Below are 54423 nucleotides of genomic sequence, written 5' to 3' on the forward strand. Positions count from 1 at the left end.
GGCCGGGGTGCCGGTACGCCGCGCCCGCCGGGGGTGTGTGGCACGCTGTCGCCGCTCTCTGCCATCCACACCGGGCGGCCCGCCGGGAAGCCGACCCGCCGGACCCGCGTCGGTCGCCGTCCCGAGGGGTCCCCCATGCCCGACAGGTCACGTCCCGCCCGCACGCCCGGCAAGGGCACCGGCAGCACCGCGGTGGGGGCGCCGGCAGCGACCCCGCAGGGGACGGCGACGGCAACCGCCACGCCGCGCCGCAGCCCCGGACCGAAGGTGCGCCCGAAGAACGGGGTGGACCGCTTCTTCGGGGTCACCGAGCGGCGCTCCTCGTTCGGTCGCGAGGTCCGCGGTGGGCTGACCACCTTCTTCACGATGGCCTACATCGTGGTGCTCAACCCGATCATCCTGTCCGGCGCGGACATCACCGGCGCGACGCTGCCGTTCGCCTCCGTCGCCGCGGTGACCGCGCTGGTCGCCGGGGTGCTCACCATCGCGATGGGCATCGTCGGCAGGTACCCGCTGGCGCTGGCCACCGGCCTGGGCATCAACGCGATCGTCGGCGTCTACGCCGCCACCCAGCTCACCTGGCCCGAGATCATGGGCCTGGTCGTGCTCGAGGGCCTGCTGATCACCGTGCTGGTGCTCACCGGCTTCCGCCGGGCCGTCTTCACCGCCATCCCCGCGCAGCTGAAGACGGCCATCGCGGTGGGCATCGGCTTCTTCCTCACCATCATCGGGCTCGCCGACGCCGGCATCGTCCGGCCGGGCAACCCGCTGATCAGCTTCGGCGTGAACGGCTCGCTGGCCGGCTGGCCGATGCTCACCTTCGTCGTCGGCCTGCTGCTCACCAGCGTCCTCGTCGTCCGCCGGGTCAGGGGCGCGCTGCTCATCGGGATCCTCGCCACCACGGTGTTCGCCATCGTGGTGGAGGCGATCGCCGACATCGGCCCGCGCACCGGCGCCGACGGCGCCGTGGCCAACACCCACGGCTGGGCGCTGCAGGTGCCGACCTGGCCCGGGCAGGTCTTCGACGTCCCGGACCTGTCGATCATCGGCAACTTCTCGCTGTTCGGCGGGTTCTCCCGGATCGGCGTCCTCGCCGCCGTCCTGATCGTCTTCTCGATCATGATCGCGGACTTCTTCGACACCGTCGGCACGATCACCGCCGTCGGTGCCGAGGGCGAGCTGCTCGACGAGGACCGCAACCTGCCGCGGTCCCAGCCGGTGCTGCTGGTCGACTCGCTGGCCGCGGCGGCCGGTGGCGCGGCCAGCGTCTCGTCGAACACCACCTACATCGAGAGCGCGGCCGGCGTCGGCGACGGTGCCCGCACCGGCCTCGCCAGCGTCGTGACCGGCGCGCTGTTCCTGGTCGCCACCTTCTTCACCCCGCTGGTGCAGGTCGTGCCCTCGGAGGCCGCGGCACCGGTCCTGGTGATCGTCGGCGCCATGATGATCAGCCAGATCCGGGACCTCGAGTGGGGCGACATGTCCCTGGTCATCCCGGCCTTCCTCACGATCGCGCTGATGCCCTTCACCTACTCGATCACCAACGGCATCGGCGCCGGCGTGGTCAGCTACGTCGTCCTGCGGGTGGCCACCGGCCGCGGTCGCGACGTGCACCCGCTGATGTGGACCGTCGCCGCGGTCTTCGTCGTCTACTTCGCCCTGGACCCGATCCAGCAGCTCCTCTGACGGAGGACCCCGGTGCAGCACGTCGCCGGGGTCGATCGTTAGACAGGCTTCGTACCAGGACTAAGGTGGAGCACGTGGCTCGGACGACGCTGGACACCGCGGCGCTCGCCCATGACCTGCGGCTGGCCGTCATGCGGTTCAGCCGGCGGCTGCGCAACCAGCGGGTGGACACCTCGGTGACCCTCACCCACTTGGCCGCGCTGTCCACCCTCAAGCGGCACGGCCCGATGAGCCCCGGGGAGCTGGCCACCCACGAGCGGGTCCAGCCCCCGTCGATGACCCGGGTGGTCGTCGCGCTCGAGGCCCGCGGGCTGGTCACCCGCACGCCGCACCCCACCGACGGCCGGCAGGTGGTCATCGACCTCACCCCGGCCGCGGAGGAGCTGCTGACCGAGGAGGTCCGCGCCCGCGAGGCGTGGCTGTCCGGGCACCTCCACGAACTGACCGCCGAGGAGCGCGCCGTCCTGCGCGAGGCCGCGGTGATCATGGACAAGCTCGCCAGCGGGTGACGCAGACGCCTGACGCAGACGCACGGCGGAGGACGGCGATGTTCGCCGCCCTCCGCGTACGCAACTTCCGGCTGTACGCGTCGGCCAACCTGGTCAGCCTGACCGGCACCTGGATGCAGCGCATCGGCCAGGACTGGCTGGTCCTGCAGCTGTCGGGCGGCAGCGGCGTCGCGCTGGGCGTGACCACCGCGCTGCAGTTCGCCCCCACCCTGCTGTTCAGCTTCTACGGCGGCGTCCTCGCCGACCGCCACTCCAAGCGCCGGGTCCTGGTCGTCACCCAGGCGGTGATGGGCGCCCTGGCGCTCGGGCTGGGCCTGCTGGTGGCCACCGACGGCATCGCCCTCTGGCACGTCTACCTGCTGGCCGCCGCGCTCGGGGTGGTGTCCTCGCTGGACATGCCGGTGCGCCAGTCCTTCGTCTCGGAGATGGTCGGCCCCGACCGGCTGGCCAACGCGGTGAGCCTGAACTCCACCGTCTTCAACGGCGCCCGGCTGGTCGGGCCGGCGATCGCGGGCTCGGTCATCGGCCTCGCCGGGGGTGACACGGCCCCGGCGTTCCTCATCAACGCCGCCAGCTTCGCGGTGACCATCGCGGCGCTGCTGGCCATGCGCGGCAGCGAGCTGCGGCCCAGCCCACCGGCGTCCCGCTCCCGGGGGCAGCTCCGGGAGGCGCTGGGCTACACCCGGCGGCACCCCGACCTGGTCCTGGCCATGTCGCTGGCCTTCGTGGCCGGCACGTTCGGGTTCAACACCCAGATCACCATCGCGCTGATGGCCCGGGAGGAGTTCGGGCTCGGCGCGACCGCCTTCGGCTTCATGTCCACCGCCTACGCCGTGGGCTCGCTGTCCGGGGCGCTGCTGTCCACCCGGCGGAGCACCAGGCCGCTGCAGCGGTTCCTCATCGTCTCCTCCGGCGTGTTCGGCGCGCTGCTCGTCGTCGCGGGGCTGATGCCGACCCAGACGTCGTTCGCCCTGCTGCTGGTGCCCACCGGTGCCGCCGCGCTGGTGTTCAGCGTCGCGTGCAACAGCTTCGTCCAGCTCGGTGTCGACCCGCAGATGCGCGGGCGGATCCTGGCGCTGTACTTCATGTGCTTCATGGGTGGCACCCCGGTGGGCGCCCCGCTGATCGGCTGGGTGTCGGAGCACCTGGGCGCCCGCTGGGGGTTCATCGCCGGCGGCCTAGTCTGCGTCGCGGCGGCCGTCGTCGCCGGTGCGGTCCTGGCCCGCGGCCGGCGGGTGCGCCTGGAGCTGCACGTCGTCCCGCCGAGCGCGCAGCTGCACGTGGCCGCCGGACCGCGCGCCGACCCGGTGCCCGACCGGGTCGCCGGCATCGCGGAGGAGGCCGACGGCGAGGTCCCGGGCGAGCAGGTGGCGCGCGATCCCGTGCGTTGAGCGGTCGCACTCAGCGGTCACGTTGTCACCAGCCGTCGGCGGACGTAACGTCAGACACGTGCCCTCAGCAGGGTCGGCCTCTGCGGACGTCGGGACGTCGTTGTTGCGCCTCGGCGGTCTCGTCGCGCTCTTCGCCGCCACGGCCGCACTCGTCGCCCTGCTGCTGCGCTGGGTGACCGGTGAGCTGCAGCTGAACCGGCTGGCCCGCCGTCGCCTCCGCGAGGAACCGCCGCCTGCGGTCGATCCCGCACCCCGGCCGGCCGGTTCCGCCGACCGCCGTCCGGCCGCCGCCGGGCACCACCCCGTGGGCCGCCGCGTCCCGGGTTCCCGCCCGGCCCCGACGCCGGCCCCCCGGCCGCGCCGTCCGCTGCAACTGGTCGCCGCTGACGTGCGGCGGCTGACCCGTGAGCTGTCGATGGTGCCCGGCGGGATGCCGATGGCCCGGCGCCGCGGGCTGCTGGCCGCCTACGACGACGTGCTGATCGAGGCGGCAGAGCTGCTCGAGGTGCCGCACCAGCTCACCTCGGTGTCACCGGCGAACCGGGAGCTGGAGCGGTTGCGGCTCATCGCCTCGCTGGAGGCCGCCGGGCTGGTGGTGGCCGGCTGAGCGAGTCGGCCGGCCGGCTGTTCCTCGCCGTCGACCCCTCGCCCGCCGCGGTGGCCCACCTGGACCGGGCCCTGCAGCCGCTCCGTGCCGCCCCGGGTGCGCCGCGCTGGACCCCTCCCTCCCGCTGGCACCTCACCCTGCTGTTCCTCGGGGACGTCCCGGCGGGCCTGCTGGCCCCGCTCACCACCGCGGTCGCCCCGGCGGTGGCGGGCACGCCGCCGCTGACGCTGCAGCTGGCCGGTGCCGGCCGGTTCGGCCCGCCCCGCCGGCCGGCGGTCTGCTGGGCCGGTCTGACCGGGGACGTCGCCGGGTTGACCGCGCTGGCCGGCCGGCTGTCCGCCGCCGTGCAGGCCCTCGGGCTTCCGGTGGAGGACCGGCCGTTCCGGGCGCACCTGACCCTGGGGCGCTGGCGACCCGGCCGGCCGGCGGACGCCGCCCTGCCCGACCGGCTGGCCGGCTACGCCGGGCCGGCGTGGCCGGTCCCGGAGGTGGTGCTGTGGCGCAGCCACCTCGGCCGCGCCGAGCCCCGCTACGAGCGGGTGGCGGCCTGGCCGCTCGCCGGGTGACGGCCCCGTCCCGAGCCTCGTGCCGAGCCTGCGAGGCATGAGGAGGACGGGGTCCTCCGATCACCAGGCGTACTGCATCGGCGCGGGCTTCCTGCCCGGGAACACCTCGTCGAGTGCGGCCAGCTGCTCGCCGGACAGCGTGACGCCGACCGCGGCCAGCGAGCCCTCGAACTGCTCCATCGTGCGCGGGCCGATGATCGGTGCGGTCACCCCGGGCCGGCTCAGCAGCCAGGCGATCCCGACGTCGGCCGGTGCCAGGCCCCACTCGGCGCACAGGTCTTCGTACCGCTGCAGCTGCGGGCGCACCTCGTCCAGCCGTTGCTGGGCCCGCGCGTCGCTGCGGCGGGCGCCGTCGGACTTCGCCAGCGCGCCGGCCAGCAGGCCGCCCTGCAGCGGGCTCCACGGGATGATCCCGATCCCGTAGTGCTGCGCGGCCGGGACCACCTCCTGCTCGATGTCGCGGACCAGCAGGTTGTAGATGGACTGCTCGCTGACCAGGCCGGTGAAGTGCCGGGCACGGGCCGCCTCCGTGCCGGCGGCCAGCTGCCAGCCGGCGTGGTTGGAGGAGCCGACGTAGAGCACCTTGCCCTGGGCGACCAGGGTCTCGCAGGCCTGCCAGATCTCGTCCCACGGCGTCTCGAGGTCGACGTGGTGGAACTGGTAGAGGTCGATCCAGTCGGTCTGCAGCCGGGCCAGCGAGGCGTCGCAGGCCCGGACGATGTTGCGGGCGGACAGGAACGTGTCGTTCGGCCAGTCGGACATGCCGCCGTAGACCTTGGTCGCCAGCACGGTGCGGTCCCGGCGCTCCCCGCCCTGGGCGAACCAGGTGCCGAGCACCTCCTCCGTGCGGCCCTTGCCGGCGTCGAAGCCGTAGACGTTGGCGGTGTCGAAGAAGTTGACGCCCTCCGTGTGCGCCCGGTCCATGATCGCATGGCTGTCCTCCTCGGGGGTCTTCCAGCCGAAGTTCATCGTGCCCAGGCACAGCCGGGAGACGGAGAGGCCGCTGCGGCCGAGGTGGGTCTGGTCCATGCGCCCGAGCCTGGCACCCTGTCCGTCGTGCCGCAGACCGACGTCCCCGCCTTCGACCGCGCCACCGCCGTCACCCGGACCGAGGCCGGTGGGCTGGTCGCCGAGCTCGACCCCGGCTGGGACGTCGGGGGCGGGATCCTCAACGGCGGCTACCTGCTGTCGGTGGTCGGCCGCGCCGCGCTGCTGGAGAGCCCGCACCCGCACCCGGTGGCGGTGTCGGCCAGCTACCTCCGGGCCCCGGCCGCCGGTCCGGCCACGCTGACCGTCGTCCCCGGTCCGGCCGGCCGCACGCTCGCGCACTCGCTGGTCACCCTCGCCGACGCCGATGGGCCGGCGCTCACCGTCACGGTGACGACGGCGACGCTGGGCACCGCCGGCCCGCAGTGGTCCGAGCCGACCCCGGACGCCCCGCCGGTGGAGGAGTGCGTGTCGGTGGCCGAGCACCGCGAGCTCGCCCCGCCCGGCGTGCAGGTGCCCGGGCTGTCGCTGCGGGTGGACACCCGGCTGGACCCCGCCACCGCCGGCTGGGCGTTCGGCCGGCCCTCCAGCGAGCCGCGGCTGCGGGCGTACATGCGCTTCACCGACGGCCGGGACCCCGACCCGCTGGCGCTGCTCACCTTCGCCGACGCCCTCCCGCCGACCAGCTTCGCGATGGGCGACCTCGGCTGGGCGCCCACCGTGCAGCTGCAGGTGCTGGTGCGGGCGCTGCCCGCACCGGGCTGGTGCCTGGTCGAGGCGCGGTCCAGCGAGATCGCGGGGGGCTGGGTCGACGAGGACTACCGGATCTGGGACTCCACCGGGCGGCTCGTCGCACAGAGCCGGCAGCTCGCCCGCTCGCCCCGCCGCCGCTGACCTCGGGTCAGCCCCAGCGGGTCAGTGCGTCGCGGACGACGTCGTCGTCCAGCTGGGTGAAGTCGCCGTAGTCGACGCTGACCGCGCGCATCGGGGTGCGCTGCAGCAGGGCGACGCCGCCGTCCACCCGCGGTCGCACCCGCGCCCAGGCGGTCGCGTCGGCCACCGGCACGGCCAAGCCCAGCCAGCCCGGGCGCCCGGCGCGCAGCTCGGCGATCGCGGCCTCGACCGTCGAGCCGGTGGCCAGCCCGTCGTCGACCAGCAGCACCGAGCCGTCCGGAGGCGTGCCCGGCTCGGGCAGCGCGGCAGCCCGGTCCGCCAGCCGACGGCGGGCGTCGGCGGTGAGCGCGGCGTACCGGGCGTCGTCGACCCCGGTGACCTGACCGGCCGTCGCGCTGCGCACGGTGGCGTGCGCGGTCACCGCGCCGAGCGCCAGCTCCGGGAACTCCGGGGCGAGCACCTTGGCGACGACGACGAGGTCCAGCCGGACCGTCCAGCCCAGGGCGCGGAGCCCCTCCACCAGCGCGGCGCCGACGAGGACGCCGCCGCGGGGCAGGCCGACCACGGTGACCGGCCGCCCGGCGGGGAGCACCGCCGCCGCGGGCCCGACCAGGCGGTGTCCGGCGTCGCTGCGGTCGCGGAACGAGGCCACGCACCGAGCGTGCCACGGTGGCCCCCTCCCAGGGGCCCGCCCCGAGTTGGTGACGTGCTGGAGCGGCCCCCTCGCAGGGGCCCGCCCCGAGCTCGCGAGGGGTGGGGGGAGAGGGGGTCCTTCGTCAGGCGTCCTGGCGGAGGACCGTCGCGGGGTCGGCCCGGTCGGCGGCGCGCTGGGCGTACAGCGCGGCCAGCCCGGCGACGACGACCACCACGACGGCGCTGGCGGCGAGCGCCGTCCAGGGCACGTCCAGCAGCGGGGTGGGTGGCCGGAGGAGGTCGACGTCCAGCCGGCGGTGGACCAGCGCCACCGCGCCGCCGGCCAGCGCCCCGCCGAGCAGCAGCCCGGCGACCGACACCCCGCCCAGCTCCACCAGCAGCGAGCGCAAGTGGGCGCCACGGCTGAGACCCAGCCGGCGCGCCATCACGTACCCCGACACCCGGCTGCGGGAGCGCGCCTCCAGGTACAGCAGCAGCCCGCCGACCGAGATCACCCCGACGAAGACGGCGAGTGCCGACAGGTAGCCGAAGGTCCACGTGATGCCCAGGAAGTTCGCGGTCTGCAGCACGCCGGCCGGCTCGAGCGCGCGGAAGCCGACACCGCCGGCCGCGCTGAGCGCCTCGACCGCGGGCCCCAGCGGCCCGTTGGTCCAGATCTCGGCGGCGCGGGCGGCACCGGCGGTGCGCTCGATCTCCGGGAGCCGGTCGGCGGCCACCAGGACCATCGCCGCGTCCAGCCGCCGACCGGGCAGCACCCGGGCCGTCGCGACCACCTCGGCCGGCACCTCGGTGCTGCCCAGCTGCAGCTGCGGGTCCCCGGCGGGCAGCCCGGCGGCCACCACCGGCAGCCGGCCGTCCACCGTCGGTCCGGTCAGTGCGGCCATGAGCTCGGGCAGCGGCTCGTCGGCGAAGGAGTCGTCCCAGAACGCGGTGCCGGCGAAGTCGGTGGGGTCGACGGCGAGCACCTGGACGTCCTGCCGGCCGGCGCTGTCGCCCTGCCCCTCGGGTGCGGTCGCGCTGCCCTCGTAGCGGACGACGAAGGTGCCGACCTCGTCGATCGCGGCGGTCGGCGCGAACCGGGACAGGGTCTGCAGCGCCCGGGTGGCGCCGATCTGCACGCCCACCTTGGCGTCCAGCGTCTTCTGCGCGCTGGCGGTCAGCGTCGCGGTGTAGCCCAGCACCGCGACCGGCAGGGTGACCGCGACCAGCAGGGTCGCCGTGGCCAGCCGGGCGGCGGCCAGCCGGTTGACGGCCAGGAAGACGGCGGGGGAGCGGCGTCCGGCCCAGCGGCGCAGCCGGGGCAGCAGCGCGGAGAGCACCCGGCCGAGCAGCACCGCGGCGCCGGCGATGGCCAGCAGCGGGAAGGCGACCAGCAACCCGTTGACCTGCGCGACACCACCGGTGCTCACCACCGCGTCGCGGGTCTGCAGCAGCAGCCAGCACCACCCGGCGCCCAGCAGCAGCACCAGCTCCCACGGCACGCGGGAGGGCCACCGCGGGGCCGCGCCGAGCGGGCGCTCGGCCGTCCCGCGGGCACGCAGGCCGGCCACCGCGGCGGCGGCCCCCAGCCCGACCACGAAGGCCGCGACGGCCGTGGCGACCGCGGCGGAGGTGGCCGACGGGTCCAGGTCGTCGGCCGGACCGAGCCCGCTGGTCAGCAGCCGGGCGGCGGCCCAGCCGACCGCGGCGCCGGCGAGCGCGGGCAGCCCCAGCTCCAGGGCCGCCTTGCCGGCCAGCGGCACCGGACCGACCCCGCGGGCGGCCAGCAACCGCACCTCGGTGGCCCGCCGGTCGGCCCAGAAGCTGCCGGCCGCGGCGACGAGGACGAGGGCGAGCAGCGCCCCGGCGACGGCGACCGGCAGGACCGGACCGCGCAGCCCGGACTCCACCAGCTCGGCCCGGTCGACCGCGTCGGCCAGCCGGGAGTTGACCAGCCCGTCCTCCGCCGACGCTCCCGGCAGCCCGAGCAGCGCGAACGCCCGCCGCTGCGCCCGGTCCTGCCCGGTGAGCAGCGCCCGGGCGTCGCTGGCCGACAGCCCGGCGGCGTCCACCGGCACCTGCGCCAGCTGCTGAGCTCCGTACCGGTAGCCGGCCGACACCGCGTAGAAGGTGTCCGGGTCGGTGGCCAGCGCGAAGGCCGGGGGAGCGGTGTTGGCGTTGATGTCGTTGGCGTAGAGGATCCGGTAGTCGCACCAGTAGGGGCCGGCGTCGACGCTGAACAGGTCGCGGTACAGGCCGACGACGTCGACCGGGGTGCCGGCCACCGTGATCCGGTCGCCGAGGCCGATGCCGGCGCCCTCGGCGTAGGAGGCGGGCAGCCACAGCCCGTCGCCCGCCCGCTGGGCGACCACCTGGACGTGGTCGAGAGCGTCGGGACGGAAGTAGACGCTGACCGGCTGGGACGCCTCCGCACCGTCGGCGGCGGTGACCCTCCCCGGCTCGGCGCCTCGCTGCCGGCCCACCACGGCGGCGGTGGCCAGCACGGGCTCGGCGGTGCGCCCCTGCTCCGCCCAGGCGGTGACCAGGGCGTCGGTGTAGCCCGGCTCCGCGCGGGGGGTGCCCACCCCGTCCTGCACCCAGCCGGCCTCAGCGCACTGGTCGGCGAGCTGCTGCTGCAGCGCGGCCGAGCGGGCCGAGGAGAGGAACAGCGGCGCGGAGGCGACCGCGCAGGCCAGGATCGCGCTGGTCACCAGCACGGCGAGGACGGCGGCGGGCTGGCGCAGCCCCAGCAGCGGCGCCCGGGTCCAGGGGGCCAGCCGCCACAGCGGCGGTCGGCTCATGAGGACATGCCTCGCTCCGCTCGGGGACTCGTTCCGCTCCTCGCTCGCTGGCGCTCGCTGCGATGCTCGCTCACGGGGACCCTCCCTCGGTCACCACGCCGTCGCGCATCGACAGCACCCGGTCGGCGCGGGCCCAGGCGAGCTCGTCGTGCGTGGCGATGAGCACCGCCGCCCCGCCCCGCGCGGCCTCCACGACCGCGTCCAGCAGCCCGTCGGCGTGCCCGCGGTCCTGGTGCGCGGTCGGCTCGTCGGCCAGCAGCACCGCCGGGCGGAGCAGCAGCGCCCGGGCGACGGCGACCCGCTGCTGCTCGCCGAGGGAGGCCTGGTGCGGGTAGCGGTCGGCGAGGTGCGCGAGACCGAAGTCCGCCAGCAGCGCCCGGGCGCGGGGTTCCTCGGTGCCGGCGGTGCCGCGCAGGCGGGCCGGCAGCAGCACGTTGTCCGCGAGGCTGAGGTCGGTCACCAGGCCCAACGCCTGCGGCACGAGCGCGAGGTCCCGCCAGCCGAAGGTGTCCGGGCGGCGGTCGCCCAGCGGCCCGAGGTAGCGCAGCTCGCCGGCGTCGGCGGTCTCCCACCCGCAGAGCAGGGCCAGCAGCGTGCTCTTGCCCGAGCCGGACGGGCCGACGAGCGCCACGAACTCCCCGGAGTCCACCCGCAGGTCCACCCCGGCGAGGGCGGAGACGGTCTCCACGCCGCGGGGATAGCACTTGACCAGCCCCCGGCCGACCAGCCCGCCGGACGGTTGCACCCGCTCGGTCACGGCACCAGCCGGCCGTGGTCGAGCCGCACGAAGCCGTCGGCGATGGCCATCACCCGGGGGTCGTGCGAGGAGAGCACGAAGCCCACGCCGGCCGCGGCGAGGTCCTCCATGGCGGTCAGCACCCGCTCGGCGGCGGCGGTGTCCAGCTCGGCGGTGGGCTCGTCAGCGACGACCAGCGCCGGGTCGCCGACGACGCCGCAGGCCACCGCCAGCCGCTGCTGCTCCCCGCCGGAGAGCTGCCCGGGCAGGTGGTCGGCGCGCTCCTGCAGGCCGAGCCGGTCCAGCAGGTCCAGCGCTGCCGTCGCGGTCACCGGGGCGCCGCGCAGCGAGGCGGCGAGCCGGACCTGGGCGACGGCGTCCAGGTAGGGGAGCAGGTTCTCGCCCGGCCGCTGGAACAGGTAGGCGACCTGGCGCTGCCGCAGCCGACGGCGGGCCCGGGGGCGCAGCCGGTCCACCCGCTGCCCGGCGACGAGCACCTCGCCGGCGTCGGGGGAGTCGATGCAGGCCAGCAGCCGCAGCAGCGAGGACTTGCCCGACCCGGACGGCCCGACCACCACGGTCACCCGGGCGCGCGGGATCGCCAGGGTGACGTCGACCAGCGCGGGGACCGACTCGGTCGCCGTCCGGTAGGTCTTCTCCACGCCGCGGCACACGGCGGCGGGAGCGGTGTCGGCCGCGGGGGCGAAGACCGGGGCGGACAGCGGGTCCTCGGCGAACCGGAAGCCCTCGGCGCTGGTCATCGACGGGCAGCCTAGAGGTCGGTGGCGGCCCTGCCCGGCAGGTCGACCTGGCCGGTGAGGTAGCGCTGCACGGTGGGGCCGACGGCCGCGACGAGCTCGTCCGCCGACGCCGACGCCAGCGGTTCGACCTGCAGCACGTAGCGGGTCATCACCACCCCGATCAGCTGGGAGGCGACCAGCGACCCGCGGGCCTCCGCCTCGGCGGCCGGGAGGTCCAGCGTGCCGACCACCCGGCGCAGCACCTGGGCGACGAGGAACTCGCGGAGCAGCCGGGCGGTCCACTCGTTGCTCACCGCCGAGCGCACCAGCGCCAGGCCGGCGGCGCGGGTGGGGCCGTCCCAGACCTTCACCAGCAACCGGACGACGTTGGCGCCGAGCTGGTCCGGCCCGCCGGCCAGCGCCTCCGGCAGCAGCTCCTCCGGGTCGGCCGGAGCCTCGATCGCGGCGAGGAAGAGCTTGTCCTTGCTGCCGAAGTAGTGGTGCACGAGGGCCGGGTCGACCCCGGCGTCGGCGGCGATCACCCGGATCGACGCGCCGTCGAACCCGCGCTCGGCGAAGGCGGTGCGCGCCGCGGCGAGCACCGCCTCCCGCGTGCCGGGGTTGCCGGGGCGCCGGCCGCTGGGGCGGGCGCGGCGTGCGGGCTGGCTCAGCTGGTCCTCCTCCGCAGGGTGGCCGCCGCCAGCCCGAGGGCCAGCAGCGCGGCGCCGGCGACGACGCCGACGTCGGTCCACATGGTGCCCGTCGCCTCCGTCGAGCGACCGACCTCCTGCAGGGCCTCGACGGCGTAGGTGAGCGGGAGGGCGTCGCTGACCACCTGCAGCCAGCCGGGCAGCTGCTCGCGCGCCACCAGCAGCCCGCAGAGGAAGAACTGCGGCAGCACGACGACCGGCATGAACTGCACGGCCTGGAACTCGCTGCGGGCGAAGGCGCTCGCCAGCAGCCCCAGCGCCACCCCCAGCACGGCGTCGACGACGGCGATCAGGACGACGAGCGCGAGCGGACCGGCGACGTCCAGGCCGTAGAGCGTCGTCGCCACGGTCACGGTGACCACAGCCTGCAGCGCGGCGGCCAGCCCGAACGCGGCGCCGTAGCCGAGCAGCAGGTCGGGGCGGGAGAGCGGCGTGGTGAGCAGCCGCTCGAGCGTCCCGGAGGTGCGCTCGCGGAGCATCGCGATGCTGGTCACCAGGAACATCACCACGAACGGGAAGACGCCGAGCATGATCAGCCCGACCCGGTCGAAGGTGTCCGGCTGACCGGGTCGGGCCGGGACGTCGGACCAGATCAGGTAGAGCAGCCCGAGCAGGGCGCTGGGCAGCACCAGCAGCATCGCCACCGTGCGGTGGTCGTGGGCGAGCTGGCGCAGCACCCGGCCTGCCGTGGCGGTGGTCAGCGCGGGGCTGAGGGTGGTCGTCACGCCGCCACCTCCTCGGTCTCGCGCACCAGGGAGAGGAAGGCCTCTTCCAGGTCGTCGGTACCGGTGCGGGTGCGCAGCTCGGCGGGCGTGGAGTCGCTGAGCAGCCGGCCCTCGCGGAGCAGCAGCAGCCGGTCGCAGCGACCGGCCTCGTCCATCACGTGGCTGGAGACGACCAGCGTCGTCCCGGCGTCGGCGAGGGCGTGGAAGCGGCTCCACAGCTCGACCCGCAGCACCGGGTCGAGGCCGACGGTCGGCTCGTCCAGCACCAGCAGCTCCGGTTCGCCGACCAGCGCGCAGGCCAGCGACGCGCGCCCGCGCTGACCGCCGGAGAGCTCCTCGACCAGCTGGCCGGCGGCGTCGGCGAGGCCGACGTCGGCGATCGCCGCGTCGGCGGCTGCGGCTCCCCGGCCGTACAGGGCGGCGAAGTAGCGGGCGTTCTCCCGGACGGTGAGGTCGGCGTACACGCTCGGGGCCTGGGTGACGTAGCCGACCCGCGAGCGCAGCTCCGCCGAACCGGCCGGTCGGCCCAGCACGGTGACCGACCCCGAGCGCACCTGCTGCACGCCGACGATCGCGCGCATCAGGGTGCTCTTCCCGCTCCCGCTCGGCCCCAGCAGGCCGGTGACCTGACCGGGCGGGACGGTGCAGCCCACCTCGTGCAGGACCCGGCGCGCCCCGCGGTGCACGACCAGGTCGGTGACGGTGACAGCGGCGTCCATGACGACCTCCACAACTCAACGAGTGGTGAACTCAACGCTAGATGAGTTGCACGGATCGGGCAAGACCCCGGTGCGGCGGAGCGGGCTCAGGGTGCGGCGGTGCCGGCCCGGAGGAACGCGGTCACGCGGACGTCGGTCGGGCCTGCCGGCGTCGGACCGCGTCGAGCAGCGCGATGAGCGCCAGCGGGACCACCGACCAGAGCCCGAGGACCCACAGCGCACGGGTCACGCCGTCGCCGTCGAAGTAGGTGGCGCCGCGCAGCGCCCGCACGGCGACCCCGGGCGGGAGGACCTCCGCCAGCGGGTGCAGCCACGGCGGCAGGTACTCGGCGGGGAGGTTGCCCGTGCTGGTGGCGTTGCCGAGGACGACAGGCCCAGCGAGGTGACGAAGGTGCCGGCCGACCCGATGGACCGCGGAGTAGGACTGGATGCCGAACAGGAAGCCGCCGAGCACCACCCCGAAGGAGCCGTAGAAGATCCCCAGGCCGCGCGTGTCACCGGGAGCCAGCGGCCGCAGGTCCTCGGCCTGCAGCTGCCCGCCGGCCTGCTGGGCGAGCGGGCTGAACGCCTGGGTCACCGTCATGGTCACGCCCTGGCCGTTGGCGCCGGCGGAGAGCAGCCGCGCGGGCGGGCCGGGCAGGAAGGCGGCGTACACGTCCCGCTGCAGGACGGCGGCGCGGGCGGCCGCCTCGTCGGTCAGCCGGGCGACGGCGAACTCGCCCGGGGCGGCCCGGTCCAGCGCGGTGCGCACCTGGTCGACCTGCGCCGCGCTGCCGACGACGCCGACCGGCAGGTCGTGCGGTACCGCCGCGTGGAAGGCGTCCAGGAAGACGACCACGAACGCCAGGCCGATCAGCGTCGCCACCAGCGCCGGGACCAGGACCCCGCGGGCCAGCGCAGCGACGGCTGAACCCTCCGACCGCTGGGTCTCCACGCCGGCCTCCGCCGGGCCGGGTGGGGGGCTGAAGCCGCCGGGCACGCGGGGTCTCCTCGGGGTCGGGGTGACAGGCGCGCAGCGTCAGGCGGGCAGCGTCAGGCGGGCAGGTCGCCGGCCAGCGACCGGCCGAGCGCGTCGCCGGAGCGCCAGGCGCTCTCCACCTTCGACGGTGCGCACCAGCCGTCGCCGCACCGGCCGATCCCGTCGTCCAGGGCGAAGGGGGCCTCGCGGGGCGCGGTGGGCTTGGCGAAGGTCCAGCGGTGCGCGTGGGCCCACCCCGGGTCGGCGTCGATGCCCAGCAGCGCGCGGACCGCCGCCGTCACCGCCGGGACGGCGTGGTCGGGGTCGTCGAGGTGCTCGGCCGCGAAGGCCGGGGTGGTGTGGGCGACGAGCACCGGGGCGGCGTCGCCCCGCCGGTCGCCGTCGTCGGCCACCCACTCGAGCACGGGGGAGCCGTGCACGAAGACGCCGTGCAGGTCGGCGGGCCAGCGCCGGTCCGGCCAGCCCAGCGCGACGGCCAGCGAGGGCTGCCAGCCCGCGTCCGGGACGTCGTCCGAGGCCAGCAGCCGGGCCGCCTGCGGATCGGGCATGGCCAGCACCACCGCGGCCACCGCCTCGCCGTCCACCTGCGGTCCGCGGGTCACCTCGGTGACAGCGCGGCCGAGCTCGACGTCCAGCCCGGTGGCGAGGTCGACGACCAGGCTGCGCAGCCCGCCGGGGGTGCCGTAGCGGACCGGGCCGGAGGTCGTCCGCTCGATGCCGCCGGGCCCGGCGACCGCGAACGTGTCGGTCCACGGCCGGGCCAGCCCGCGCCGCACCCAGTCCTCGACGACCGGCGCGAACGCCGAGCCCTCGCCCGCGGTCAGGTAGGAGGCGCCAAGGTCGACCGGCCGGCCGTGCAGGGTCCGGCCGCCCATCCGCCCGCCGAGCCGGCGTCCGCGGTCGACCAGCCGCACCCGGGCGCCCCGGTCGGCCAGGGCCCGGGCGCAGGCCACCCCGGAGATCCCGCCACCGACGACGACCGTGCTGCGTGCGCTGTCCACGCCGCCGATCCTGCGGGGCACGACGTGATCGCGCGCGGCGAGCCCCGCGGGCCGGTCCTGGGGGAGGGGCGGCGGCCGGGCGAGGGCCGGCGGGGATGATCGACGGTGTGCCCGCGCCCGAGGTGATCACCGATCCGACCGACGAGCGGGTGGCGGACTTCCGTGACCTGGTGGCCGGCGACCGTCGTCCCGGTACCGAACGGGGCACCGGGCCGGTCATCGTCGAGGGGGTCCCCGCAGTGGATCGCCTGCTGGCCTCGCCGTACCCGGTGCGCAGCGTGATCGGCATCCCCGGCCGGGTCGCCGCCCTCGACCTCCCCGCCGGCACCACCGCGTACGAGGCGGACAAGTGGGTCCTCTCGGACCTGATCGGCTTCCGGCTGACCCGCGGGGTGCTCGCCTCCGCCGACCGGCTGCCGCCGCCGGACCTGGACGCGCTCGTCACCGGCCCGGACCCGGCGGCACCACGGCGGCTCGCGGTGCTCGAGGGGCTCAACGACCACGAGAACATCGGGTCGATCGCCCGGTCCGCCGTCGCGCTCGGCATCGACGGGCTCCTGCTGGACCCGCACTGCGCCGACCCGCTCTACCGGCGGTGCGTCCGGGTGTCGATGGGGCACGTGCTGACGCTGCCGATCGCGGTGCTCGGGGACTGGCCCGGCGGCCTGGACCGGCTGCACGAGGCCGGGTACCTCACCGTCGCCCTCACCCCGGCGGACGACGCGGTCGACCTCACCGACGTCGACCCCGGGGCACACCCCCGCACCGCGGTGCTGCTCGGTGCGGAGGGGCCCGGCCTCACCCGCGAGGCGCAGCAGGCCGCCCGGGTGCGGGCCCGGATCCCGATGCGCAGCGGCGTCGACTCGCTCGGGGTCGCCGCGGCGGCCGCCGTCGCCTTCGCCACGCTGCGCTGACCCGGCGGGCGGTCCCAGCCGGCGACGGCGGCGGCCAGGGCCGCTGCCTCGTCGCGCTCGAGACCGGCGTACGGGTGGTCGACGACGTGCAGCCAGCCGCCGCCGGGCTGCCGACGCGCGACCTCGGCGCTGATCGCGGACACCGTCTGGTCACCGATGGTGAGCGTCCACTCGTTGCTCAGCACCGCGAGGTCACCCGCCTCGATGACGTAGCGACTGCGCAGGGTCATGTGGCCCTTCATCTCGAGCAGGCCCGCCCACTGCTCGCCGATCGCCTCCCTGCCGGTCACGGTCGAACCGTCCGGCACCACAGCCGGCCGGCCTGGCGCGGCATCGTGGCCCGCAGTGAGCTGCCGACCGGCTGCAGTGGCGTTCAGCCGCGCAGGGACAGCTTGGCCAGCTCGGCCCGCGCCTGCTCGGCGACCTGCGGGGCGCACAGCACGTCGTACCGGCTGGCGACCACCTGGCTGGTGCTGGTGAAGTCCCGCTTGCCCTGCGAGGCGGCGTAGCCGACCGCGCCGAAGACCGCGCCGAACACCAGCCCGATCAGGAGACCGGTGAGCACCGAGCCGATCCAGTCGGCGCCGTCGGTGGCGAAGATGCCGAGCAGCAGGCCCACGAAGAGCCCGAACCAGGCGCCGCTGGCCGCGCCGGCGCCGATCGCCCGGCCCCAGCTGAGCCGGCCGGTGACCCGCTCGACCATCCGCAGGTCGCTGCCGATGATCGTCACGTTCTCCACCGGGAACTTCTGGTCGGAGAGGTGGTCCACCGCCCGCTGTGCCTGCTGGTAGTTCTCGTAGGACCCCACCTGCACGCCGCCGAGCGGCATGGACACCGATGCTGACACGACTGTCTCCGCTCCGGGCCGGGGACGACGACCAGCCCACCACCGGAACGATCTTCCTGGGCCCACTGTTCCGCAAGGCCCCTGTGCCGGGAGTCGGACGGTCTCGACCGCTCACTCGCCTCCGTGCAGGGGCCCGCCGCGAGCTCGCGAGTGGTGGGGAGCAGGGAGGTCCTTCAGCGGTGCCGGCGGACCCCGAAGACGATGTCCTCCCAGGCCGGGATCCGGGCGCGTGGGTCGTCGGTCTCGCCGTCACCGAGCGGACCGAGGACGATGGTGTCCTGGGTGTCGGCGTCGTCGTACGGGCTGAGCGCGGGGTGGCCGTCGTACGCCGGCCGGGCCTCGCCGTACGGGCCGTCGTCGCCGGAGAGCAGGACGTCGACCGGGTTGCCGTCGGCGGGGACCACGTTGCGCACCTGGTCGTCGAGCCGGTCGTCGTGGCCGGGCTGGTCGTCCCCCTGCCCCCCGCCGCCGTAGCCGTCCGCGCCGGGCGCCGTCGGGGCGGACCGGCGCGAGATGGGCGCAGCCGGCAGGCCGACCGGGACGTCGGGGACGACCCGGACCAGCCGGGTGCCCTCGGCGAAGTCCATCGTCGTGGCGTCGACCGGGGTCACCGTCTTGGCCGGGATGTCGTAGCTCCACCGGGTGGTGCCGGACTTGTGGCCGGCGCGCCAGGCGGCGCGGACCTGCCAGGTGCCGTCCTCGGACCGGTGCGCGTCCCACCGGACGGCGTCCAGGTCGGCGCCGAGCAGGCGCAACCGCTCGGACATGAACTGCTCCAGCGGCACGCTGGGCGTCCCCTCCGACAGCCGGACCCGGGCGTCGCGGGCCTGCTCGGCCACCCGGGTGCGCTCCTGCAGCACGGGATGGGCGAACCGCATGATCCGCTCGACCCGGGTGCCCGAGGCGTGCGCGACCTGCTCGGGGCTCTCCCCGGCGCGGATGCGCGCCTGGATCACCCGGGGCGGCAGGTCGTTGGCCGGCTGCGCGGGGGCGGGCTGCGGCGCCGCCTCCTGCGCGGGCTCCGGGGTCGGCTCGGCCGGCCGGCTCGCGAGGAGCGACCGCAGGTGCTCGTCGACCGCCAGCTCGAGGTGCTCGACGTCGTCGGACGGGTCGGGCCCCTCCGCGGCGAGCACCAGGTGGGTGCCGTCCTCGGAGAGCGCCACGAGGCGCAAGGAGCGCATGGGGCGACCTCCAGCAGGGAACCGGTGCTCATCCGGGGGAGCGGACCAGCTGCAACGCTATCCGCGCCTCCGGGCACGTGTACGGCCGACACGCCCGGCCCGGCGCGTCGGCTCGACAACAGCCCGCGGAACGTCCTCGACCGTCGGTCACCGCCCGGTCGCAGGCTGCTGCGGCGGCCGTCAGGATGGTCCCTCAGCGCCCCTGACCGGCGCCAGGTCACGTGCCCGAAACAGTCCGGGGGCATGGTGGACCGGACGTTCTGCGACGGCAACCGGCACAGGGAGGGGCACGCATGTGCGGCATCTCGGGTGAGGTCCGGTTCGACGGTGGGATCGCCGACATGGCGGCGGTCGCCGCCATGTGCGACCAGCTGCAGCGCCGGGGGCCCGACGGTTCCGGCGGCTGGCAGTCCGGGCCGGTGGCGCTCGGCCACCGGCGACTGAAGATCATCGACCTGACCGACGCCGGCGCCCAGCCGATGGTCGACGCCGAGCTCGGCCTGACCACGGTCTTCAACGGGATCATCTACAACTACCGGGAGCTGCGTGCCGAGCTGCAGCAGGCCGGCTACCGGTTCTTCTCCACCTCTGACACCGAGGTGGTGCTCAAGGCCTACCACCGCTGGGGTGCGGCCTGCGTCGAGCGCTTCCTCGGGATGTTCGCGTTCGTGGTGGTCGAGCGGGGGACCGGCCGGGTGGTCATGGGCCGCGACCGGCTGGGCATCAAGCCGCTGTACCTCAGCCGCGGCCCCGGCCGGGTGCGCTTCGCCTCCTCGCTGCCGGCCCTGGTGCGGGCCGGCGGCGTGGACACCGGCATCGACCCGGTCGCGCTGCACCACTACATGTCCTTCCACGCCGTGGTCCCCGCGCCCCGCACGATCCTGGCCGGGGTCCGCAAGCTGCCGCCCGCCACGGTGCGCACCTACGAGCCGGACGGGCGCGAGTCCGACTGGGAGTACTGGCGCCCGGTGCACGAGCGGCGGGCCGAGCTCGCCGACCTGCACCCGGTGGAGTGGCAGGAGCGGGTCCTCGAGCAGCTGCGGATCGCCGTCCGGCGGCGGATGGTGTCCGACGTCCCGGTCGGCGTGCTGCTCTCCGGCGGCCTGGACTCCAGCCTCATCGTCGGGCTGCTCGCCGAGGAGGGCCAGAAGGACCTCGCCACGTTCTCCATCGGCTTCGAGGCGGTGGGCGAGCGGTCGGGCGACGAGTTCGTCTACTCCGACGTCATCGCCGAGACCTTCGCGACCGACCACCACCGGCTGATGGTGCCCAGCGCCGACGTGCACGCGGGGCTGGACGGGGCGATCGGCGCGATGAGCGAGCCGCAGACCAGCCACGACGCCGTCGCGTTCTACTTGCTCTCGCAGCAGGTCAGCCAGCACGTGAAGGTGGTGCAGAGCGGGCAGGGCGCCGACGAGGTGATGGCCGGTTACGACTGGTACCCGCCGCTGGACGGCGTCCCGGTCGCCGACGCCGTCGACGCCTACGCGAGCGTCTTCATCGACCGCCCGCACCGCGAGCTGGCACGCGTCCTGGCCGAGCGCTGGATGGTCACCGAGGACGTCAGCCGGGCCTTCGTCGCCGAGCACTTCGCCCGGCCGGGCGCGGACACCACGCTGGACCGGGCGCTGCGGCTGGACTCGACGATCATGCTGGTCGACGACCCGGTCAAGCGGGTGGACAACATGACGATGGCGTGGGGCCTCGAGGCACGCGTGCCGTTCCTGGACCACGAGTTCGTGGAGCTGGCCGCCGCCGTCCCGCCGGAGCTGAAGCTGCTGCACGGGGGCAAGGGGGTGCTCAAGGACGCCGCCCGCAAGGTCGTGCCGGCCGACGTCATCGACCGGCCGAAGGGCTACTTCCCGGTCCCGGCCATCATCGACCTGCAGGGGGAGTACCTGGAGACGGTGCGGGCGGCGCTGCACGCACCGGAGGCCCGGGACCGTGGCCTGTTCCGCACCGAGTACGTCGACCGGCTGCTGGCCGAACCGAACAGCCACCGCACCACCCTGGGCTCCAACCAGCTCTGGCAGGTGGGCCTGCTCGAGCTCTGGCTGCAGCGGCACGGCATCCGCTGACGCCGCGGGGCTCTTCACGGGCCCGACCCGTCCTGCCGATGCCGGGGAGGACGACGACGTCCACCCCGGCAGGCCCGCTCTGCCCCGTCCCGTCGAGGAGGTGACATGACCGACGCGCTGCGCTCCGCCGGCCTGTCCACGGAGGTGCGCCTCGCCATCGCCGAGATCGCCGGTGCCTCCGGCGCCTGGTGCCCCACGCTCGCGCCCACCGGTGACCGGGTCGCCTACGTGAGCGACCGCTCCGGGCTGCCGCGCCTGGAGGTCGCCACCCTCGAGCAGCAGACGCCGCCGGCCGTGCTGTCCGGCCCGGGCGAGGAGGTCGTCTCGGTCGCCTGGTCGCCGGACGGCGAGTGGCTGGCCTACCTGGTGAGCCCGGGCGGGTCGATCTGCGCGCAGCTGTGGGCTGTGCGGCCCGACGGCACCGAGCGGCACCTGGTCGCGGGGGAGGACCCCCGGTCCACCGTCTTCGCCGGCGGCTGGACCGCCGCGGCCGGCCACTACGTCTGCTCGATCGCCCCCGGCGACGGCCCGGACGCCGACGTCGTCCTGGTCGACGTGGTCAGCGGCGCCCGGCGCGCGCTGGCCACCGGCGGCTTCCTCTCGGTCACCTCGGTCGCCGCCGACGAGCGCACCGTGCTGGCCCGCCGGGGGCCGCGCGGGCACCGGCACGTCGTGCTGGTCGACGTCCCCACCGGCGCCCAGCGGCGGGTCATCCCGCTCGGCGACCCCGGCGGCCGGGCGTCGGAGGACGGCCGGTTCGCCCCGGACGGCCGGGCGGTCTACCTGCGGGCCGGGCTGCCGGGCCTGCCCGACGTGCCCCGCAGCGACCGGACGGCGCTGGTCCGGGTCCCGCTCGACGAGGACCGGGCGCCCGGGCGCGGTGAGGTGCTGGTGTCCCGGCCGGACGCCGACCTCGACGCCTACGCCGTCCGCGCCGACGGCACCGTCGTCTGCGTCTGGAACGCCGACGGGTGCACCGAGCTCGACGTCCGCGACCTGGCCGACGGCACGCTGCGGCACACCGTCCCGCTGCCCCAGCCGGTGATGCCGGGCTGGTCGCTGTCGCCCGACGGCCGCACGCTGCTCGCCGAGCTCACCGGCCCGCTGTCCCCGCGGTCGCTGTGGCTGGTGGCCCTCGACGGCGAGGACACCGCGGTCCCGCTGCCCTCGACCCCCCGGCGTCCCGACGTGCACCTGCTGGTCACCCCGGAGCACCGCCGGTACCCGGCCGCCGACGGCACCGAGCTCGACGGCTGGCTCTACACGCCGCCCGGGGTGCACGGGCCCAACCGCACGGTGGTCAGCTTCCACGGCGGCCCGGAGGGCCAGGAGCGGTCGGGTTTCTCCCCGGTGGCGCAGTCACTGGTCGCCGCCGGGCTGACCGTGTTCGCCCCGAACGTGCGCGGCTCCGGCGGGCACGGTGCGGCGTTCATGGCCGCCGACGACCTGGCCGCCCGGGAGGCCTCCTTCGACGACGTCGTGGCCACCGTGGAGCACCTGGTCACCGCCGGCATCGCGTTGCCCGGGCAGGTCGGCGCGCACGGCTGGTCCTACGGCGGCTACCTGACGCTGGTGGCGCTGACCCGCTGGCCGGAGCTCTTCGCCGCCGGCGCCACGCTCGCCGGGATGAGCGACCTGCGCACCTTCTTCGCCGGCACCGAACCGTGGATGGCGGCTGCGTCGGTGACCGAGTACGGCGACCCGGTGGCCGACCGGGAGATGCTCGCCGCCCTCTCGCCGATGACCGCGCTCGGCCGGCTGACCGCCCCGGTCCTGCTGACCCACGGCGACCGGGACACCAACGTGCCGGTGCTCGAGTCCATCCAGGCGCACCAGGAGCTCACCGCGCTGGGCGCACCGGCCGAGCTGGTGCTGCTGCGCGGCGAGGGACACACGATCGTGGGACGGGAGAACCTGGTGCACCTCTCCGAGCGGGTGGCCGAGTGGTTCGATCGATGGCTGTGAAGGCGACGGGCGAGTGAGCATCGCAGGGAGCTGCCCGAAGCCGACAGGGAGCGAGCATCGCAGGGAGCGCCAGCGACCGAGGAGCGGAACGACCGCGGAGGCGACCCGTGCTGTTGACCGAGGAGCCGAGCGGGTCCGGAGTCGGACCATGAACGCCGTGAGCCCGGGATGACCAGCGGTCCCGGCGTCTTCGCCCGGTACCCCGCCTCGGCGTCGGACGAGGCCGTGACCACCGACGGCTCGGTCCGGCCCGGCTACGCGCCGGTCGCCCGGGTCCTCGACCGGCTCGGCGGGGTCGGCCTCGCGGCCGTCGTCGGCGCGGTCGCCCAGGAGCGGCGGATGCGCGGGGTCGTCTTCGGCAGCTACGTCGACGGCCGGCTCGAGGAGCGCCCGTTCCCGCTCTGCCCGGTCCCGCGGTTGCTCTCGGCGGCCGACTGGGCGCACCTGTCCGCCGGCGTGGAGCAGCGCACCCGGGCACTGAACGCCTTCCTGGCCGACGTCTACCGCCCGGCCGGACGGCGGCGCACCGACGAGGACAAGCAGCCCGAAGTGGTGCGGGCCGGCGTCGTCCCGGACTGGGTCGTCTCCGCCAGCCCCGGGTACCGGCCGGACGCCGTCAGCTCAGCTGCGGCCGGGCAGCAACGGATCACCGTCTCCGGGATGGACCTGCTGCTGGGGCCGGGCGGCTGGGTGGTGCTCGAGGACAACCTGCGGGTGCCCTCCGGCATCGGCTACGCCCTCACCAACCGGGACAGCGGCCGGGCCGCGCTGCCGCAGCTCTACGCCGAGGCCGAGGCCGCGGGGCTGGTCGACCCGGCCGAGTCGGTGGCGCTGCTGCACGCCGCGCTGGCCGATGCCGCACCGGCCGGGTGCGCAGGGGTGCCGCAGCTGGGCCTGCTCACCGACGGCCCGCACAACTCCGCCTGGTTCGAGCACCAGCTGCTCGCCGAGGCGATGGGCATCCCGGTCGTCACCCCCGACGTCCTCTGGCCGACCGCGGCCGGCGGGGTGGCGGTGCAGCGGGACGGCGAGCGGGTGCCGGTCGACGTCCTGTACCGGCGCTTCGACGAGGCGGACCTGGCCGCCCACCTCACCCCCAGCGGCGCCTCGGTCGGCGCGCTGCTCGCCGGGGCGGTCCGCGGCGGGCGGCTCGCGGTGGCGAACGTGCCGGGCAACGGCGTGGCCGACGACAAGGCCACCTACCGCTACGTCGACGCGATGATCCGGTTCTACCTGGCCGAGGAGCCGGTGCTGTCCTGCGTGCCGACCTGGCTGCTGGCCGAGGAGGTCGACCTGGCCGAGGTGCGCGACCGGCTGCACGAGCTCGTCGTCAAGCCGGTCGACGGGTACGGCGGGCAGGGCGTCGTCTTCGGCCCGCTGTGCTCGGCCGCCGAACTGGCCGAGCTGCAGGCCGAGGTGCTCGCCGCCCCGCACCGGTTCGTGGCCCAGCAGCCGGTCGACTTCTCCACGGTCCCGACCGTCGTCGACGGCATGGTCGTGCCGCGGCACGCCGACCTGCGGGTCTTCGCCGTCGCCGGCAGCAGCACCCGGGCGCTGCCCGCCCCGCTGACCCGGGTCGCGCTCACCGAGGGCTCGATGCTGGTCAACTCCAGCCAGGGCGGCGGCAGCAAGGACACCTGGGTCCTGCCCACGTGAGCCGGGTCGCAGCGCGTCACTCCCCGAGCGCTGGGACTCCACTCAGCCAGGCGGTCCAGGCGCTGGTGACCATGTCGTGCAGGTCGTGCCGCGCGCGGAAGCCGAGCTCGCGCTCGATCCTGCCGACCGCGGCCACCACGCTCGCCGGGTCGCCGGCACGGCGGCCGACCACCTCGGGCGTGGTGTCCGCGCCGGTCACCTCGCCGACCACCCGGAGGACGTCGAGCACGCTGCTGCCCTGCCCGCGGCCCACGTTGTAGGTGCCCCCCGGCGAGCCGGACGTCAGGGCGCGCACCGCGGCGAGGTGGGCGTCGGCGACGTCGGCGACGTGCACGTAGTCCCGGACGCCGGTGCCGTCGGGCGTGCCGTGGTCGTCGCCGAACACGACCGGGGCGCAGCCGGCGTCCAGCGCCGCGAAGACCAGCGGCACCAGGTTGGCCGCACCCGAGTCGCCCAGCCGGGGTGCCACCGCGCCGGCGACGTTGAAGTAGCGCAGCGAGGTCGCGGCCAGACCCCACGCGGCGGCGCAGTCGCGGAGCAGCCACTCGCCGACCAGCTTGGTCTGCCCGTAGGGCGACAGCGGCCGGCACGGCGCGTCCTCGGCCACCGGGTCCTGCTCGGGGGTGCCGTAGACGGCGGCGCTGCTGGAGAACACGAACCGGGCCACGCCCTTGGCCCGGCAGCTCTCCAGCAGCGCGATGAGCCCCTCGACGTTCTCCGCGTAGTAGGTCAGCGGGTCGGCGACCGACTCGGCCACCTGCTTCTTGCCGGCCACGTGCACCACGCCCTGCACGGCGTGCTCGCGCAGCACCCGGCGGACCAGTCCCCGGTTCCGGACGGAGCCGACGACCAGCGGCACACCGGGCAGCTCCTCCAGCCGGCCGGCGTCCCCGGTGGACAGGTCGTCGAGCACCACGACCTGCTCACCGGCCGCGGTCATCGCGTGCACGACGTGCGCACCGATGTAGCCGGCACCGCCGGTGACCAGCCAGCTCATGCCCGGACCGGGCTGTCCGCCCGGGCCAGCACGGCGCGCGCCGCCGGGCCGGCGAGCAGCACCTCCGGCAGCCCGGCGAGCGCCGCGCGCATCGGCACCTCGCCACCGAACTGGAAGCCGAGCTGGGTGGTGTAGCAGGCGCAGGCGTCGGCCCGCCGGTCCGCGCGCTGGGCCAGCTCGACCGGTGCCAGGCCGTCGGGCAGCGCCGGCCCGGGGACGGCGTCGGGTCGGCGGAGCACGTAGGGGCTGTCCCGCCACCAGAGCACCGGCGGGTCCAGCGACGCGACCGCCCGCAGCACCTGCAGGTGGTCGACGTGCGCGCCCAGCGCCTGCGGCGCCAGCCACAGGTCCGCGTCGAGCCCGGCCAGCCGGTCGGCCACCTCGCGCCAGACGTCGTCGCCCGGGTGCACGCCGGCGAACAGGTCGGGGGCGCTGGTGTAGCCGCGGTGCGGTGCCTCGGGCAGGTCGAGGTCGACCGGGGTGGCGCCGAGGACCGCCATCGCGGCCGCGTTCTCCGCCCGGCGCAGCGCCAGGTAGTCGACGTCGGGGGGCAGGCCCTTGTCCAGCTGGCAGGCCAGCGCGAAACCGGTCGGGTCGGGCACGCTGCGGGTGAAGCAGGTGACCACGGTGACCTCGTGCCCGGCCTCGGCCAGCGCCGCGAGCGTCGCCCCGGCGGAGAAGGCCGCGTCGTCCAGGTGCGGGCTGACCGCGAGCACGCGCATCAGAGCAGGTGCGCCGCGGCCCGGAACCGGCAGCTCGGGTCGACGGTGGTGGGCGGCGTCCAGTCCAGGTCGGGCACGGTCCCGGCGAGCTCGGTGTAGACCTCGTCGATCGCCCTGGCCAGCACCGGCCAGGAGTACAGCCGGCGGACCTCCTCCAGGGCCGTCGTCGCCAGCCGGGTGCGCAGCGGGGCGTCGGAGAGCAGCCGGTCCAGCTCCTTGGTCAGGCCCGCGACGTCACCGGGGGCGTGCAGCAGGCCGTTCTCCTCGTGCCGCAGGCAGTCGACGACGCCGACGCTGTCGGTGCTGACCGTGGGCAGGCCGCTGGCCATCGCCTCCAGCAGCGTGTTGCTGAAGCCCTCGCTGTAGGTCGGGCTGACGAAGACGTCGGCCGAGCGGTACACCGCCGGCGCCTCGTCCGGGGGCACGTAGCCGAGGAAGGTGGTGCGGCTGTCCGCGCGGGCGCGGGCCTCCTCGAGGTCCGGGCCGATGCCGGAGACCACCAGCCGGACGCCGTCGGGCAGCGCCTCAAGAAGGTCGAGCACGCCCTTGCGGCGGTCGACCCGGCCGTGGAACAGCAGCACCGGCGGGTCGGCCAGGCTGCCCGGCGGCCGTTCGGCCGGGGTGAAGCGCCGGGTGTCGGTCGCGCCCGGGACGATCCGGAAGCGCACCGGGTCGGTGCCCAGGTTGCCGACCACCTCGTCGCGGAAGCTGGCGCTGCCGATCAGCACCGCGCCGGCGTGGTCGAGCACGGCGCGCATCGCCTCGGCGTGGGTGCGGCAGCAGGTGCCCACCCAGTGGCCGTCCCCGCCCTGGATGCTCACCACGTTCGGCACGCCGGTCCGCCGGGAGGCCGCCAGCACGGCCAGCCCCGGCGGGTAGCCGTACTGGGCGTGCAGCACGTCGAAGGGCCGCCGGTCGTGCAGGCCGACGACGGTGCGCACGATCTCCTCGATGTCGCCCTCCCAGTCGGCGGGGACGACGGTCTCGCCGCGGCTGGGCAGCGCGTGGACCTCGACGCCGGCCGGCACCCGGTCGGCCGGCGGGGGGCCGCCCCCGTAGACCCGGGTACCGGCCTCGTCGTCCCGGTACTGGCTGACCAGCGTCACGTCATGGCCGAGCGCGACCAGCTCGCGCAGCAGGTTCTCCGCGTAGACGCTCATGCCGCTCACCGCCGGCCAGTAGCGCCGGCTCACGAAGCAGACCCTCATGCCTCGGCCTTCCTCAGCAGCTCGATGGAGCGGGGCACCAGCTGGTGCGCCCGGTGGCCGTCGCGGGAGAGCTCCAGGCTGACCAGCCGGTCGTAGCCCACCGCGCGCAGCGCGGCGAGCACGGCGGGCAGGTCGACGTCGCCCTCGTCGAGCGGCAGGTGGTCGTGGACGCCGCGCCGCATGCCCTCGACGGCGACCGCCCCGAGGTGCGGCCCGAAGGTGGTCACCGCCTCCTCGGGGGTGTACCGGCCGCTGACCACGCAGTGCCCGGTGTCCAGCGCCAGGGTCAGGCCCGGTACCCGGTCGGCGAGCGCGGCCCAGTCGTCGGCGTCCTCGACGAGCATCCCCGGCTCTGGTTCGACGGCCAGCGCGTAGGAGCGCCCACCGTGGCTGTCGACCAGCGCCCGCACGCCGTCGACCAGCCAGCGCCGGGCGTCGTCCCGGTCGACCCCGGGCTGCGGCACGCCGGCCCAGAAGCTCACCGCCTCGGCCTGCAGCACCTCGGCGAGGTCGCAGGCCAGCCGCAGGTAGGCCAGCCGGCGGGCCCGGCCCTCCGGCGTCGGGTTGACCAGCGTCGGCTCGTGCTTGACCCGCGGGTCGAGCAGGAACCGCGCGCCGGTCTCGACCACCACGCCCAGCCCGAGGGAGTCGCAGCGGCGGCGGACCCGCTCGGCGTGCGCGACGGCGTCGTCGGCGAACGGGTCGAGGTGGTGGACGTCGAGGGTGAGGGCCACCCCGGCGTATCCGGTGTCTGCCAGGAACGACAGCGCGTCGTCCAGCCGGTGCGAGGTCAGCCCGTTGGTGTTGTAGGCGTACCGCAGGCTCATGACGCCACCGCCAGCGCCGCCACGTGCCGGCCGGGCTCGCGGTAGAGCGCGTACAGCTCGCCGACCGCGCGGTCGGCGCCGGCCCGGTCGAACCAGGCCGGACCGCCCAGCCGCTCCTCGGCGTCGGCGGTCAGGTGGACCCGCGCCCAGCCGCCCGGGTCCGCGCCGACGACGGCGAGCCCGGCGCCGGGGCCCTCGCCGCGGTCCAGCAGCCGCCGCACGCCGCGCTCGCCGATCCGGCCGTAGGACATCGTCTCGGCCTCCAGGCCGGGCGCCAGCACCTTCGCCGCGACGGCCTCGCCCCGCGAGGGCTGCAGGTCCACCAGCACGTCGAACCCCTCGGCGGTCAGGGTGCCGACCACGTCGTCGTCCCCGCCGGTCGGCAGGTCGGTCAGCGCCACGGTGCTCCGCCGCGACAGCACCGAGCCGCGCAGCAGGTCGGTCAGCCGGTCGGTGCCCAGCCGGGTCCACGCGAGCATCGCCTGCAGCGCACGGTCCTCCTCGACCATCCGCTCCGGCGGGTGCCCGCGCAGCCACTGGTCGAGGTAGCCCGGCGGGGTGGCGGCGGCGACGGCGTCCAGCGGGCCGTGCATGAACGCCTTCCGGCTGCGGGCGGCGGCGAACTCGTGCAGCGCCTTGCGCACCGCGGCGTCCCGGTCGGGGTCGGCGGCCTCACCGCAGGCGGTGACCATCATCGGGGTGGGCTCCGAGCCGTCCCGCGAGCAGCCGACGGCGTAGACGTCGACGACGCCGTGCTCGGTGCCGGCCAGCTTCACCAGCACGTCGATGCCGGCGGCGTCGAGCCGGTCGAGCAGCGCCAGCGCGTCGGGGTCGCGCAGCCCGGCCAGGTCGACGACCACGCCCTGGTCCAGCGCCCGGAAGGTGGTGGCGTTGCCGTCGCGCTGCAGCAGCTCCAGCAGGGCGTGCCGGGTCGCCCGGCCGGCGTCGAACGCCGCGCCCTGGCCGTTGGTGATCACCGTGGTGAGCCAGCCGCCGGGGGGCGGGTCGCCGGGCAGCTCCTCGGGCGCGGAGACGACCAGCTCGGCGGGCACCAGCACGGTCCCGCCGTCCCGGCTGCGGGTCATCGGCAGCCACTGCAGCGGCCGGTCGTCGTCGTAGGCGCTGCCGGCCTCCAGGCACAGCGTGCGCGGGTCCTGCACCCGGTCGCGGCCCTCGGTGCGGGCCAGCTCGCGGTAGGAGCTGAGCACCCGGTCCAGCCCCTGGTGGGCGCGGATGGACAGCGCCATCTCCGCCATCTCGCCGAGCGCGCCGGTGCGGGCCTCCTCGCGGGTGGCGCCGTAGCCCAGCCCGCTGCCCCCGGGGTGGGCGGGTGAGGAGGAGAGGAACGCGCTGTGCAGCGGGACGTCGAGCACGTCCAGGCCCTCGATCGCGAACTCCTGGACCCCAGCGGGGAAGGAGTCGAGGTAGCGCTGGGAGCTGGCGGTCACAGCTCGGCCAGCGCGATCGGCGCGGCGTCCGGCCGGCCGGAGAGCAGCCGCTGCACCAGGTGGACGACGTGGTCGGTGGTCACACCGGGCACCAGCTCGAACGGCGTGGCCACCGCGCCGAACTCCAGCTCGGCGACCACCGCCAGGTACTCCCGCAGCTCGCCGTGCGACAGCGGGATCTGCGCGTGGAACGCCTTGTGCGCGCTCAGCCCGACCGGGTTGCCGTCGGCGTCCAGGTCGACCTTGAGCGAGTCGCCGCAGAAGAGCACCCCGCGTCGGCTGTCGTGCAGCACCGAGTGGCCCGGGAAGTGCCCACCGGTGCGGTGCAGGACCAGGTCGGGGGCCAGCTCGAGCACGTCGTCGGCCGGCCAGGTGACCCGGAAGGCCTTGGTCCACTCCAGGTCGCGCACCCCGACGCAGACCGTCCGCGGCTCCAGCTCCAGCTGCAGCTGCCACAGCGCGCCGTAGCCGTGCACGTGGCTGGAGGCGAGCACGTCGAGGCCGCCCTTCCCGGCCGCCATCCGGCGCAGCTCGGCCAGCATGGCGTGCGTGTACCAGGGGGCGCACTCGAAGCCGACCAGCCCGGCGTCGGTCTCGATGACCCAGCCCCGGCTGTCCAGCCCGAAGCGGGGCTCGGTGCCGAACTCGGTGATGCCCGCGACGGCGGTGGGCCGCCAGAAGCCGGTGACCAGCTCGTCGGCCTGCTTGGGGGTGACGAACTCGAAGCCGTGCTCGGGCAGCGCGTTGCGCACGTCGGCGCAGACCGGGCAGACCTGCGGGCCGGGGGCCGGCCAGCGCTGCCAGTGCCCGCAGTTGGTGCAGGCGAAGGCGGGCAGGTCCGGCAGGAGGCCGCGGTAGGGGTTGGTGTCGGGTCCGGTGGGCGGGTGGGTGGCAGCAGGGCTCACGAGGCGACTCCGGTGCGGTCGGTGGCGGTGTCGAGGGCCTGCACGAGCAGGCGGTGCAGGGCGAGGTCGCGGTCGGCCGGGTACGGCCAGGGCGCCTCGCCGGTGACGGCGGCGCCGAAGCCGGCGAACTGGGCGGTGAACGGGTCGGTGCCGGCGAAGGGGACGTCGACCGGCTCGGGGCGGTACAGCGTCAGGGACCCGCCGGCCGTCTGGCCCATCGTGTCGACGGCGACGGCCATGCCCCGGGTGCCGACCACCTCCAGCCGGCGGCGGGGGAGGGCGTCCGGGCAGTTGTAGGACACGTGCAGGTCGACCAGCACGCCGCCGGCGGTGCGGCCGGCCAGCAGCGCCCCGTCGTCCACCGGGTAGTCCTGCACCCGCGTCTGCAGCACGGCGGTGAGCTCGACGACGTCGTCGGCGAGCAGGACGCCGGCCAGGTCCAGGCCGTGCGGCGCCAGGTCGATCGCGGCGCCGCCGCCGGCCCGCGACCGGTCGACCCGCCAGTTGTCGTGCGGGCCGCCGTCGGGCGACCAGTCGGCCGGCAGCCAGCAGCAGTAGGCGATCCGGACGGCGGTGACCGTGCCCAGCTCGGGCACCAGTTCGCGCAGCCGGACGTGGGCGGGGTGCCAGCGCTGGTCGAAGGCGGTGCCGAGCAGGACGCCGGCGCGGGTGGCCGCGCCGACGGCGGCCTCGGCGTCGGCGGCGTCGGCGGCCAGCGGCTTCTCGCACAGCACCGCGACGCCGGCGGCGGCGGCCGCCTCGACCACCTGCCGGTGGGCGGAGTTGGGCACCGCGACGTAGACCGCGTCCAGGCCGGGGGTGGTCAGGAACGCTGCCAGGTCGGTGCTGGCGGGCACCTCGGCGCGCATCCGCGCCAGCGCTCCCGGGTCGCGGTCGTGCAGGGCCACCAGCCGGGCACCGGGGACCTGCAGCAGGCCGGGGAGGGCGTGGTCGCGGGCCACCCAGCCGCAGCCGGCGATGCCCCACCCGACGCCGCTCACCACTGCTCCGGCAGGTCGACCAGCAGCCGCCGGCGGGCCGCGTCGGCCGGCAGCGGGTCCGGCCAGCGGGCCGGCAGGTGCGCCGACCGGGGGCCGTACTCGGCGGCGTACCGCTCGCTGGGCCAGCGGAGCCCGCCGTCGGTGTAGAGCGGGTTGGGCCGCAGCGGCCCGAGCGGCTCGCCCAGGTCCACCGGCGCCGGGCCGCGCAGGTCGCCGGCCACCAGGGCGATCGCCTCGCTGCCGGCCAGCTCCTCGGCCGCCGCCGGCCGGGGCGGGCGCCGCTCCAGCAGCGAGCGGGTCAGCTCCTCGTCGTCGTAGAGCACCGTGGCCCCGAGCAACCCGGCGTACTCGGCCGGTGCCAGCGGCTGGCCGGCGGACACGGTGTCGGCCACGTGTGCGTGCCCGACGACGACGGTGCCGTCCGGGCCGGCCAGCCGGGCCATCGCCGTGGCGGCCGCGGCCTTGTCCCGGAAGAAGTAGAAGGCGTCGTGGCAGGTGACGTACGCCGGCCGGTCCACCTGCAGGTCCGGTGCGGTCGTCACGTCGGCGCACACGTACCGGGCGGTCGGGCAGACGAAGCGCCGGGCCAGCCAGAGCTTGGACCAGACGACGTCCAGGCCGACCAGGTCGGCGACGCCGCGGCGGGCGAGCTCGCGCAGCTGGGTGCCGATGCCGCAGGCCACGTCGACCACGGGTGCGTCCCCGGGCCAGTGCCGGCCCAGCAGCGCCAGGCCGGCCAGGTGCGTGGGGTCGGACCAGCGGTGGGCGAAGTAGTCACCGACCCGGCCCATGCCGAGGGTGGCCATCGCCTCCCGCAGCGTCCGCGCCGCCGGGACCTGTGCCAGCTGCCCGGCCGGCGGTGCCGGCTCGGTCCACCAGTCGTCGGCGTCGGCGAACAGCGCCACCCGGGCGCGATCGACCTCGCCGTCGGCCAGCAGGTCGGCGACCCGCCCCTGCAACTCCTCCCGCCCGGTGCGGGCGAAGGGGATGCCGTCGACGACCGGCACGCCGGCCGCCGTCACGCCCGACGGTGCCGCCGTCCCCAGGCTCACAGCGTCACCGTTCGCTGCCGCGGCAGGCTCCGCTCCTCGCTCGTTCTTCGCTGCGATGCTCACCTGCCTGTCCGCTCAGGAGTCCTCGGTTCGCTGCCGCGGCAGGCTCCGCTCCTCGCTCGTTCCTCACTGCGATGCTCACCTGCCTGTCCGCTCAGGAGTCCTCGGTTCGCTCCCGCGGCAGGCTCCGCTCCTCGCTCGTTCCTCGCTGCGATGCTCACCTGCCTGTCCGCTCACAATCCGCACGCGGCGAGGACGTCGAGGTGGAAGGACTGCACCGGCCCGGCGTGCACCAGCTCCAGGTCGTCCAGCGCCTGCGCCGCGGTGAAGGCCGCGGCGCGCGCGTGGTGGTGCACCTGCAGCACCCGGTCCAGGACGTCGGCCGCGTGGAACGCCTGCGACTCCGGTGCCACCGCGTCGGCCCGCAGCGCCAGCACCTGCCGCAGCCGGGCCGCCAGCTCCGCGGGCAGCTCGGCGAGCTCGCGCTCCTCCAGCGTCCCGAGCACCCGGTCCAGCGCGCCGCCCAGCAGCACCTCCCCGGCGAACCCGGCGTCGGGCAGCACCACGTTGTGCAGGTGGTGGGCCATCCCGACCAGGAACGGCGGCACCGGGTCGGCACCCAGCGCCGGGGCGAGCAGGCAGCCGTAGACGGCCACGGTGAGGCAGTGGTCGCCGTGGCTCTCCGGCGGCTCGACGATCACCCGCGGCTTGCCGGGGCTGGTCGCCCCGGCCCGTGGCTGGGCGTTGAGCGCCACCGCCAGGGACGGCGGGGGCCCGGCCGGCCGCACCGCGGGCAGTGCCGCCCGCAGCCGGCCGGCCAGGTCGGCGTCGATCGCCCCGGCGACCTCGTCGAAGGCGCGTCCCAGCACTGTCTGCGCCTCGTCGTCGGGCATCCCGGCCGCCGCGAGCACCGCGGCGTCGATCCCGGCCAGTCGCGCCCGGGCCACCGCCGCCGCGGTCTCCGACAGCGCCACCGTCCCGGCGTCCTCGCCCTCGAGCAGCCGGGCCCACGCGCGGCCGAACGCCTGCTCGGCGAGCGAGCCGGGCGCTGCGGCCGTCCGGACGCGCTTGGCGTCGCCGATCTCGGCGAGCAGGGGCCGCAGCGCCCCGAGGGTGGACAGGTCGGTCGTCGCCGTCACCGTGAGGCGGGCAGGGCGTCGCCCCCGGCCGGTGCCGCGCCGTTGCCCAGCCACTCCAGCAGCTCCTGCTCCTGACGGTGCAGGGCGTGCTCGGGGGTGCTGCCGTCGGCGGTGATCGGGGCCTTGAAGAACCAGCCGAGGTGCCGCTGCACGCCGCCCTCCCCGCGCTGCTGGGCGAGATCGACCAGCCGGACGATCTCCACGGCGAGCGGTGCGGCCAGGATCGAGTCCCGGCACTGGAAGTCGACCTTGATCTGCATGCGCTGGCCGAGGAAGCCGACCAGGTCGATGGCGTCCCAGGCCTCCTTCTGGTCACCGCGCGGCCGGTAGTAGTCGATCCGGACGACGTGGTCCTCGACGGGGTAGCCGAGGATCGAGTCGAGCACCTTCGCCTTGGTCTGCAGCTTGCTCTCCAGCGAGGCCGGGTCGTCGAGCGCGAGCCCGTCCCGGTTGCCGAGGATGTTGGTGGAGTACCAGCCCTCGACGGTGAGCGCGCGGCTGCGGAACGCCGGGGCGAGCACCGTCTTCATCATCGTCTGGCCGGTCTTGCCGTCCTTGCCCGCGATCGGCACGCCGCGCTGCTCGGCGAGCTGGACCAGCGCCGGGACGTCGGCCGACAGGGAGGGCGTGAAGTTGGCGTAGCCGACGCCCTCGGTGATCGCCGCGTAGGCGTAGACCATCGACGGGGTGATCGCCCGGTCGTCGGCGTCCAGCCCGGCCTCGAACGCCTCGGGCGTCTGCAGGCAGGCCGCCGCCGGGTCGGGCCAGCGCTCGGTGGAGGCCAGGTTGAGCAGCACCAGCCCGTCGAGCTGCTGCTCTTCGCGGAAGCGGCGCAGGTCGGCACGGACGGCGTCCACCTGGGCCCGGCGGCCCTCGGCGAGCACCACGTTGCCGCCGGTGACGTTGCGGCAGAAGTCGGCGTCGCCGGCGGCGGGCCAGGGGGTGATGGACGACAGCAGCGGCTCGGCCTGGGACAGCTGGCGGGTGTCGAGCACGCCGTGCTGCTCGGCGGCCTTGTAGAGGTCGGAACCGTCCAGGTCCCAGCCGCCGACGACCAGGTCGTCGTAGCCGGCGAGGCCGGTGGCCTCCTCCAGGGACGCGTCACCGAGGGTCAGCCCCGCCAGGGGGAGGCCGTCGGCGCCGACGGCGCCGAGCCGCAGGAGCTCCAGCCCGGCGACGGCGGTGGTCGCCACGGCGCCCCCGAGCCCGACGATGGCCGTTCCTACTCGACGTGGTGGGTGCGCCACAGGTGCTCCTCGAGCTCAGTGCCCGAGCACTGCTCCCGGGCCTGAGACGAGCCTCACACGAAGGAGCGGATGGTGCACCACCAGATCGTGGCCACTCGTTGCCGACCCCCGCTACAACCTGCTGGCGACGGAGTCGATGCAGGCGGTCAGTGCGCTGACGTCGTCGGGGTCGACGGCCGGGAACATGCCGATCCGGAGCTGGTTGCGGCCCAGCTTGCGGTAGGGCTCGGTGTCCACGACGCCGTGCGCGCGCAGCGTCGTGGCGATGAGCGCAGCGTCGACGGACTCGTCGAAGTCGATGGTGCCGACGACGTAGGAGCGCTCGTCCACCCGGTCGACGAAGGGCTGGGTGTACTCGGTCTTCTCCGCCCAGTCGTAGAGCCGGGTCGAGGACTCGCGGCTGCGGGCGACGGCGCCGGACAGCCCGCCCAGGCCGAGCATCCAGTCGACCTGGTCGGCCAGCAGGAACAGCGTGGCGACCGCGGGGGTGTTGTAGGTCTGGTCCTTGCTGCTGTTGTCCACGGCGATGGACAGGTCGAGGAAGCCCGGGATCCAGCGGTCGGAGGCCTTGATCTCGGCGACCCGCTCCAGCGCCGCCGGCGACATCAGCGCGATCCACAGGCCGCCGTCGCTGGCGAAGGACTTCTGCGGGGCGAAGTAGTAGACGTCGGTCTGTGCCACGTCGACCGGCAGGCCACCGGCGCCGGAGGTGGCGTCGACGAGGACCAGCGCGCCGTCGTCGGCCTCGGCCGGGCGGTTGATCGGCGCCATGACACCCGTCGAGGTCTCGTTGTGCGCCCAGGCGTACGCGTCGACGCCGAGGTGCGCCGGCGGCAGCGCCAGCGAGCCCGGCTCGGCCTTGGTCACCAGCGGCGGCTGCAGGAACGGCGCGTCGGCCACCCCGGAGGCGAACTTCGCGGAGAACTCGCCGTAGGTGCCGTGCGCGCTCTGCCGGCGGATCAGCCCGATCGTCGCGGCGTCCCAGAACGCCGTCGTCCCGCCGTTGCCCAGCACCACCTGGTAGCCGTCGGGCAGGTCGAAGAGCTGGGTCAGCCCCTCGCGCACCCGCTTGACCAGGCCCTTGACCGGCGCCTGCCGGTGTGAGGTGCCCATCAGGGCCGCCCCGTCGGTGGCCAGCGCCTGCAGCGCCTCGGGGCGCACCTTGGACGGGCCGCACCCGAAGCGCCCGTCCTTCGGCAGCAGGTCGGCGGGGATCGTGATGCTCATGTGCGGTCTACCTCGTGGTCCGGGAAGGGTTCACTTTCGGCGCCGAAAGTGACGTGGCATCAAGCGGGGGCGGCCTGGGTGATGGCCTTGGTGGTGATGGTGTCCCAGCCCTCGACGTCCTCGGGCCGGCGCGGGTCGGGGCCGACGTACCGCGCGGAGGGGCGCACCAGCCGACCGGTGTTCTTCTGCTCGAGGATGTGCGCGCACCAGCCGGCGGTGCGGGCGCAGCTGAACATCGAGGTGAACATGTGGCTGGGCACCTCGGCGAAGTCCAGCACGATCGCGGCCCAGAACTCGACGTTGGTCTCGATCGGACGGTCCGGACGGCGCTCGCGCAGCTCCTCCAGCGCGGCCTGCTCCAGCGCGCGGGCGGCCTCGAACCGGGGGGCGCCCAGTTCCTCGGCGGCGCGGCGGAGCACCCGGGCGCGCGGGTCCTCGGCGCGGTAGACGCGGTGGCCGAAGCCCATCAGCCGGTCGCCGCGGTCCAGCAGGTCCTTGACGTACCTCGTCGCGTCGCCGGACTCCTCGACGCCGTCCAGCATGTGCAGCACCCGGGACGGCGCACCGCCGTGCAGCGGGCCGGACATGGCGCCGATCGCGCCGGAGAGCGCCGCGGCGACGTCGGCGCCGGTGGAGGCGATCACCCGGGCGGTGAACGTCGAGGCGTTCATGCCGTGCTCGGCGGCCGAGGTCCAGTAGGCGTCGACGGCGGCGACGTGGCGGGGGTCGGGCTCGCCGCGCCAGCGCACCATGAACCGCTCCACGATGGTGGCCGCCTCGTCGATCCGCTTCTGCGGCACGGCCGGGACGCCGATCCCGCGCGCGGACTGCGCGACGTAGGACAGCGCCATCACCGCGGCGCGGGCCAGCTCGTCCCGGGCCTCCTCGGCGGAGATGTCCAGCAGCGGGCGGTAGCCCCAGATCGGGGTGAGCATCGCCAGCGCCGCCTGCACGTCCACCCGGACGTCACCGGTGTGCACCGGGATGGGGAACGGCTCGGCCGGGGGCAGGCCGGGACCGAACTTCCCGTCGACCAGCAGCGCCCACACGTTGCCGAAGGTGACCTTGCCGACGAGGTCATCGATGTCGACGCCGCGGTAGCGCAGCGCGCCGCCGTCCTTGTCCGGCTCCGCGATGGTGGTCTCGAAGGCGACGACGCCTTCCAGTCCGGGGACGAAGTCGTCAGCCATCTCGCATGCTCCTCTGCGCGCGGGTGGGGACGGCGCTGGACCAGCGCTCGACGAGCACAACCTAGGCCGTCCCGGGTGGGCTGGTGTACCCGGGCAGCCCGGGTGTCCACGGTCACCCGGCGGCGCCCGGCGCAGCGGTGACAGCATGAGGTGGTGCCCGACCTGATCCGCATGCGCAGGGACTACGACGACGGCGCCTTCGGTGAGGACGGTCTCGCCCCCACCTGGCTCGAGCAGTTCGACCGGTGGTTCGCCGACGCCGTCGCTGCCGACCTCCCCGAGCCCAACGCGATGGTGGTGGCCACCGCCGACGCCGACGGCGCCCCCGACGCCCGCGTCGTGCTGATGAAGGGCTACGACGTCGACGGGTTCGTCTTCGGCACCAACTACGCCTCGGCCAAGGGAGCGCAGCTGGCGGTGAACCCGCGGGCGGCGCTGGTGTTCCCGTGGCACGCCCTGCAGCGCCAGGTGCGGGTGACCGGCGCGGTGGAGCGCATCGGGGAGACCGCCTCCGACCTGCTCTGGGACCCCCGCCCGCGCGGCTCGCAGCTGGCCGCGGCCGCCTCGATCCAGTCGACGGTGGTCGAGTCGCGGGACCAGCTGCGCACCCGGGTGACCGAGCTGGACGCGCAGACCCCGCCCGGGCAGCTGCCACGGCCGGTGAACTGGGGCGGGTACCGGGTCCTGCCCGAGCGGGTGGAGTTCTGGCAGGGCGGGCACGACCGGCTGCACGACCGGCTGCTGTTCGTCCGCGACGACGAGGAAGGCGGCGGCTGGGTCGTGCAGCGCCTGGCCCCATGAAGGACCCCGCTGCCCCCCACGCCTCGCGAGCTCGGCGCGGGCCCCTGCAGCGGGGCCGCACACGCGGGAGTGCCGGCGAGGAGGTGACGCCGGTCGACCCGCTGGAGGGCGGCGGGCCGGTCGAGGAGCCGCAACCGACCGGCCGGCGCAGGAGCTGGGCGATCGACACCTCCCCGCTGCGCAACCGCGCCTACCGGCGGGTCTTCGGCGGCGTCACGGTCACCATGCTCGGCCAGCAGATGACCCTGGTCGCCGTCCCGTACCAGGTGTACGAGCTGACCGGCTCCTCGCTGATGGTCGGCCTCACCTCGGTCGTCGCGCTGGTGCCGCTGGTCGTGTTCGGCCTGCTCGGCGGGGCGATCGCGGACGCGATGGACCGGCGCACGCTGATGCTGGTCACCTCGGTCGGCGCCGCGGTCACCAGCGCGCTGCTCGCGGTGCAGGCACTGCTGCCCGGCGAGGGCCACGTGGCCGTGCTCTGGGTGCTGGCGGCGGCGGTGTCCGCGTTCGCCGCGGTGAACCAGCCGGCCCGCAGCGCGGTGATCCCGGCGCTGGTCGGTCCGGACGGCGTGGCGGCCGCGAACGCCCTGGCGATGACCGTCCGGCAGGCCGGGGTGATCGTCGGTCCGCTGCTGGCCGGGCTGCTCATCGGCGTCGGCGACCTGTCGGTCGTCTACACGATCGACGCGCTGGGGTTCCTCGCCGCCGTCCTGCTGCTGCGCGGCCTGCCGCCGCTGCCACCCGGTGGCGTCACCGCGGGCCCGCTGCGGCTGGGCGCCGCCGTGCGCGGGGTCGGCGAGGGGTTCGCCTTCCTGCGCACCCAGCCGGTGCTGCTGATGACCTTCGTCGTCGACATCATCGCGATGCTGTTCGCCTGGCCGCAGGCGGTGTTCCCGGAGCTGTCGGTGACCACCTACGGCGGGGACGCCAACAGCCTGGGCTGGCTGTTCGCCGGGGTGTCGATCGGCTCGCTGCTGATGGGGCTGAGCTCGGGCTGGGTGAGCCGGGTCGACCGGCAGGGTGCCGTCGTGCTGGCCGCCATCGCGGTCTGGGGCGTGGCGATCATCGGGTTCGGGCTCGCCTCGACCCTGTGGCTGGCGGTGCTCTGCCTGGCGGTCGCCGGTGCCGGTGACATGGTCAGCGCGGTGCTCCGGACGTCGATGCTGCAGAGCGCCGCACCGGACGAGATGCGCGGCCGGATGCAGGGCGTGTTCATCGTCGTCGTGGCCGGCGGGCCGCGGTTGGGTGACCTGCGCGCCGGCGTGCTGGCCAGCTCGTTCGGCGTCAGCGCGGCGATGGTGTCCGGCGGTGTGGTGATCGTCGCAGCGATGCTGGTGGTCGCCGTCGTGGTGCCGTCGTTCTGGCTGTTCCGCGCCTCGCGGGCCGACGAGCTCGCCGAGTCCGCGCGCCGGAGGATGGCAGGGAGCTGATCGTTGGCGCTTGCACACCGGGTCAGCGGGTAGCGGGACTGCATGGCTCTCCCGAAGGTCCTCGTGTTGGTGCTCGCCGGTGGCAAGGGCAGCCGTCTGGAACTGCTCACCGAGACCCGGGCCAAGCCCGCCGTCCCGTTCGCCGGCGTCTACCGGCTCATCGACTTCCCGCTGTCCAACTGCGAGCACTCCGGCATCGCCGACGTGTGGGTGTCGGTGCAGTACCAGCCCCAGTCGGTGAACGAGCACCTGGCCAACGGCCGCCCGTGGGACCTGGACCGGACCACGGGCGGGCTGATGATGCTGGCGCCGTTCCAGGGCAGCGAGCGCGGCGGCTGGACCGAGGGCACCGCCGATGGGCTGTGGCGGCAGTCCGAGCTCATCCGGCAGTTCGACCCGGACGCGCTGGTCGTCGTCAGCTCCGATGCGGTCTACAAGCTGGACTACCGGGACGTCGTCGACGCCCACCTGGCCTCGGGCGCCGAGGTGACGATGGTGACCACCGAGGTCGCGGCCGACGACGCCGCGCGCTACGGCATCGTCCAGGTCGGCGACGACGGGACGGTCACCGACTACGCCTACAAGCCCGACCAGCCCGCCACGACCACGGCCACCAACGAGGTCTTCGTGTTCACCCCGACGGCGACGCTCGACCGGCTGCAGGCGCTCAAGGACCACGTGGGCGACGACGGCCTGGAGGACCTCGGGACCCACCTGCTCCCCGCGCAGACCAAGGACGGCCTCGCCCGCGCGTACCCGCTGACGGGCTACTGGCGCGACCTGGGCACCGTCGAGTCCTACTGGCAGGCCCACCGCGACTTCCTGTCGGCGGAGCCGCCGATCGACCTCGACGAGCCGAACTGGCCGGTGCACACCCGCGGCGGACGGCACAGCGCCGCCCGGGTGCTCGACGACGGGCAGATCGAGAACAGCCTGCTCTCCGGCGGGACCCGGGTCTCGGGCAACGTCCGCGGATCGGTGCTGTCGCCCGGCGTGGTCGTCGAGCAGGGCGCCACGGTGGTGGACTCGGTGCTGCTGCCCGGCGTCCAGGTGCGCGCGGGCGCGACGGTCACCCGGGCCGTCCTGGACGACAACGTCGTGGTGGGGGAGCGGGCCACGGTGGGTGGCGACGGCGACATCACCCTGGTCGGCCGGGAGGCGGAGGTCCCCGACGGCGGCGAGGTGCCCGCCGGCGGTCGCCTCCCGGAGCCCGAGCGCAGCTGACGCCTCCGGCGGGGCGTCAGGCCAGGGCGGCGGCGACCACCCTCAGGTCGGCGACCAGGGCGTCGTAGGCGGCGGCCCGGGCGTCGTCCGGGGTGCGCAGGACGGCGGAGGGGTGCGCGGTCGCCAGCATCCAGGTCTGGGCCGGCACCTCCTCCTCGGGCTCGTCGCCGTCGGCGTCCGGCTCGGTCAGCGGCAGGGCGTGCCGGCCGGGCGGCGTCCAGGGCAGCAGCTGACCGCGGTCCTTGGTGATCCGGAACGACGGCGAGATCAGCGCCTTCGCGGCGACCGCGCCGAGGCAGACCACGACCTCGGGCTGCAGGACGGCGAACTCCGCCTCCAGCCACGGCCGGCAGGCCATCAGGTGCTCGGCGCCCGGGGACTGGTGGATCCGCCGCTTCGGGGTGGGCGTGAACCGGAAGTGCTTCACCGCGTTGGTGATGTAGGCGTCCCGGCGGTCGATGCCGGCTTCGGCCAGGGCCTTGTCCAGCAGTCGGCCGGCCGGGCCGACGAAGGGCTCGCCCTTGCGGTCCTCCTGGTCGCCGGGCTGCTCGCCGACGAAGACGATCCGGGCGGTCTCCGGGCCCTCCCCGAAGACGGTCTGGGTGGCCGGCTCCCACAGCTCGCAGGCCCGGCAGCCGGCCGCGGCCTCGCGCAACCCGGTCAGGCCGACTCCGGAGGGCGGCTGGGCCGGGTGGTCCTTCGACGCACCTCGCGTCGGGTGGTCAGGGTTGCTCATGGGTCGATGACACCCGACCGGGGGCTGGGCCGCAGCGTGGGACGCCGATACGGTCGGTCCCGGCTCGCAGACACACCCCGACTGCTCACGTGACGATCTGGAGAGCGACGGCGTGCGGCAGGCGACGACCCGCGGAGGAGCTGTGCTCGAGATCGACGGCCTCTACAAGGCCTACGGCGACAACCAGGTGCTGGAGGGCGTGAGCTTCACCGTCGCCCCCGGGCAGATGTTCGGCTTCTGCGGGTCCAACGGTGCCGGCAAGACCACGACCATGCGGATCGCCATGGGCCTGGCCCGGGCCGACGCCGGCGAGGTCCGCTGGCTCGGCCGCTCCGTCGACGAGGCGGTCCGCCGGCGGATCGGCTACATGCCCGAGGAGCGCGGGCTGTACCCGAAGATGAAGGTCGGCGAGCAGCTCACCTACTTCGCCCGGTTGCACGGCCTCGACGCCGCACCGGCCGCCCGCGCCGCCGAGACCTGGGCCGAGCGCCTCGGGCTCGGCGGTCGCCGCGGCGACCGGGTCGAGAAGCTGTCGCTGGGCAACCAGCAGCGGGTGCAGCTCGCCGCCGCGCTGGTCAGCGAGCCTGACGTGCTGATCCTCGACGAGCCGTTCTCCGGCCTGGACCCGGTCGGCGTCGACTCGCTCGCCGAGGCCCTGCTCGAGCAGTGCCGGCGCGGCGTCCCGGTCGTCTTCTCCAGCCACCAGCTGGACCTCGTCGAGCGGCTGTGCGACGCGGTCGGCATCCTGGCCCGCGGCAAGATCGTGGCCAGCGGCACGGTCGAGGAGCTGCGGTCCGGAGCGGCCGGCCGGCAGCTGCGGGTGGTCGCACCGGACGCGCCACCCGGGTGGGCGGCCGCGGTACCGGGGGTGCGGGTCGTCTCCGAGCAGCGCGCGGACGTCGTCCTCGAGCTGGGTCCCGGCACCGACGACCAGCAGGTGCTGGCGGCGGCGCTGGCCACCGGGCGGGTCACCCACTTCGCCTGGCGCGAGCCCACCCTGGTCGAGCTGTTCCGCGGTGCGGTCACCGACACCCGGGCGGTGGCGGCATGACCAGCACCGAGATCCGGCCGCACACGCCGGCCCAGCTGGTCCGCCTGGTCGCCGGCCGGGAGATCTCCACCCGGATCCGGGACAAGGGGTTCCTGATCGGCTCCGGCGTCCTGATCGTGCTGATCCTGGGGATGCTCGTCTTCCAGGTGGCGGTCAACAGCGGCGGCAACGCCACTGAGCTCGGGGTGGTCGGGGGCAGCGCGGCCGTCACCGACGCCCTGCAGGCGCAGGGGAAGGCGCTCGACACCGACGTCTCGGTCGTCGACTACGACGACGAGGCCGCCGCGCGCCGCGCGGTCGAGGACGGCGACGTCGACGCCGCGCTGCTCAGCCCGTCGGCCGCCCAGCCCGAGCTGCTCGTGGAGAAGAGCGGCGGCACCGCCGAGACCGTCGTCCAGGGCGCGGTGCAGGGCATGGCGGTCACCCAGCAGCTGGCCGACGCCGGCGTGCAGCTGCAGAGCCCGCCGCAGGTGGACCTCGTCGCGCTCGACCCGGACGCCGACGCCGACACCGAGGCCGCGATCGTGGCCCTGGTCGGCGTGGTCGTGCTCTACAGCCTGCTCATCCTGTTCGGCCAGTTCGTCGCCCAGGGCGTGGTCGAGGAGAAGTCCTCCCGGGTGGTCGAGCTGCTGCTGGCCACCATGCGGCCCTGGCAGCTGCTCGCCGGGAAGGTCCTGGGGCTCGGGCTGCTCGGGCTGGCCCAGATGCTGGTGATCGCGGTCATCGGGGTCGCCGGGGCGCTCGCCTTCGACGTCGTCGAGCTGCCCGGCCGGCTCATCGGCACCGTCGTCACGGTGATCGCGTGGTTCGTGCTCGGCTACGCCTTCTACGCCTCGGTGTTCGCCGCCGCGGCGTCGCTGGTGAGCCGGCAGGAGGACCTGGCCAGCGTGATCACCCCGGCGTCGCTGCTGCTCGTCGTCGGCTTCGTGATCTCCATCCAGGCCGCCCAGGACCCGACCGGCACGCTCTCCACGGTCACCTCGTTCATCCCGGGGCTCTCGCCGCTGGTGATGCCGGTGCGGCAGGCCGCCGGGGCAGCGGCGTGGTGGGAGGTCGTGGTCGCCGTCGTCCTGATGCTGGTCACGATCGCCGTCATCGTCCGGGTGGGCGGCCGGATCTACTCCGGCGCGCTGCTGCGCACCGGCGGCAAGGTCAAGCTCCGCGACGCCATGCGCGCCGAACGCTAGGAGGACCCCGGTGCCCCCACGACGCGCCCCGCACGCCGCGGGTCCCTGCACCCGCGCCGTTCCATCACCTCACTGACGCTGGGAGAGGGCGCCGAGCGGGCCGCGGTACGGATTCGCCGGCGGACCGCTCACGCCCGCGCGGACGGTGAACAGCCGGCCGGCGTCGGGCTGGGCGGCGCGGGCGTCGTCGTCCAGCCCGTGCACCGAGGTGCTGATCACCAGCAGGTCGCCGGCGAACGCGCAGCTGGTCGTGTTCTCCACACCCGGGACGTCGACCACCGCGAGCAGCTCGCCGCCGGGGGAGTACCGGCGCACCTGACCGCCGCCCCACAGCGCCGTCCAGAGGCAGCCCTCGTCGTCCACGGTCAGCCCGTCGGCCACGCCGTCCGGGTCGTCGCTGAAGTCCAGCAGCACCCGGCGCGGGCCGAACGTCCCGGCGGTCAGGTCGTAGTCGCATGCCCACACCGCCTTCGCGCCGGAGTCCGACAGGTAGACCGTCGCGTCGTCCGGGGACCAGCCCAGCCCGTTGGACACGGTGAGCCCGTCGAGGACCGTGCGCACCGTCCCGTCGAGGTCCAGCCGGTACAGCGTCCCGGCGCCGGGGCGCTCGTCGAAGGCCATGGTGCCGCCGAAGAAGCGGCCGGCCCGGTCGCAGGCGCCGTCGTTCATCCGGGTGCCGCCCGCCTCCTCCGACAGGCCCTCCCCGGTCAGCTCGATCAGCACGGACGCCTCGCCCTCGGCGGTCAGCCGGCTGATCCCGGCACCGGCGCCCAGCAGCCAGCCGCCGGCCGCCGCCGGGACGACGAAGCCCACCGTGTCGCCGCCCCGGTGCTCGGCCACGTCGACGACGTCGTCGCCCTGCACCCGGCCGCGCCGGACCTTGCCCCCGGTGATGTCCACCCAGACCAGCTCCTGCGCGGCGTCGTCCCAGACCGGGCCCTCCCCGTGCTCGGCCGGTGCGGCGCTGGCAGGGGACGCGTCGAGTCGGATCACGCCGACATCCTCCCCGGTGGACGGACCCGTGACACGAGCCCGTCACACGGACCCCGGATACTGCGCCGGTGTCCGAAGCCACCGTCGACCCAGCCGACCTGCGCGCCCCTGACGACCGCGCCTCCGAGATCCCGTTGCGGGAGGACATCCGGTTGCTGGGCCGGGTGCTGGGTGAGGTGATCGAGGAGCAGGCCGGCGCCGACGTCCTCGCGCTGGTCGAGTCGACCCGGGTCGAGGCGTTCCGCATCCGCCGGTCGGAGGTGGACCGCAGCGAGCTGGCCGAGCAGCTGGCCGGCCTGGACCCCAAGGCGGCCAACCACGTCATCCGCGCGTTCAGCCACTTCTCGCTGCTGGCCAACATCGCCGAGGACGTGCACCACGAGCGCCGCCGCCGGCACCACCGGCGGGAGGGCTCCCCGGCGCAGGTGGGCAGCCTGGCGGCGTCCCTCCGGCTGCTCGACGCCGCCGACCTGGACCCCGCCGTCGTCGCCCGCGAGCTGACCGGCGCCCTGGTGGTGCCGGTGGTCACCGCGCACCCGACCGAGGTGCGGCGCAAGACCATCTCCCAGGTGCAGCAGCAGATCAGCGACCTGCTCGCGCGGCGCGACGCCGACGACCCCGCCTGGTCGGCGCACCTGTGGCGCGAGGTGCTCACCCTGTGGCAGACGGCGCTGCTGCGGCTGAGCCGGCTGCGGCTGGCCGACGAGATCGACGAGGCGCTGCGCTACTACGACCTCTCCCTGTTCGAGGTGGTCCCGGAGATCAACGCCGAGCTCCGTCGGGCGCTGCAGCAGCGCTGGCCGGACGCCGGGCTGCTGGCCACGCCGATGCTGCGGCCGGGGTCCTGGATCGGCGGCGACCGCGACGGCAACCCGTTCGTCACCGCCGACGCGGTGCGGCGGGCCACCACGCAGCAGGCGGCGACGGCGCTGCGCCACCACCTGGCCGAGCTCGTCTGCCTGGCCGACGAGCTGTCCATGTCCGACCGGCTGGTCACGCCGACCGACGAGCTGTACGCGCTGGCCCGGGCGGCGTCCGACGACTCCCCGTTCCGCGCCGACGAGCCCTACCGGCAGGCGCTGCGCGGCATCTACCGGCGGCTGGCGGCCACCGCCCTGCGGGTCCTCGGCGAGGTCCCCGGCCCCGCGCCGGACACCGTCCTCCCGGCGTACGAGGCTCCGGGGGAGCTGATCGCGGACCTGGAGACGGTCGACCGGTCGCTGCGCGGGCACGGTGCCGGCGCGCTGGCCGACGACCGGCTGGCCCGGCTGCGGGAGGCGGTCGAGGTCTTCGGCTTCCACCTGTGCGGGCTGGACATGCGGCAGAACTCCTCGGTGCACGAGGTGGTGCTGGCCGAGCTGCTGGCCTGGGCAGGCGTCTGCGAGGACTACCTGACGCTCGACGAGGCCGCCCGGGTCGCGCTGCTCACCGGCGAGCTGCAGCTGCGCCGCCCGCTGGTGCGCCCGGACGCCGAGCTGTCCGAGCTGGCCCGGGGCGAGCTCGACCTGCTGGTCGCCGCCGCCGAGCAGGTCGCGCTGCTCGGCCCCGACGCGATCCCGAACTACGTGATCAGCATGTGCGAGTCGGTCAGCGACGTGCTGGAGGTCGCCGTGCTGCTCAAGGAGGTCGGGCTGCTGCAGCTGGACGCCCAGGGGCGGCCGACCAGCCCGCTGGGCATCTCCCCGCTGTTCGAGACGATCGAGGACCTGCAGTCGGCCGGCGCCACCCTCGCCGCGATGCTCGACCACCCGTTCTACCGGGCGCTGGTGGCCGGCCGCGGGAACGCCCAGGAGGTCATGCTCGGCTACTCCGACAGCAACAAGGACGGCGGCTACCTGGCCGCCAACTGGGCCCTCTACCGGGCCGAGCTGGCGCTGGTCGACGTCGCCCGGGCCGGCGGCGTCCGGCTGCGGCTCTTCCACGGCCGGGGCGGCACGGTCGGCCGCGGCGGCGGGCCGAGCTACGAGGCCATCCGCGCGCAACCGCCGGGCTCGGTCGCCGGCGCGCTGCGGATCACCGAGCAGGGCGAGGTCATCGCCGCCAAGTACGCCTCGCCGCACCTGGCCCGGCGCAACCTCGAGGCGCTGGTCGCCGCCACGCTCGAGTCGACGCTGCTGGACATCGAGGGGCTGGGGGAGGACGCCGAGGAGACCTACGCGCTCTTCGACGACCTGGCCGCCCGCGCCCGGGCCGCCTACGGCGCGCTGGTGCACGAGACGCCCGGCTTCGTCGAGTGGTTCCGGGCCGCCACCCCGATCCGGGAGCTCGCGGAGCTCAACATCGGCAGCCGGCCGCCGTCCCGCAAGGCGGGGGACAAGATCACCGACCTGCGGGCCATCCCCTGGGTGTTCAGCTGGTCGCAGGCCCGGATCATGCTGCCCGGCTGGTACGGCACCGGGACGGCGCTCGAGTCGTGGGTGGGCGAGGACCCCGACCGGCTGGCCCACCTGCAGGACCTGCACCGGCGCTGGCCGTTCTTCCGCACGGTGCTGTCGAACATGGGCATGGTGCTCGCCAAGACCGACCTGGAGCTGGCCGCGCGCTACGCCTCGCTGGTGCCCGACGCGGAGCTCCGGGACCGGGTGTTCAGCCAGATCACCGCCGAGCACGAGCGGTCGGTGCGGGTGCTGCTGGCGATCACCGGTGACGACGACCTGCTGGCCGACAACCCCTCGCTGGCCCGGTCGATCCGCAACCGCTTCCCCTACCTGGAGCCGCTGCACCACCTGCAGGTGGAGATGCTCCGCCGTCGCCGTGGCGGGGACGACGACGAGCTGGTCCGGCGCTGCATCCAGCTGTCGGTCAACGGCGTCGCGACCGCCCTGCGCAACTCCGGCTGAGGGACGCTTGTGCTCTGCTCACCATGGTGAGCAGAGCACAAGCGTGCAGGGGTGCTCCTACGGGCGGGCGGCCTCGATGGCCTCGGCCAGCCGGCGCACGCCCTCGTCGACGTCCCCGGGCTGCACCGCGGAGTAGGCGAGCCGGAAGGAGTTGTGCCCGCCCTCCAGCAGGAAGTCCGTGCCCGGGACGATCGCCACGCCGCGGGCAGCCGCCTCGGCGGTGATCCGGGCGACGTCGTGGCCCTCGCCCTCGGGCAGCGACACCCAGAGGAAGTAGCCACCCTCGGGACGGCGGAAGGTGGCCTGCGGCAGGTGCGCCCGCAGCGCGTCGTCCAGCAGCCCGACCCGCTCGGCCAGCGCCGACCTCACCCGCTCCAGCGCCGCCGGGAAGCGGTCGCCCTGCAGGTAGGCGTACACCGTGCCCTGGGCGACCATGTTCGGTGCGATGTAGGTGTTGGTGGCCCGTACCTGGATCTTCTTGATCAGCGCCGGCGGCCCGACCAGGTAGCCCACCCGGATGCCGGGGCAGACGGTCTTGGAGAACGACGAGGCGTAGACGACGTGCTCGCTCGCGGCGCCGCCGTCCAGCTCCAGCATCCGGGGGAGCGGCTCACCGCTGAACCGGATGTCGACGTACGGGTCGTCCTCGAACAGCACGAGGTCGTACTGCCGGGCGAGCTCCAGCAGCCGCTCGCGCTTGGCGAGCGAGAGCGTGTAGCCGGCCGGGTTCTGGAAGTTGGGGATGACGTGCGCCAGCGCGGGCCGCAGGCCGCCCTCGAGCAGGCCGGCCACCTCCTCGACGGCGATCCCGTCCTCCTCCAGCGTCACCAGGTGCACGTCGGCCCTGCGGTTGCGCAGCCCGAGGAGGGTGCGGTCGTAGGTCGGGCGCTCGGTGAGGACGGCGGCACCGGGGGTCGCCAGCTCGTCGAAGAGGAACGCGTCGGCCTGCATCGAGCCGTTGGTGACCAGGACGTGCTCGACGGGGACGCCGTGCTTCTCGGCGATCCACCTCCGCAGCGGCACGTAGCCGACCGCCGTCCCGTACCCGGTCATCCCCGCCGGGTCGCTGTCGAACGCCGCGACGGCGGCCTGCTTGAGGCCCTCGACGTCGACGATGTCGGTCGACGGGGCGCCGCGCGCGAAGGAGATCATCGGGGTGGCCGGTGAGGTCTGTACCGGGGTGCTGCTCACACCGCCGAGTCTGCCGTACCGCGGCGAGGACGGCCCGGGGGTCCTCAGCCCTCCGCGGCGGCCGCGGCGGAGCGGACGGCGGCCAGCAGCGACTCCCGGTCGTGCAGGGTCGTCCGGGCGCGACCGTGCGCGGCGCCGAGGGCGATCTCGGCGGCGTCGATGGCCCGCCAGTCGGCGAGCAGCACCGGCCGCCCGCCCCGGGCCACCAGGGTGTCGACCCAGTCCTCGTCCCCCCGGGGCACGAGGACGCCGGATGCGGCGTCGGCCAGCAACGAGCCGACCGTCTCCCGGGCGTCGTGCTTGTTGGTGCCCACCACCCCGGTGGGTCCGCGCTTGATCCAGCCGGCCACGTACTCGCCGGTGCTGGGCACGCCGTCGCGGAGCACCCGGCCCGCCTGGTGCGGCACCGTGCCGGCGTCCAGCGGCAGCCCGGGGAGGGGGTGCCCCCGGTAGCCGACCGAGCGCACCACCAGGTCGGCGGGCAGCGTGTACGTCTCCCCGGTGCCGACCGCCCGGCCGTCCTCGTCGACCGTCGTCCGCTCCACCTCCACACCGGTGACCCGGTCGGTGCCCAGCAGCCGCACCGGTCGGGCGTGGAACTGCAGGTGCACGGTGGTCCACCCGTCCACCGGCAGGTTCTCGGTGAACCCCTGGAGCGCGGCGAGGTTACGGGCCACGTGCCGGTCCGCGGCGGCCAGGGCCTCGTTCCCCGGGTCGTCCAGGTCGCGGGGGGAGACCAGCACCGTCGCCCGGGCCAGGTGGCCCAGCTCGCGCAGCTCCTGGGTGGTGAAGGTGGCCTGCGCCGGTCCGCGCCGGCCGAGCACCGTGACCCGCTCCACCGGCGCGGCGGCCAGTGTGTCCAGCACGTGCTGCGGCATCTCGGTGGGGTCCAGCTCGGCGGGGGAGCGGGCCAGCACCCGGGCGACGTCGAGCGCGACGTTGCCGACCCCGACGACGACGACGTCGCGGGCCCGCAGCACGGCCTCCTCGACCCGCGCCCGGTCGGCGTCGGGGTGACCGCAGTACCAGGCGACGACGTCGGTGGCGGCCAGGCTGCCGGGCAGCTCCTCGCCGGGGACACCGAGCCGCCGGTCACCGGCCGCGCCGTAGGTGTAGACGACGGCGTCGACGTGCCGGCGCAGCTCGTCCAGCGACAGGTCGGTGCCGATCTCCACGTTGCCGACGAACCGGACCCGCTCGTGGTCCAGCGTGTGGTGCAGCGTCTCGCGCAGCGCCCGCATCTTGACGTGGTCAGGGGCGATCCCGTGCCGGACCAGCCCGAACGGCGTCGGCAGCCGGTCGACCAGGTCCACGGCCACCGGGACGTCGTCCTGGCCGGCGAGGGCCTCGGCGGCGTAGATGCCCGCTGGCCCGGCCCCCACGACGGCCACCCGCAGCGGGCGCCATCCAGTACGTGCGGGTTCGGCCACGCCCGCATCGTCGTCCCCAGGGCGGGTAGGCGCCAGGGTGAGCCGTGCCTGCTCGGCCGACCCGTTCTGTGAGGAGACCCTGTTGTCCATCCTGATCGTCGCCACCATCTCGCCCAAGCCCGGCCGCGCCGACGCGGTCCGGGAGGCGTTCACCGCCGCCATCCCGAAGGTGCACGAGGAGCCCGGGTGCGAGCTGTACGCCCTGCACGAGGACGGCTACGGCTTCGTGGTGATCGAGCGGTGGGCCACCCAGGAGGACGTGAAGGCCCACGGCGCCGGCGAGACCTTCAACCAGTTCTCCAAGAGCGTCAAGGAGGACCTCACCGAGCCGATCGGCATCCGGCTGCTCAGCGCGGTCCCGGCCGGCGACCAGGCCAAGGGCGCCGTGTGAGCGAGCGGAGTCCCAGCGCATCACCAGCCGAGCGCTGGGACTCCGCTAGACCGCTTGGCAGGTGGGGCACCAGAAGAGGTTGCGGCCGACCATGACCTCGGTGCGCACCTCGGTGCCGCAGATCCGGCAGGGCAGCCCGGCGCGCCGGTAGACGTAGTGCGCGTCCTCCCGCAGCGCCGGCCCGCGCCGGCGTTCCCGGTCGACGCGTTCGGTGGTGACGATCCTGCCCGCCTTGACGCCGGCCTTCATCAGGACCACCAGGTCGGCCCACATCCGGGTCCACGCCTCGGCGTCGACGTCCCGGCCCGGCCGGAAGGGGCTCATCCGCTGCCGGAAGAGGACCTCGGCGCGGTAGACGTTCCCCACCCCGGCGAGCACGGTCTGGTCCATCAGCAGCGCGCCGATGACCACCCGGCTGCGGGAGATGCGGGCGAACGCCTTCGCCGGGTCCGACCGCCGGCGCAGCGGGTCCGGGCCCAGCCGGTCGAGGATGAACTGCACCTCACCCTCGGTGATCAGGTCGCAGGCGGTGGCGCCGCGCAGGTCGGTCCACACGCCTTCGCCGTCCTCACCCGGTCCCTCCCAGCGCATCCGCAGCGCGCCCCGGGGCACCGGCGGCAGCCCGGTGCCGGAGGTGAACGTCCCGTACAGCCCCAGGTGCACGTGCACCACGTCCGGGCCGAAGCTGGCGAACAGGTGCTTGCCGTAGGAGGTCACGTCGTCGAGCACCCGGCCGTCGAGCAGCTCGGCCTGGCCGGCGAAACGGCCCTGCGGGCTGGTCACGTGCACCTCACGGCCGGCGAACGCGGCCTGCTGCTCACGGGCGAGCCGGAACAGGGTGTGGCCCTCAGGCACGGGCGCCTCGGTGCGTCATGACACCAGCGTGACCTGCACGGACGCGGTCCGCCACGACGGGGGACGTGATCCTCATCAGGTCGCGCGGACCCGGTTGTAGCGGTCCAGGCTGACCTCGCGCTCGTGGGCGTGGTCGACGATCCGCTCCGGGTAGCCGGCCGGCAGACCGCCAGGCGCCGTCCACGGCTCGTGCACGTGCGCCGGGTCCACGTCGCGCAGCTCGGGCACCCAGCGCTTGACGTAGGTGCCGTCGGGGTCGAACTTCTTGCCCTGGGTGATCGGGTTGAAGACCCGGTAGTAGGGCGAGGCGTCGGTGCCGGTGCCGGCGACCCACTGCCAGCCGTGCTGGTTGCTGGCCAGGTCGCCGTCGACCAGGTGCTGCATGAAGTAGCGGGCGCCCAGCGTCCACTCCTGGTGCAGGTCCTTGACCAGGAACGACGCGACGATCATCCGCACCCGGTTGTGCACGTAGGCCTCGCCGAGCATCTGCCGCATGCCGGCGTCGACGATCGGGAAGCCGGTGCGGCCGGTCTCCCAGGCGTGCACCAGCGCCTCGGCGCCCGGGCCGGAGTCGTACCCCATGCGCTGCAGCTCGGGCTTGAGGTACGCCCGGGCCGAGTCGGGCCGGTGCCACAGCACGTCGGCGTAGAAGTCCCGCCAGGCGAGCTCGTCGGTGTAGCGGCGGACCGACGCCTGCCCCTCCTCGGCCGCCAGGTCGGCCAGCAGCGTGCGGGGGTGGATGCAGCCGTACTTCAGGTAGGCCGACAGCCGGCTGGTGCCGTTGGTCCCCGGCAGGTTGCGGCCCTCGTCGTACCCGAGGAGCCGTTCGTCGCGGAACCGGTGCCAGGAGTCCAGCGCGGCGGACTCGCCGGCCGGCGGCAGCTCGACGCCGTCCAGGTCCGGCGGCTCGGGCGCCGGGTCCGAGCGCACCCCGGTCTGCCACGGGACGCTGCCGGGCCGGGCGGCCGGGGCGTGCGAGCCGTGCTCACGCCAGGCGCGGGAGAAGGGCGTGAAGACCTGGAACGGGGTGCCGTCGCGCTTGGTGAGCCGGCCGGGCGCGACCGCGTAGGGCGAGCCGGTCCGGACGAGGGGGACGTCGCCCAGCGCCCGCTCCACCGCCTGGTCGCGCCGGCGCCCGTAGGGGCCGGCGTCGGCGGTGACGTGCACGCTGACCGCGCCCAGCTCGGCCACCAGCGCCGGGACGACGTCGGCCGGGTCCCCGGTCCGCCGGACCAGCGCCCCACCGGTGTCCGTGTCGAGCTCGGCGAGGCAGTCGAGCAGGAAACGGCGGCGCGGGTCCCCCGAGGGGCCGTAGAGCCGGTCGTCGAAGACGAACAGCGGGACGACGGTGCCGTCGGGGCTGGCCGCGTCGACCGCGGCCAACAGGGCCGGGTGGTCACCGAGGCGCAGGTCGCGGCGGAACCAGAGCAGCGCAGTGGGCACCGGTAGAGCCTAAGAAGGTCGTGCCCAACCCGCTCGGTGGATCAGCTGTTGGCGGTCGCCAGCCCGAACGTCGGGCGGTCGGCCTCGGTGACGAGGTCGAGCTCCTCCGGGTGGTCGAGGAGGTACTTGCGGATGAAGGAGCAGTAGGGGAGCACGTGCAGGTCACGCTCGCGGGCGGCGGTCAGCACGCCACGGACCAGCTGGGTGCCGAGGCCACGGCCGCTCCGCGACGGGTCGATCTCGGTGTGCGGCAGGGTCATCAGACCGCCGTCCACGTGGTAGCTGGCCAGTCCGACGCAGAGTTCGCCGTCCCGGATCTCGAAGCGACCCCGTTCGGGGACGTCGACCACCGTGATGTCCATCAGATCTCCACCTCCCGCGCCGCCGGCGCCGTTGCCGGGGCTCGTGCTCAGCCAAGGTAACCGTTGCGGCACGACAGCGCCCCTATCTGTTCCGACGAGTTCACCCACGGGGATGTTCCCGCGTCCCCCGGGAGTGGCCAGCTAGCCTCAACGCCGCACACCCCGGTCGGCCGCGCCGCGCGCACCGACGAGCCCCCATAGCTCAGGGGATAGAGCATCGGTTTCCTAAACCGTGTGTCGCAGGTTCGAATCCTGCTGGGGGCACCACGCTGGTCAGCGGTTTGATCCCTCTGACCAGCACCTTTGCCTCCCGACGGGTCCCGCGTCGTTTGGCCAGTATGCCTCGCATACCCCCTGGCGACCCATGCTCGCCCGTGCTTCTTGCACGCTTCTTGCACGCCGGGTGCGTCTGGTTGAGTGACCAGAGTCGGTCGTATGTCGCCGTGGCAGTCCTCTTGCGCTGCGATCGAACATTGAGGTGATCGGTTGCGCCTGCGCTGCCGGCAGGGCATCTAGGCACAGAAAGAGCAGGCGACGACGATCCCGCCGTCTGGGCGGACCTTGGAGATGGGACGCGCGGTCTCAGGTCTGGGGCGGGAGAGGTTCCACCGCGCGGGCCTCGAGGTAGGCGTCGAGGTCGGTCTGCCAAAAGCGCAGGGAGCGGCCGGCGTAGGTGAACTTGACTCGCCGTTCGGCGACGAGGCGGTAGATGAGCCGTGGTCCGCAGCGGAGGTAATCGGCGGCGCTATGGACGTCGTGGAGTCGGTCGCCGCCGTTGGCTGAGGGGTGGGGCCCTGACGCGGTCATGTTCGCTCCTTCGCACACGGTTTGGCGCCCTGGTGGGCTGCCGACCGGAACCCCGGCTCGCCGCGGGCGTCGACGGTCCTTTGGTGTCTATAGGCGCTTCTCAGGGCCGATTGGTGACACCCGGCGAATAGGGGTTCATGCAGCTGTCTCTGTCGGCTTATGCCGGACTCGGCGGTCCGTTGCGCCGCCGCGGTCGGCACGTTCAACGGCTGAGGCTGCGGGCTCGCCGGTGTTCAGGGGGACCGCTACGGACGCGTTCGGGAGGCCGGATGCAGGCAGGTCCGGCTTCCAGCTGCCGCTCGCTGCCCTCGTCGTCATGGTCGAGCAGGTGGCTGGCGACAAGCGTCTCCAGGTGGGCGCGCACTTCGGGTGAGGGGGAGGCATGGGGTCCGAC

The 54423-nt window shown here is 75.0% G+C and carries 49 protein-coding genes and 1 tRNA gene; 18 read left to right on the plus strand and 32 right to left on the minus strand.

Features of this window, described 5'->3' with window-relative positions; all coding sequences use genetic code 11:
* Positions 1-135 precede the first annotated feature (135 nt).
* The 5 genes from FHL80_RS10795 (at position 136) to thpR (ending at position 4759) form a co-directional block, all read left to right on the plus strand.
* The gene (locus tag FHL80_RS10795) at positions 136-1686 is read left to right on the plus strand and encodes an NCS2 family permease (protein WP_216870619.1); all 1551 of its coding nucleotides are present in this window, start codon (positions 136-138) and stop codon (positions 1684-1686) included.
* 74 nt (positions 1687-1760) lie between these two features.
* Positions 1761-2195 carry a MarR family winged helix-turn-helix transcriptional regulator gene (locus tag FHL80_RS10800; protein ID WP_138733423.1) on the plus strand — a complete coding sequence of 145 codons (435 nt, stop codon included), beginning with the start codon at positions 1761-1763 and terminating at the stop codon, positions 2193-2195.
* Positions 2196-2233: 38 nt separating this feature from the next.
* Positions 2234-3586, plus strand: coding sequence for an MFS transporter (locus FHL80_RS10805; RefSeq protein WP_138733424.1), 1353 nt, complete (start codon positions 2234-2236; stop codon positions 3584-3586).
* Between the two features lie 58 nt (positions 3587-3644).
* Entirely contained in the window at positions 3645-4193 is a 549-nt protein-coding gene (locus FHL80_RS10810) for a hypothetical protein (protein WP_138733425.1), read from the plus strand.
* A gap of 17 nt (positions 4194-4210) precedes the next feature.
* Entirely contained in the window at positions 4211-4759 is a 549-nt protein-coding gene (thpR, locus tag FHL80_RS10815; RefSeq protein ID WP_281283464.1) for an RNA 2',3'-cyclic phosphodiesterase, read from the plus strand.
* A 60-nt stretch (positions 4760-4819) separates the two neighbouring features.
* Here thpR and FHL80_RS10820 read toward each other — a convergent pair whose 3' ends face one another.
* On the minus strand, positions 4820-5788 hold the full coding sequence (locus FHL80_RS10820) for an aldo/keto reductase (RefSeq protein WP_138733427.1): 969 nt from the start codon (positions 5786-5788) through the stop codon (positions 4820-4822).
* Between the two features lie 27 nt (positions 5789-5815).
* Between FHL80_RS10820 and FHL80_RS10825 the strand changes: the two genes are divergently transcribed.
* A complete protein-coding gene (locus tag FHL80_RS10825; RefSeq protein WP_138733428.1) occupies positions 5816-6640 on the plus strand; it encodes a thioesterase family protein in 825 nt (274 codons plus the stop codon).
* 7 nt (positions 6641-6647) lie between these two features.
* Here the strand turns inward: FHL80_RS10825 and FHL80_RS10830 are convergent, their stop codons facing one another.
* The 9 genes from FHL80_RS10830 to FHL80_RS10870 all read right to left on the minus strand — a co-directional run bounded on the left by FHL80_RS10830 (position 6648) and on the right by FHL80_RS10870 (position 15684).
* Positions 6648-7292 carry a phosphoribosyltransferase family protein gene (locus FHL80_RS10830; protein WP_138733429.1) on the minus strand — a complete coding sequence of 215 codons (645 nt, stop codon included), beginning with the start codon at positions 7290-7292 and terminating at the stop codon, positions 6648-6650.
* Positions 7293-7416: 124 nt separating this feature from the next.
* Positions 7417-10074, minus strand: coding sequence for an FtsX-like permease family protein (locus FHL80_RS10835; protein ID WP_138733430.1), 2658 nt, complete (start codon positions 10072-10074; stop codon positions 7417-7419).
* 70 nt (positions 10075-10144) lie between these two features.
* Positions 10145-10831 (minus strand): ABC transporter ATP-binding protein, encoded by a 687-nt coding sequence (locus tag FHL80_RS10840; protein ID WP_216870620.1) that lies wholly within the window; start codon positions 10829-10831, stop codon positions 10145-10147.
* Positions 10828-11571: an ABC transporter ATP-binding protein gene (locus FHL80_RS10845; RefSeq protein ID WP_138733431.1), complete on the minus strand. Its 744-nt coding sequence runs from the start codon at positions 11569-11571 to the stop codon at positions 10828-10830. Before FHL80_RS10845 ends, FHL80_RS10840 begins: the two co-directional genes overlap by 4 nt.
* An 11-nt stretch (positions 11572-11582) precedes the next feature.
* The gene (locus tag FHL80_RS10850; RefSeq protein WP_216870621.1) at positions 11583-12152 is read right to left on the minus strand and encodes a TetR/AcrR family transcriptional regulator; all 570 of its coding nucleotides are present in this window, start codon (positions 12150-12152) and stop codon (positions 11583-11585) included.
* Positions 12153-12217: 65 nt separating this feature from the next.
* Positions 12218-12985: an ABC transporter permease gene (locus FHL80_RS10855; protein WP_138733432.1), complete on the minus strand. Its 768-nt coding sequence runs from the start codon at positions 12983-12985 to the stop codon at positions 12218-12220.
* Positions 12982-13704, minus strand: coding sequence for an ABC transporter ATP-binding protein (locus FHL80_RS10860; RefSeq protein WP_138733433.1), 723 nt, complete (start codon positions 13702-13704; stop codon positions 12982-12984). Before FHL80_RS10860 ends, FHL80_RS10855 begins: the two co-directional genes overlap by 4 nt.
* A 121-nt stretch (positions 13705-13825) precedes the next feature.
* A complete protein-coding gene (locus tag FHL80_RS10865) occupies positions 13826-14683 on the minus strand; it encodes a hypothetical protein (protein ID WP_138733434.1) in 858 nt (285 codons plus the stop codon).
* 53 nt (positions 14684-14736) lie between these two features.
* The gene (locus tag FHL80_RS10870) at positions 14737-15684 is read right to left on the minus strand and encodes an NAD(P)/FAD-dependent oxidoreductase (RefSeq protein WP_138733435.1); all 948 of its coding nucleotides are present in this window, start codon (positions 15682-15684) and stop codon (positions 14737-14739) included.
* Positions 15685-15791: 107 nt separating this feature from the next.
* Here FHL80_RS10870 and FHL80_RS10875 point away from each other — a divergent pair, with 107 nt between their 5' ends.
* Positions 15792-16598 (plus strand): TrmH family RNA methyltransferase, encoded by an 807-nt coding sequence (locus FHL80_RS10875; protein WP_246078603.1) that lies wholly within the window; start codon positions 15792-15794, stop codon positions 16596-16598.
* 373 nt (positions 16599-16971) lie between these two features.
* Here the strand turns inward: FHL80_RS10875 and FHL80_RS10880 are convergent, their stop codons facing one another.
* A complete protein-coding gene (locus FHL80_RS10880; protein ID WP_246078604.1) occupies positions 16972-17445 on the minus strand; it encodes a YflT domain-containing protein in 474 nt (157 codons plus the stop codon).
* Positions 17446-17618: 173 nt separating this feature from the next.
* The gene (sepH, locus tag FHL80_RS10885; protein WP_138733437.1) at positions 17619-18626 is read right to left on the minus strand and encodes a septation protein SepH; all 1008 of its coding nucleotides are present in this window, start codon (positions 18624-18626) and stop codon (positions 17619-17621) included.
* Between the two features lie 293 nt (positions 18627-18919).
* Between sepH and FHL80_RS10890 the strand changes: the two genes are divergently transcribed.
* The 3 genes from FHL80_RS10890 (at position 18920) to FHL80_RS10900 (ending at position 24325) form a co-directional block, all read left to right on the plus strand.
* A complete protein-coding gene (locus FHL80_RS10890; RefSeq protein ID WP_138733438.1) occupies positions 18920-20704 on the plus strand; it encodes an N-acetylglutaminylglutamine amidotransferase in 1785 nt (594 codons plus the stop codon).
* A 105-nt stretch (positions 20705-20809) separates the two neighbouring features.
* Positions 20810-22669 (plus strand): S9 family peptidase, encoded by a 1860-nt coding sequence (locus FHL80_RS10895; RefSeq protein ID WP_138733439.1) that lies wholly within the window; start codon positions 20810-20812, stop codon positions 22667-22669.
* A 168-nt stretch (positions 22670-22837) separates the two neighbouring features.
* Positions 22838-24325, plus strand: coding sequence for a circularly permuted type 2 ATP-grasp protein (locus FHL80_RS10900; RefSeq protein WP_138733440.1), 1488 nt, complete (start codon positions 22838-22840; stop codon positions 24323-24325).
* Between the two features lie 16 nt (positions 24326-24341).
* On the opposite strand, the gene galE is transcribed toward FHL80_RS10900, so the two are convergent.
* From galE to FHL80_RS10960, 12 genes are all read right to left on the minus strand, one after another.
* Positions 24342-25322 (minus strand): UDP-glucose 4-epimerase GalE, encoded by a 981-nt coding sequence (galE, locus tag FHL80_RS10905; protein ID WP_138733441.1) that lies wholly within the window; start codon positions 25320-25322, stop codon positions 24342-24344.
* Complete coding sequence (locus FHL80_RS10910; RefSeq protein ID WP_138733442.1) at positions 25319-26044, minus strand: PIG-L deacetylase family protein; 726 nt, start codon at positions 26042-26044, stop codon at positions 25319-25321. The genes galE and FHL80_RS10910 overlap by 4 nt, the downstream gene beginning before the upstream one ends.
* Positions 26044-27252, minus strand: coding sequence for a glycosyltransferase family 4 protein (locus tag FHL80_RS10915; protein ID WP_138733443.1), 1209 nt, complete (start codon positions 27250-27252; stop codon positions 26044-26046). The genes FHL80_RS10910 and FHL80_RS10915 overlap by 1 nt, the downstream gene beginning before the upstream one ends.
* Positions 27249-28079: a sugar phosphate isomerase/epimerase family protein gene (locus FHL80_RS10920; protein ID WP_246078605.1), complete on the minus strand. Its 831-nt coding sequence runs from the start codon at positions 28077-28079 to the stop codon at positions 27249-27251. Before FHL80_RS10920 ends, FHL80_RS10915 begins: the two co-directional genes overlap by 4 nt.
* Complete coding sequence (locus FHL80_RS10925; RefSeq protein WP_138733444.1) at positions 28076-29527, minus strand: YcaO-like family protein; 1452 nt, start codon at positions 29525-29527, stop codon at positions 28076-28078. The genes FHL80_RS10920 and FHL80_RS10925 overlap by 4 nt, the downstream gene beginning before the upstream one ends.
* Entirely contained in the window at positions 29524-30432 is a 909-nt protein-coding gene (locus FHL80_RS10930; RefSeq protein WP_216870622.1) for an MBL fold metallo-hydrolase, read from the minus strand. Before FHL80_RS10930 ends, FHL80_RS10925 begins: the two co-directional genes overlap by 4 nt.
* The gene (locus FHL80_RS10935) at positions 30429-31433 is read right to left on the minus strand and encodes a Gfo/Idh/MocA family protein (RefSeq protein WP_138733445.1); all 1005 of its coding nucleotides are present in this window, start codon (positions 31431-31433) and stop codon (positions 30429-30431) included. Before FHL80_RS10935 ends, FHL80_RS10930 begins: the two co-directional genes overlap by 4 nt.
* Positions 31430-32485 carry a class I SAM-dependent methyltransferase gene (locus FHL80_RS10940; RefSeq protein ID WP_246078606.1) on the minus strand — a complete coding sequence of 352 codons (1056 nt, stop codon included), beginning with the start codon at positions 32483-32485 and terminating at the stop codon, positions 31430-31432. The genes FHL80_RS10935 and FHL80_RS10940 overlap by 4 nt, the downstream gene beginning before the upstream one ends.
* Positions 32486-32718: 233 nt before the next feature.
* Positions 32719-33624 (minus strand): HD domain-containing protein, encoded by a 906-nt coding sequence (locus FHL80_RS10945; RefSeq protein WP_138733446.1) that lies wholly within the window; start codon positions 33622-33624, stop codon positions 32719-32721.
* Positions 33621-34871, minus strand: coding sequence for an inositol-3-phosphate synthase (locus tag FHL80_RS10950; protein ID WP_138733447.1), 1251 nt, complete (start codon positions 34869-34871; stop codon positions 33621-33623). The genes FHL80_RS10945 and FHL80_RS10950 overlap by 4 nt, the downstream gene beginning before the upstream one ends.
* A gap of 111 nt (positions 34872-34982) precedes the next feature.
* On the minus strand, positions 34983-36098 hold the full coding sequence (serC, locus tag FHL80_RS10955; RefSeq protein ID WP_138733448.1) for a phosphoserine transaminase: 1116 nt from the start codon (positions 36096-36098) through the stop codon (positions 34983-34985).
* A 59-nt stretch (positions 36099-36157) separates the two neighbouring features.
* Positions 36158-37288 carry a citrate synthase 2 gene (locus FHL80_RS10960; RefSeq protein WP_138733449.1) on the minus strand — a complete coding sequence of 377 codons (1131 nt, stop codon included), beginning with the start codon at positions 37286-37288 and terminating at the stop codon, positions 36158-36160.
* A gap of 153 nt (positions 37289-37441) precedes the next feature.
* On the opposite strand from FHL80_RS10960, the gene pdxH reads away from it, so the two are divergent.
* The 3 genes from pdxH (at position 37442) to FHL80_RS10975 (ending at position 40743) form a co-directional block, all read left to right on the plus strand.
* Positions 37442-38089, plus strand: a complete 648-nt coding sequence (gene pdxH / locus FHL80_RS10965; protein WP_138733450.1) for a pyridoxamine 5'-phosphate oxidase — start codon at positions 37442-37444, stop codon at positions 38087-38089.
* Between the two features lie 83 nt (positions 38090-38172).
* Complete coding sequence (locus tag FHL80_RS10970; RefSeq protein WP_246078607.1) at positions 38173-39519, plus strand: MFS transporter; 1347 nt, start codon at positions 38173-38175, stop codon at positions 39517-39519.
* 42 nt (positions 39520-39561) lie between these two features.
* Positions 39562-40743, plus strand: a complete 1182-nt coding sequence (locus FHL80_RS10975) for a glucose-1-phosphate adenylyltransferase family protein (protein WP_138733452.1) — start codon at positions 39562-39564, stop codon at positions 40741-40743.
* Between the two features lie 16 nt (positions 40744-40759).
* Here the strand turns inward: FHL80_RS10975 and FHL80_RS10980 are convergent, their stop codons facing one another.
* Positions 40760-41479, minus strand: a complete 720-nt coding sequence (locus FHL80_RS10980) for a UdgX family uracil-DNA binding protein (protein ID WP_138733453.1) — start codon at positions 41477-41479, stop codon at positions 40760-40762.
* Between the two features lie 142 nt (positions 41480-41621).
* On the opposite strand from FHL80_RS10980, the gene FHL80_RS10985 reads away from it, so the two are divergent.
* Positions 41622-42530 carry an ABC transporter ATP-binding protein gene (locus FHL80_RS10985; protein ID WP_138733454.1) on the plus strand — a complete coding sequence of 303 codons (909 nt, stop codon included), beginning with the start codon at positions 41622-41624 and terminating at the stop codon, positions 42528-42530.
* Entirely contained in the window at positions 42527-43717 is a 1191-nt protein-coding gene (locus FHL80_RS10990) for an ABC transporter permease (RefSeq protein ID WP_138733455.1), read from the plus strand. The genes FHL80_RS10985 and FHL80_RS10990 overlap by 4 nt, the downstream gene beginning before the upstream one ends.
* Positions 43718-43786: 69 nt before the next feature.
* Here FHL80_RS10990 and FHL80_RS10995 read toward each other — a convergent pair whose 3' ends face one another.
* Positions 43787-44710 (minus strand): SMP-30/gluconolactonase/LRE family protein, encoded by a 924-nt coding sequence (locus FHL80_RS10995; protein WP_138733456.1) that lies wholly within the window; start codon positions 44708-44710, stop codon positions 43787-43789.
* 68 nt (positions 44711-44778) lie between these two features.
* Here FHL80_RS10995 and ppc point away from each other — a divergent pair, with 68 nt between their 5' ends.
* Positions 44779-47550: a phosphoenolpyruvate carboxylase gene (gene ppc / locus FHL80_RS11000; RefSeq protein ID WP_216870623.1), complete on the plus strand. Its 2772-nt coding sequence runs from the start codon at positions 44779-44781 to the stop codon at positions 47548-47550.
* Between the two features lie 57 nt (positions 47551-47607).
* Here the strand turns inward: ppc and FHL80_RS11005 are convergent, their stop codons facing one another.
* Positions 47608-48741 carry an aminotransferase-like domain-containing protein gene (locus tag FHL80_RS11005; protein ID WP_246078608.1) on the minus strand — a complete coding sequence of 378 codons (1134 nt, stop codon included), beginning with the start codon at positions 48739-48741 and terminating at the stop codon, positions 47608-47610.
* A gap of 44 nt (positions 48742-48785) precedes the next feature.
* Positions 48786-50171 carry an FAD-dependent oxidoreductase gene (locus tag FHL80_RS11010; protein WP_246078609.1) on the minus strand — a complete coding sequence of 462 codons (1386 nt, stop codon included), beginning with the start codon at positions 50169-50171 and terminating at the stop codon, positions 48786-48788.
* 82 nt (positions 50172-50253) lie between these two features.
* On the opposite strand from FHL80_RS11010, the gene FHL80_RS11015 reads away from it, so the two are divergent.
* Entirely contained in the window at positions 50254-50562 is a 309-nt protein-coding gene (locus FHL80_RS11015; protein ID WP_138733457.1) for a putative quinol monooxygenase, read from the plus strand.
* 45 nt (positions 50563-50607) lie between these two features.
* Here FHL80_RS11015 and FHL80_RS11020 read toward each other — a convergent pair whose 3' ends face one another.
* The 3 genes from FHL80_RS11020 to FHL80_RS11030 form a co-directional block, all read right to left on the minus strand.
* On the minus strand, positions 50608-51417 hold the full coding sequence (locus FHL80_RS11020) for an Fpg/Nei family DNA glycosylase (RefSeq protein ID WP_138733458.1): 810 nt from the start codon (positions 51415-51417) through the stop codon (positions 50608-50610).
* A gap of 75 nt (positions 51418-51492) precedes the next feature.
* Positions 51493-52860 carry a cryptochrome/photolyase family protein gene (locus tag FHL80_RS11025; protein ID WP_138733459.1) on the minus strand — a complete coding sequence of 456 codons (1368 nt, stop codon included), beginning with the start codon at positions 52858-52860 and terminating at the stop codon, positions 51493-51495.
* A gap of 41 nt (positions 52861-52901) precedes the next feature.
* Positions 52902-53222, minus strand: coding sequence for a GNAT family N-acetyltransferase (locus tag FHL80_RS11030; protein ID WP_138733460.1), 321 nt, complete (start codon positions 53220-53222; stop codon positions 52902-52904).
* A 191-nt stretch (positions 53223-53413) separates the two neighbouring features.
* Between FHL80_RS11030 and FHL80_RS11035 the strand changes: the two genes are divergently transcribed.
* Positions 53414-53489: transfer RNA gene (locus FHL80_RS11035), tRNA-Arg, on the plus strand.
* A 315-nt stretch (positions 53490-53804) separates the two neighbouring features.
* Here FHL80_RS11035 and FHL80_RS11040 read toward each other — a convergent pair.
* Entirely contained in the window at positions 53805-54029 is a 225-nt protein-coding gene (locus FHL80_RS11040) for an excisionase family DNA-binding protein (protein ID WP_138733461.1), read from the minus strand.
* Positions 54030-54423 lie beyond the last annotated feature (394 nt).

Origin of the sequence: Modestobacter excelsi, from assembly GCF_005930495.1 — a bacterium.
GTDB lineage: Bacteria > Actinomycetota > Actinomycetes > Mycobacteriales > Geodermatophilaceae > Modestobacter > Modestobacter excelsi.

Excerpts from the sequence above, each read along its gene's own strand:
- FHL80_RS10795 (WP_216870619.1), top strand. The coding sequence starts at position 136 with ATGCCCGACAGGTCACGTCCCGCCCGCACGCCCGGCAAGGGCACCGGC.
- FHL80_RS10805 (WP_138733424.1), top strand. The coding sequence starts at position 2,234 with ATGTTCGCCGCCCTCCGCGTACGCAACTTCCGGCTGTACGCGTCGGCC.
- FHL80_RS10820 (WP_138733427.1), bottom strand. The coding sequence starts at position 5,788 with ATGGACCAGACCCACCTCGGCCGCAGCGGCCTCTCCGTCTCCCGGCTG.
- FHL80_RS10835 (WP_138733430.1), bottom strand. The coding sequence starts at position 10,074 with ATGAGCCGACCGCCGCTGTGGCGGCTGGCCCCCTGGACCCGGGCGCCG.
- FHL80_RS10845 (WP_138733431.1), bottom strand. The coding sequence starts at position 11,571 with ATGACCAGCGCCGAGGGCTTCCGGTTCGCCGAGGACCCGCTGTCCGCC.
- FHL80_RS10860 (WP_138733433.1), bottom strand. The coding sequence starts at position 13,704 with ATGGACGCCGCTGTCACCGTCACCGACCTGGTCGTGCACCGCGGGGCG.
- sepH (WP_138733437.1), bottom strand. The coding sequence starts at position 18,626 with ATGCGCTCCTTGCGCCTCGTGGCGCTCTCCGAGGACGGCACCCACCTG.
- FHL80_RS10890 (WP_138733438.1), top strand. The coding sequence starts at position 18,920 with ATGTGCGGCATCTCGGGTGAGGTCCGGTTCGACGGTGGGATCGCCGAC.
- FHL80_RS10895 (WP_138733439.1), top strand. The coding sequence starts at position 20,810 with ATGACCGACGCGCTGCGCTCCGCCGGCCTGTCCACGGAGGTGCGCCTC.
- FHL80_RS10900 (WP_138733440.1), top strand. The coding sequence starts at position 22,838 with ATGACCAGCGGTCCCGGCGTCTTCGCCCGGTACCCCGCCTCGGCGTCG.
- galE (WP_138733441.1), bottom strand. The coding sequence starts at position 25,322 with ATGAGCTGGCTGGTCACCGGCGGTGCCGGCTACATCGGTGCGCACGTC.
- FHL80_RS10910 (WP_138733442.1), bottom strand. The coding sequence starts at position 26,044 with ATGCGCGTGCTCGCGGTCAGCCCGCACCTGGACGACGCGGCCTTCTCC.
- FHL80_RS10915 (WP_138733443.1), bottom strand. The coding sequence starts at position 27,252 with ATGAGGGTCTGCTTCGTGAGCCGGCGCTACTGGCCGGCGGTGAGCGGC.
- FHL80_RS10920 (WP_246078605.1), bottom strand. The coding sequence starts at position 28,079 with ATGAGCCTGCGGTACGCCTACAACACCAACGGGCTGACCTCGCACCGG.
- serC (WP_138733448.1), bottom strand. The coding sequence starts at position 36,098 with ATGAGCATCACGATCCCCGCCGACCTGCTGCCGAAGGACGGGCGCTTC.
- FHL80_RS10960 (WP_138733449.1), bottom strand. The coding sequence starts at position 37,288 with ATGGCTGACGACTTCGTCCCCGGACTGGAAGGCGTCGTCGCCTTCGAG.
- FHL80_RS10975 (WP_138733452.1), top strand. The coding sequence starts at position 39,562 with ATGGCTCTCCCGAAGGTCCTCGTGTTGGTGCTCGCCGGTGGCAAGGGC.
- FHL80_RS10980 (WP_138733453.1), bottom strand. The coding sequence starts at position 41,479 with ATGAGCAACCCTGACCACCCGACGCGAGGTGCGTCGAAGGACCACCCG.
- FHL80_RS10990 (WP_138733455.1), top strand. The coding sequence starts at position 42,527 with ATGACCAGCACCGAGATCCGGCCGCACACGCCGGCCCAGCTGGTCCGC.
- FHL80_RS11030 (WP_138733460.1), bottom strand. The coding sequence starts at position 53,222 with ATGGACATCACGGTGGTCGACGTCCCCGAACGGGGTCGCTTCGAGATC.
- FHL80_RS11040 (WP_138733461.1), bottom strand. The coding sequence starts at position 54,029 with ATGACCGCGTCAGGGCCCCACCCCTCAGCCAACGGCGGCGACCGACTC.